Source organism: Paenacidovorax caeni, from assembly GCF_001298675.1.
In the GTDB taxonomy this organism is placed as follows: Bacteria; Pseudomonadota; Gammaproteobacteria; order Burkholderiales; family Burkholderiaceae_C; genus Paenacidovorax; species Paenacidovorax caeni.
Genome location: NZ_CYIG01000021.1, coordinates 1 through 55,763, shown reverse-complemented (window position 1 = coordinate 55,763; position 55,763 = coordinate 1). Strand labels below are relative to the sequence as shown.

Sequence of the window (55,763 nt, the reverse complement as noted above, 5' to 3'; positions counted from 1 at the left end):
TTCCCCCGGCCATTTGTTGGTGGCGTCCAGCCCCATCTTGCTGCCCAGGCCGGCCACGGGTGAGGCGAAGTCGAGGTAGTCGATGGGCGTGTGCTCGATCAGCATCGTGTCGCGCTTGGGGTCCATGCGCGTGGTCAGCGCCCAGATGACTTCGGGCCATGCGCGTGCGTCCACGTCCTCGTCCACCACCACGATGAACTTGGTGTAGAGAAACTGGCGCAGGTGGCTCCACACGCCCATCATCACGCGGCGCGCGTGGCCCGCGTAGGCCTTGCGGATGCGCACCACGGCCATGCGATAGCTGCACGCCTCGGGCGGCAGGTAGAAATCCAGGATTTCCGGGAAGGCGCGCTGCAGCAGCGGCACGAACAGTTCGTTCAGCGCCAGGCCCAGCATGGCCGGCTCGTCGGGCGGCTTGCCCGTGTAAGTGCTGTGGTACAGGGCATCCTGGCGCTGCGTGATGCGCTCGACGGTGAACACGGGGAACTCGGCGCACTCGTTGTAGTAGCCAGTGTGGTCGCCGTAGGGGCCTTCCAGCGCGTGCTGCCAGCCGCTCTTGTGGTTGGCATCGGGATGGATGTGGCCTTCCAGCACGATCTCGGCGCTGGCCGGCACCTGCAGCGGCACGCCCAAAGCGGGCGCCACCTCGCTGCGCGCGCCGCGCAGCAGCCCGGCGAACTGGTATTCCGACAGCGTGTCGGGCACCGGCGTGACGGCACCCAGAATGGTGGCTGGGTCGGCCCCGATGGCCACGGCCACCGGGTAGGGCTGGCCGGGGTGCAGGCGGCAGTGGTCGGCAAAGTCCAGCGCGCCGCCGCGGTGCGACAGCCAGCGCATGATGAGCTGGTTCTTGCCCAGCAGCTGCTGGCGGTATATCCCTAAGTTCTGGCGTGCCTTGCGCGGCCCGCGCGTAATGGTGAGACCCCAGGTGACCAATGGCGCCACGTCGCCAGGCCAGCAGTGCTGGATGGGCAGGCGGGTCAGGTCGACGTCGCTGCCCTCCCACACCACCTCCTGGCAGGGCGGGCGGCGCACGGTGGCCGGGGCCATGCTCCACAGCGTCTTGAGCAGGTCGCGCTTGCTCCACAGGTCTTTCATGCCACGCGGCGGCTCGGGCTCCTTGAGCTGCGCCAGCACTTCGCCAAAGGCGCGGATCTCCGGCAGCCCGGCCACGCCCAGCGCGCGCGCCACGCGCCCGGGCGTGCCGAACAGGTTGGCAAGCACCGGCATGGTGTGGCCCGTGGGCTGCTCGAACAGCAGTGCCGGGCCGCCCGCGCGCAGCACGCGGTCGGCCAGCGCGGTCATTTCGAGGTGCGGTGAGACGGGCGCAGCGATGCGGCGCAGTTCGCCTGCAGCCTCCAGTCGCGCCATGAAGTCTCGCAGGTCGCGGTAGTGCATGTTTTGAATGAAATAAGCCTGCAGCGCTTGCACAGCAAGCGCTGGCAGCTATCGAATCAGGAGTTGGGTGGCAGCCCCTGCCAACGCGGGGCCAGGGCATTTTCGATGCCTAGCAGGTCGAGCGCGCGTGCCACGCTGTGGTCCACGATCTCGCCCACGCTGGTGGGGCGCTGGTAGAACGCAGGCATGGGCGGGCAGACGATGCCGCCCATCTCCGTCACCGTGGCCATGTTGCGCAGGTGCACCAGGTGCAGGGGGGACTCGCGCACCATCAGTACCAGGCGGCGGCGTTCCTTGAGCACCACGTCGGCGGCGCGCGTGAGCAGGTTGTCGGCCAGGCCGTGGGCCACGGCCGCGAGCGTGCGCATGGAGCAGGGCGCCACCACCATGCCGTGCGCAGCAAACGAGCCGCTGGCGATGCTGGCACCCACGTTGGCCAGGTCGTGCACCACATCGGCCAGTGCCTCGACGCTGGCACGGTCCATGTCCAGTTCGTGGCGCAGGTTGCGCCAGCCTGCGTCGGAGACGACCAGGTGCGACTCGACGTTGCCGATCTCGCGCAGCCCCTGCAGCAGGCGCGCGCCATAGACGGCGCCGCTGGCGCCAGAAATGCCGACGATGATGCGGCGGGGAAGGGGGGTCATGCGGCCTCTTTGCGCAGCGGGTGGTCGATCAGGTCGGCTTCGACCCGGCCCAGCACCTCGGCGGCCTGGGCGGGGTCGAAGTCCTGGTGGTTGCGTTTTTTCACGCCGTATTCGTGCAGCTGGTAGTGCCGCGCCGGGGTGATGCCGTGGCGCGCCAGGCTGCTTTTCACGCACACCAGCGGGCAGCCGTCGAGCGCGACGATGGGGCGGCCAGACTGGGCCAGCGTGACCAGCTTGGGCACGTCGCCGCCCACGCCGGCGATGCACGACATCTCGGCCACGCCGCGCCGGTCGAGCTGCACGGCGACGTGGTTGGCCAGCTGCGCGGCGCTGGAGCAGCCGGAGCAGGAATAGACCAGCGGGCGTGCGCCTAGCGGATGGTCCGAGGCGGGGGCCGGGTCGTTCATGGCCGGCCTCCAAAAATCGGCGGCAGCGGTGGCAACTGGCGCGCCAGGTGCGGCGCGCGGCGCGCGAGCACGGCGCGCGGCGTCCAGTACGCGGGGTCGAGCACGGGCAGCTCCAGGGCGTCGAGCGCATTCTTCACCACCAGGCCCAGCTCGGTGTCGCCCTCCATCACCAGGCGGCGGTTGAAAAACAGCGTGTCCGGGTCCTGGCGGCGCTGCGCCAGCAGCATGAAGTCCTGCGCGTTGGCGCTGATGGCCAGGTCGGGCTGGGCCTGCGGCGCGCTCGGCGCGAAGCGCTGGCCGTTCCACGAAAAGTCGAACGCCAGGCGCGCGTCGCGCACGCGGATGGACAGGCGTTTGCCCTGGAGCAGCGCCTTCACATCGTCGGGCAGGTGGCGCGCCAGGGCCAGGTTGATGGCGGTGACCAGCAGCACCGAGCCCGGGTAGGCGGGCAGGCGCGCAAGCACCGCACCCACGGGGCGCGGCAGGGTGAAGGGGGGCGGCGGGGGAGTGGTCATGGGGCCTCCGGGTCAAGCATGCGCGGATTCGATGATCAGGTCCAGCCCTGGCTTGCCGTGCCAGTAGCCGTTGCAGGGGGCGGCGGGCATGAGCGCGCGCATGCGCTCCAGCGCCGTGGGGTCGGGCTGCGCGGCATGGCGTGCGGCATCGAACGCCGCGATGACCTCGGCCATGTGCTGCGACTGTGGCGACAGGCGCAGCAGATCCACGCCCAGGGCACGCAGGGCAGGCACGTCCTGCAGCAGGTTGTGCACGCGCGCCGACTGGGTCTGGATGCCGTTGAGCACCAGGAAGCCCTCGCCCTCGCGCGTTTGCAGCAGTTGCCCGTCGGGGTGCTCGATGCAGGCGAAGCCGCAGTCATCCTTGGGCCGGTTGTAGTGGCGCGCGGTGAAGCAGCGCGCCGAGAACGCCAGCGGCATGCGGCCGTAGGCGAAGACCTCGGTTTCCAGCCCCGCAGGCCGCTGCTGCAGCAGCGCGGCGAGGTCGGTTTGGCGCATTTCCAGCGGCATGACCCAGCGGCACGCACCCAGGCCGGCCATCCAGGCCAGGGCGTCGGGGTTGAACAGGTTGAGCTGCGGGCCGGCCACGAACGGGCGCTGGCCCGCGAGGTTGTGCACGGCGCCCATGTCGTTGGCTTCGACAAGGAACTCCTTGTCACGCACGATCTTGTGCATGGCGGCCACGTCGGCGGTGGATTCGAGCAGCACCATGGTGGAGAGCACGGGCTGCTTGCCCGCGTCCTTGAACATGCGCGCGATGTCGATCCAGTCGCGCTGGCGCAGCTCGCGGCGGCGCGAGCACACGGCCTCGCCGAGGTAGACCACGTCCACGGCGGTCTCGGCCATGGCCTGGTAGAAGGAAAAAACGGTGTCGCGCGGCCAGTAGTACAGCAGCGGGCCAAGGGCGAGTTTCATGGTGTTCATTTCCAGGGACGGTGGTAGGCACCCAAGGTGTGCTGCTGGCCTTCGGCCACCTGGTCGAGGCGGGCCATCCAGGCCGTCTTGGGCGCGTACAGGTGGCCCTGCGCCATGCAGTGGTCGATGGCCTCGCGCCACACCTGCGTGACCTGCGCCACGTAGGCAGGGCTGCGCTGGCGGCCCTCGATCTTGAAGGCGCGCACGCCCATCTTCACCAGCTGGGGCAGCAGTTCCAGCGTGTTGAGGCTGGTGGGCTCCTCTAGCGCGTAGTAGTTGTGCTCGCCGCCCACGTCGAAGCGGCCCTTGCACAGCGTGGGGTAGCCGGCGTTCTCACCGTGGCCATAGCGGTCGATGAGCACGCCGTTCAGGCGCGACTCCAGGCCCTTGGGCGTCTCCTGCCAGCGCACGAACTTGGCCGGCGAGCACACGCCATGCGTGTTGGGCGACTCGCCCGTGGCGTAGGAGGACAGCGCGCAGCGCCCCTCCACCATCACGCACAGGCTGCCGAAGCCGAACACCTCGATCTCCACCGGCGTGCGCTGCACCACCTGCTTGACCTGCTCCAGCGAGAGCACGCGCGGCAGCACCGCGCGCTGGATGCCGAACTGCTGGTGGTACAGGTTGATGGCGTCGTGGTTGGTGGCCGAGCCCTGCACCGACAGGTGCAGGCGCAGCTGCGGGTGGTGGTCGGCGGCGTAGCGCATCAGGCCCGGGTCGGCGAGGATGACGGCGTCGATGCCCCAGGCGGCCGCCTTGTCCAGCGCCGCACGCCAGGGCCCGGGGTTGCTGGCTTGCGGGTAGGTGTTGAGCGCCAGCAGCACCTTGCGGCCGCGCGCATGGGCGTAGGCGATGCCGCTGCGGATGGCCGCTTCGTCAAAGTTCAGGCCCGCGAAGTTGCGCGCGTTGGTGGCGTCGCGCAGGCCGAGGTAGACGCAGTCGGCGCCGCCGTCGATGGCCGCTTTGAGCGCGGGCAGGCTGCCCGCGGGGCATACCAGTTCCGGCGCGCGCGTGGGAGGGGCGCCTGCATCAGGGGCGCCAGGGCTTGACCCTACCACGGTGGCAGGGTCGATGATGCTCGCTTCGTGGGTCACGTGGTTTCCTTGCCGACACGGCGGTCAGGCGCCGTGCATGGGCCCGCACCTTACGGCGGGGTTACGGCCGCAGCGCTGACCTGGGTCAACGCTGCGGCACAATGCCCTAGCTAATTGCTCGGAATTGATGCAGCACAAAACACCATGAACAAGAACCTCTGGCTGCTGGCCCTGTGCCAAGGGCTTTTCCTTACCAACAACGTTGTCTTCATCGCCATCAATGGACTGGTCGGGCTGCAGCTCGCCCCCTATGGCTGGATGGCCACGCTGCCCGTCATGGGCTACGTGGTGGGCGGTGCGTTGTCTACCGGACTGGTGGCGCGTACGCAGCGGCGCTGGGGGCGGCGCGTGTCGTTCCAGATCGGGCTGGCAGTGGCCGTGGGCTCGGCCCTGCTGTGCGCCTGGGCCGCGTTCGCGCACCAGTTCTGGCTGCTGTGCGCCGCCACGGTAGTGGCCGGCTACTACAGCGCCAACGGGCAGCTGTACCGCTTCGCGGCGGCCGAGCTGGCGCCCCCGGCCTTCCGCGAGAAAGCCGTGTCGCTGGTGCTGGCCGGTGGGCTGCTGGGCGCCGTGGCCGGGCCCAACCTGGCCAACCACACGCGCAACCTGCTGGCCGCGCCGTTCGCCGGGGCCTACATGGCGCTGGTGCTGGTGGGGCTGCTGTCCATGCTGCTGATGGCGTTCGTGCGCTTTCCGGCCGTGGTGCAGGCGGCGGGTGGCGCGGCATCCCAGGGCCGCCCGCTGGGGGCGCTGCTGCGCGAGCCGGCGTTCTTCGTCGCCACGCTGGGCGCCGCCTTGGGCTACGGCGTGATGAACCTGCTGATGGCGGCCACGCCGCTGGCCATGCAGGTGTGCGGCTACGACTTCGCCGACGCGGCGTTCGTGCTGGAGTGGCACGTCATCGGCATGTTCGCGCCGGGCTTCTTCACCGGGCACCTGATCAAGCGCTTCGGCGTGCTGGCGGTGATGGGCGTGGGCGTGCTGCTCAACGCCGCCTGCGTGGCTGTGGCGCTGGCGGGGGTGGAGATCGCGCATTTCACCGTGGCGCTGACGCTGCTGGGCGTGGGCTGGAACTTCCTCTTCACCGGCAGCACCACGCTCGCCATGCAGGCCTATCGGCCCGAGGAAAAGGATCGGGCGCAGGCGGCCATCAACTTCTGCGTGTTCGCGACCATGGCGCTGACCTCGTTTGCCTCGGGTGCGTTGGTCACCACCCAGGGCTGGACGTTGCTCAACTGGGGCTCGCTGCTGCCCATCGGCCTGACGGGCGCCGGGCTCGCCTGGCTGGCGTGGCGCCAGCGCCAGATACGGGTTGGTGCGTAGAAATGCGCCATCGGTATTCCAGAAGGCTGGTGTAAGCTAAAGGAAACACCTGCACCATAGGGCTTCGATATGCAGGCTGGAGCCCTGCACACCATGAACACCCGTCCGAATGCGTGGATTGAACCCCTGGGGCACATGCTCGATGGGCTGGGGATTGCCATGTGTCTGTTCGACACGCAGGACCAGACGGTGGCCTGGAACGACACATTCCTGCGCTACTTTCCCGAGCACGAGGGCCATGTCTTCGTGGGCGAGCACTACCGCCATAACCTGCGCCGCTTTTACCTGAGCCGGCTAGGGGCCGAGGAGATGGCGCACATCGACGAGTACATCGAGGCGGGCATTGCGCGCCATCGCCACCAGGCCCAGCCGTATGTGTTCACGCACAGCGGTCGCGAACTGCTGGTGTCTTCGTTGCCCATCGACGGCGTCGGGCGGCTGCGCCTGTGGCGCCTGCACCAGGATGTGCAGCAAGAGCAAGCCCCCATCATGCCGCTGCCGGCGGGCAGCGGCTCGCCGCTGTCGCTGCTCGACCGTGTGCCCAACGGCCTGATGCTGTGCGACGCCACAGGGCGCATTACCTGGGTGAACGCGGCGTTCGCCCATATGTACCGCCTGCGCGACCCGCAGGCCGCCGTGGGCGCCACCTTGGCGCAGGTGTTCCACGCCGCCTGGTCGCGCGTGAACGCCCCCGATGCCGACGCCTGCACCCAGGGCTTGCAGACCCTGGGCGAGATGCTGCGCTTCACGGGCGCTCCATTCGAGCTGACGCTGCCCGGGCCGCGCTACTGCCGCGTGGTGGCACGGCCCGACGGCGCTGGTGCGTGCCTGTACGCGCACCTGGACATCACCGAGCTGAAGCGCCAGCAGGCCCTGCTGGCCCGCGCCGAGGCCGCCGCGCGCGCGAGCGCGGCCCTGCTGGAGCGGGAATCAGCCATCCTGCAAACCACGCTGCAAACCATGGACCAGGGCGTGGCCATGGTGAATGCCGAGGGGCGGGTGGAGTTCTGCAACCAGCGCGTCTTCACCTTGCTGGACTTGCCGCCGGAGGTGCTGCAAAACCGCCCCCATGTCGAGGACGTGATTCGCTACCAGCGCGCGCAGGGCGAGTTCGACGGCCTGCCGCCCGAGGCCATCGCGCATTTCCAGCCGGCCGGTGGTGCGCCCATCCCCCCGCTGGTGGTGCGCCGGCGCCCCAACGGGCGCATCCTGGAAATACGCAGCCTGCCCGTCCAGGGGGGCGGCATGCTGCGCACCTTCACCGACGTGACCGAGCGCCATGCGCACCAGCAGCACATGGAATATCTGGCCAGCCACGACGGTCTGACGGGGCTGCTCAACCGCAGCAAGTTCATGGAATGCATGGGCGCCGAAGTGGCGCTGGCGCGGCGCATGCAGTCGCGCTTCGCCGTGCTCTACCTCGACCTTGATGGCTTCAAGCCGATCAACGACACCCATGGGCATGCCGCGGGCGACCAGGTGCTGGTACACGTGGCGCGGACGCTGCGCCACGTGGCGCGCGCGTCGGACTTCGTGGCGCGGTTGGGGGGCGACGAATTCGCCGTGCTGCTGCGCGGCATCGACCGGCGGGAGCAAGCGCTGGCCCTGGCGCAGCGCCTGTCGGGCGTTCTGGCGCAGCCCTGGCAGATCCAGGCGCAGGAGCAGGCGCTGCTGGTATGCATCGGCGCGTCCATCGGGCTGGCGATGTACCCCGAGCATGGCGAAGACCCCGAGGCGCTGCTGGCCAGCGCCGACCGCGCCATGTACCTGTCCAAGACCGGCCAGCGCGCCGGCAGCCTGGCCCGGCCCCTGCCGCCGCGCGGCACGCCGTAGCAGCGCGTCAGACGTGCGCGGCCAGCCAGTGCTGCAGCCGCTCGAACACGGGGTCGGCCAGCTCGGGGCTTTCGTTGAACAGCTCGTGGTACAGCGGCTCAAAGCAGTGCGCCTGCACGCGCCCCCTGGGCGCGGCGGCGGCGAAGGCGCGGCTGCCCGCTGGGTTCACCAGCTGGTCGGCCCCGGCCCACAGCAGCAGCGTCGGCACCTGCCAGTGCGCGGCGCGGGCCACGGTGGCCGGCCCGGCCTCGGCGATGAAGCGCGCCAGCCGCGCGCTGATGCGGTTGTGGCACAGCGGATCGGCCAGGTAGGCGCGCACCACGGCGTCGTCATGCGAGAGGTAGCGCGCGTCCAGCCCGTTGCCCACGCGCAGGTTGGGCGCGATGCGCGGCAGCGTGGCCAGCAGCAGCTTCTGCACCGGGCCCAGCCCGGCATCGAGCGCGGGCGAGGACAGCACCAGCGCATCGACCGGCCGCATCCCGAGGGCGACGAAGCGCGCCGCCACCAGCCCGCCCATGCTGTGGCCCAGCAGCACCAGCGGCTGGCCCGCCGGCATGCGCGCGCGCGTGGCATCGACGATGTCGGTCAGGTCGTCGAGCAGGCGCGTGTCCCACGGCAGCCCGCCACGCGGCCCGCTGGATTCGCCATGCCCATAGTGGTCGTAGCCGCGCACCGCGTAGCCCCAGGCGCCCAGATGCCGTGCCAACGCGTCGTAGCGCCCGGCGTGCTCGCCCAGACCGTGCACCAGGAGCACCGTGGCGCGTGGCGCGTCGGGCAGGGGCCAGTCGTACACGGCAAGGTTCTCGCCATCGCTGGCCGTGAAGGCTGTCAGCGTGTAGGGGAGGGCGTCCAGGTCAGAGGTGTGAGGCATGGTGCGTCGGCGGGGGCGGGGCTCGACGCATCATAGAGGGCACGGTGCCCCAGGGGTAGAGTGGGGCATTCATGCTATTGAAAAAGAAGCTGCCAGCGCTTGCTGGGTAAGCGCTAGAGCCAAAAAACGCTTATGGCATGCTGGCAATGACCTGGGCCACGGCGGCGGTGAGCTTCTTGGCGTAGGGCACATGCAGGAACTCGTTCGGCCCGTGTGCGTTGCTCTTGGGGCCGAGCACGCCGCAAACCATCATCTGCGCGCGCGGAAAGCCTTGGCTGAGCATGTTCATGAGCGGAATGGTGCCGCCCTGGCCGATGTAGCCCACACCCGCGCCGAAGTGCGCCAGGCTGGCGGCATCGAGCGCCTGGGCGAACCAGGGTGCGGTGTCCGGCGCGTTCCAGCCGTTGGCGGCGCCTTCCACCTCCCAGGTGACCTTGGCCTGGTAGGGCGCGTTGTCTTCGAGCAGCGCCTTCAGCTCCTGCACGCAGGTGGCGGCGTCTACCAGCGGCGGCAGGCGCAGGCTGAGCTTGAAGGCGGTGTAGGGACGCAGCACGTTGCCCGCGTTGCGCAGCGTGGGCAGGCCTTCGGCGCCGGTGACGCTGAGGGTGGGCTCCCAGGTGCGGCGCAGCAGCGCCTGCACTGGGTCCTGCGTAGTGGGCAGGGCAAAGGCCGAGGTGGCGCCGCAGCCCGCATGTGCCCAGGGGTAGTTGCGGTAAACCGCCTCGCCCAGGATGGCGGCCGTGGCCTGCGCCTGGGCCAGACGCTCGGGCGGCACGGCGCAGTGAAAGCCCTCGGGCAGCAGGCGGCCGGTGCGGCTGTCCTCCAGCCGGTCGAGCACCTGGCGCATGATGCGAAAGCTCGACGGCACCAGGCCCGAGGCGTCGCCCGAGTGCACGCCCTCGGTGAGGATTTCCACCTTCAGCGTGCCGCTGGCCATGCCGCGCAGGCTGGTGGTGAGCCAGAGCTGGTCGTAGTTGCCCGCGCCGCTGTCCAGGCACACCACCAGGCCCACGTTGCCCAGGCGCGGGCGCAGCGCGTCGATGGTGGGCAGCAGGTCGGTGGAGCCGCTTTCCTCGCAGGTCTCGATCAGGCCCACGATGCGCGGGTGCGGCACGCCCTGGCGCTGCAGCTCTTGCACGGCGGCGATGCTGGCGTAGACGGCGTAGCCGTCGTCGGCGCCGCCCCGGCCGTAGAGCTTGCCGTCTTCGTACAGGGGCGTCCAGGGCCCCAGGTCCTTGCGCCAGCCCTCGAACTCGGGCTGCTTGTCGAGGTGGCCGTACATCAGCACCGTCTGCGTGGACTGCGCCCGCGTGGCCGCCACCTCGAAGAACAGCACTGGCGTGCGTCCGGGCAGGCGCACGATCTCCAGTGTCAAGCCTGCCACCTTCTGTGCCTCGACCCAGGCGGCAGCGTTGCGCACCACGGTGTCGAGCAGGCCCTCGGCCGCCCAGTCCGGGGCGAACATGGGCGACTTGGCGGGGATGCGAATGTATTCCGTGAGCTGCGGGACGATCTGCGCGTCCCAGACCTGGCCGATGCGCTCCAGGGCCTCCGCGCTGTGCAGGGTGGGGCTGGGAATGCGGGCGTTCATGGTGATGGATTCCTTCTTGCGTTATGCGGTTCAGGTCAGCGCGGGCCGGCTGGTGGCCCTGCCTGCTTCGAGGTGGAAGGCTTCCACCGCGCGCTGCAGCTCCTGCGCCTGCTGGTTCAGGCTGAGCGCGGCGGCTGCGCTCTCTTCGACCAAGGCGGCGTTTTGCTGCGTGGCGTGGTCCATCTGGGTCACGGCCTCGGCCACCTGGGCCACGCCACCGGCCTGCTCGCTGCTGGCGGCGCTGATCTCACCCATGATGTCGGTGACGCGGCGGATGGCGGCCACCACCTCCTGCATGGTGGCGCCGGCCTGGTCCACCAGCTGGGAGCCTTGCTGCACGCGCTCCACGCTAGTGGAGATCAGGCCCTTGATCTGCTTGGCGGCATCGGCGCTGCGCTGCGCCAGCGCGCGCACCTCGCCTGCCACCACGGCAAAGCCGCGGCCCTGCTCACCGGCGCGCGCGGCCTCGACGGCGGCGTTCAGCGCCAGGATGTTGGTCTGGAAAGCGATGCCGTCGATCACGCCAATGATGTCGGCGATCTGGCGCCCGCTGTCGTTGATGCCGTGCATGGTGTCAACGACCTTGGCCACCACCTCGCCGCCCTGGGCCGCAACCGTGGAGGCGCTCAGGGCCAACTGGTTAGCCTGGCGTGCGTTATCGGCGTTTTGGCGTACGGTGGCGCCCAGTTCTTCCATGGAAGCGGCGGTTTGCTCCAGTGCGCTGGCCTGGCTTTCGGTGCGTGCGGAGAGGTCCTGGTTGCCCTGGGCGATCTCGCTGGAGGCATGCGTGATGCTGAGCGAGGCGTCGCGCACATGGGCCACGAGGTTGCGCAGGCTGCTCTGCATGCGCGCCAGCTCGGCCATCAGCCCGACGGGGACGCCCCGGCGGCGCGATGCGTCGTCCAGGTGCAGGTCGCCCTCGGCCACACGGCGCAGGGCCTCGCGCGCCTCGGCGGGGTCGCCGCCCAACTCGCGGTGCAGGGTCCGTGCCATCGCCCAGCCCAGCCCTGCCGCCACGACCACGGCCAGCAGCGCCAGCCCGCCGACCATCCACTGGATGCGCTGCGCTTTGGCCTGGGTGGCGTCGTGCGCCGCAGATTCGGCCTTGCGCGCGGCATCGATCTGCTGCAGCAGTGCTGCGCGCAAGGTGCGCCAAGCGGGTATTTCCTCTTTATTCAGCAGTGCGATGGCGGCGGCGGTGTCGCTGCGCGCCAGGGTATGCACCTTGTCCCGGATGGTGGTCTGCGTGCTGTGCAATGCAGCAATCTGCTCCAAGCCCGTCTCCGATGCAGTGCCCTTGGCCCTGGACAGGGTGGTGGTGTAGGCCTGGTCGAACGCCTTCGCGGCTGCCAGATAGTTGTCGACTGCCCGCGCGTTGCCCGGGTCGAGCACGATGTTGCGCAGGGCTTGCCCGCTTTGCAGCCCCTGGGCATACAGCTCCTGCAGCCCCGTGGCCACGGCCTGCTCGGTACGGATGTAGCGGTTGAAGTCGCTTTGCATGCGCGCCAACCCCCACAGGCTGGCCCCCAGGGCGAATATGAACAGCAGGGCAGGGAGCGCCGTGAACAGCGCGAGTCGGGTCGTGAAACGCATGGATGATCTCTTCTTCAAATATTCTGTGTGGATGGCTCCGGGGCTGCCATGCTTTGGGGCTCTGCGCGTGCCAGGCTGTTGCTGGCCTGGACACGGTTGCGTCCCGCCTGCTTGGCCTGGTACAGGGCACGGTCGGCGGCGTCGAGCACCATCTCCCAGGTATCGCCGCTGCCCAGGCGGCCGCCGAACACCCCGATGCTCACCGTGACGGCCAGGGCCTGGCCTTGCCAGTGGCACACCGACTGCTGCACGCTCTGGCGCAGTTGCTCGGCCAGCACCAGGGCGCCGTCCAGCCCGGTGTCTGGCAGCAGTACGAGGAACTCCTCGCCACCATAGCGGCCCACCAGATCCTGCGTGCGCACGCGGTCGCTCAGGACATTGACGACGTGGCACAGCACGCGGTCACCCGCCAGGTGGCCGTGCGAGTCGTTGATGCGCTTGAAATGGTCGATGTCCACCACCATCAGCGCCACCGATCCGCCCATGCGCTGGGCGCGTGCGGCATCGCGCTCCAGCGCGAAAATCGCCGAGCGGCGGTTGGCCACGCCGGTGAGTGCATCGGTGGTGGCCAAGCGCCGGTTGCCTTCGTCGAGCCGGTCCCGGGTCATGAAAACGAAGCCCAGCGATGCCAGCTGCACCGTGAGGAACGACATCAGGAAGGTCAGGCTTTGCACCAAGTCGCTGGCCAGCAGCCCGGACGGATGCTGTTGTCCCCACAGCGCCATGGCCGTGCGCAGCAGCAGCACCATCATCTGTACGCCCAACCCCAGGCCCAGTAGAAGCACGCCGCGTCCGGCCCCAGGCCTTGCCATGGGGCGCAAGGCCGCCAGCAGCAGACCGATCTGCACCGCATAGCACAGGCTGGCCGTGGCCACGCGCAGCGGGTAGTGGTCTATCAGTGCCCACATGACCAGGGCAATGAACGCCGCTGGCACGGCCATGTGCCAGCGCGGCCAGGGTCGCCCCATGAATTGGTGGACCGCGGCTTGCAGTGCCGACAGGGAGCAGGCAAGCAGGACATTAGCGAGCACGATGGACAAACCATCGGGTATGCGCCCGCGCCCGCTGAACAGCACGTAGCCCAGGGCATGCAGCAGCAGCCCCGTGGCCCACCAGGCGATGCCGTCGCGCCGCTGTCCCCAGGCGACGACAGCCAGCGCCAGGGCCATGGCCACCGAACTGATGATGATCATCAGGAGCATGGTGGGGACGTCAGCGTGCATGGTTCGGCGCGGTAGCAGGGAGCACGTGCCAGTATGCCCGAGGCGTACTGCGGGCAACGGCCCGCGGGGAGGGATGGCCGTCGTGGCCGCTCAGGCTTTGTCGAGGGCCAGCGCCAGGTGGTGCGCGGGCCGTGTGGCGTCCTGCTGCTCCAGCCTGAACACCTGCACGGCGCCCGCCAGGCGCGCGGCCTGTTCGCGCAGGCTGTGCGCGGCGGCGGCGGACTGTTCCACCAGCGCGGCGTTCTGCTGCGTCATCTGGTCGAGCTGGCCCACGGCCTGGTTGACCTGGCCGATGCCGCCCGCCTGGTCGGCTGCGGCTGCCGTGATCTCGCCGATGATGCCGCCCACGCGCTGCACGCTGCCCACGATTTCGTCCATGGTGCTGCCTGCGTCCTGCACCAGGCGGGCGCCTGCTTCAACTTTTTCCACCGAGGCATGGATCAGCTGCTTGATCTCGCGTGCGGCCTCGGCCGAGCGGCCCGCTAGGCTGCGCACCTCGCCCGCCACCACGGCGAAGCCCCGGCCTTGCTCGCCGGCGCGTGCGGCTTCCACGGCAGCGTTCAGCGCCAGGATGTTGGTCTGGAAGGCGATGCCGTCGATCACGCCAATGATGTCGGCGATCTTGCGCGAGCTTTGGTTGATGTCGCCCATGGTGCTGACCACCTCGCCCACCACCTGACCGCCCCGCGCCGCCACCTGTGCGGCGGAGGCGGCGAGCTGGTTCGCCTGGTGCGCCGCGTCGGCGGACTGGCGCACCGTGGCGGTGAGGTGGTCCATGCTCTGCGCCGTCTGCCCCAGGCTGCTGGCCGTGGCCTCGGTGCGGGCCGACAGGTCCTGGTTGCCGCTGGCGATCTCGGCGCTGGCGGTGCCGATGCTGTCCACCGCGGTGCGCACCTGCTGCAGCATTTGCACGTAGCGCAGTCGCATGCCCTCGACCTCGCGCACCAGTGCGCCGATCTCGTCCTGCCGCGAGGTCTGGAAACTTTGCGTCAGGTCGCCTTGCGCCACCAGGGTGATGGCCTGCGTGAGGCCGGTGAGCGGCTGGCTGACGCCGCGGCGCAGCATCACGAACAGGCCCACGCCCAGCAGGCCCAGGGCGAGTGCCATCAGCCCCCAGACGGCCCAGGAAACGCTGCGCTGGCTGGCCATGGCCTCGGTGTCGGGTACCTCGGCCACCACCCACCAGCCGCTCTGGGTTTTGCGCAGCAGTGCCCAGGGCGCCTCAGCGCCGGGATAGAGCACGGCGGCCGCGTCGCGCACAAAGCCGTCCGGTGCGGCCGTCGAGCGCCTCGAAGAAGGGGCGCGACTGCGGGAAGGCCTCAAGCACCTTTTTGCCGCGCGCCGTGGGGTGGTACACAAAGCGCGCCTGCTCCAGCGCGGCTCCGGGGTTGACCAGGTACACGCCGCCGTGCTCGAAGAAGCGCATTTGCTCTACCTGCTTCTGCAGCATGGCATCGAAGATGCTGATGTCGTTGCCGATGAACAGTAGCGCCACCACCTTGCCGCTGGCATCTTTGACTGGCAGGTAATCGCCCATGTAGGGCTTGCCAGCCACCAGGGTGGCGCCGGTGTAGGGCTCGCCTTTGGCTACCGCGGCATATGCCGGGTCGGTGCGCTCCAGCGGCGTGCCTTGCTGGCGCTGGCCTTGTTCGTTCTTCACCGAGGTGGTGATGCGGATGAAATCCTCGCCCTTGCGGGCGAACACGCTGGCCACGCCGCCGGTTTCGTTGGCGAACTTGTCTACCGCGCTGTAGTCCTCGTTCACCAGGGCCCCATAGCTGCGCAGCTCGCCCGTTTCCTCGTTGAGCTGCATGGTGGCCTCGAAGTAGCGCTGGAAGCCGCGCATGGTGCCTTTCGCCAGCTCGCGGTTGGTGTTGTCGGCGGCGTCGAGCGAATGCGCCAGGGCCTGGGCCGTGTCGCCCACACTGCGCACCAGCTGCGCGCGTGTACTGCGCTCGGTGAGCACTGACAGGGCGAGCCCCACCAGCACCAGCACCAGTGCGACGAGGCCCAGTGCAGCGAGCGTGACCTGGCGGGCCATGGAACGGTGGGTGGCAAGCGATACGGCGGCCATGCATGTCTCCTGAAAAAGGTGCGCCGGATCGATCCGGGTCTACCTGGAAATCTACGGCAGGCCTGTCGTTACATTCACACACGATTTCCCTTACGCGGTGTCACGTACCACGGCGGCGGCGCGCTGGCATGTGCCGTGATGAGCATGTTTTTGGCCGCAAAGCCACGCCCATCAAGCGCTAGCAGCTATTTTTTTGGGAGCATGCAGGTGGCCTGTCTTCAGGCGTGCTCGAAGTGGAACACCGCCGTGCCCGCGCGCGCGTTTGGCAGAAAGCGCACTTCCTGGCCATCCTGCAGGCCGAAGGCGTCGAGGATGCGCAGCCGGTTTTTGCCCGCCAGCACTTCGAAGTCCTTGTAGGTGCCGACGCGGATGTTCGGCGTGTCGTACCACTGGTAGGGCAGGCGCCGCGTGACCGGCATGCGCCCGCGCAGCACCGACAGTCGGTTGGGCCAATGCGCGAAGTTGGGAAAAGCGACGATGCCCGCACGGCCGATGCGTGCCGTCTCGCGCAGCATGGTCTCGGCGTTGCGCAGGTGCTGCAGGGTGTCGATCTGCAGCACCACGTCGAAGCTGTTGTCCTCGAAGATCGCCAGTCCGTCTTCCAGGTTGAGCTGCAGCACGTTGACGCCGCGGCGCACGCAGGCCAGCACGTTGGCATCGGCATATTCCACGCCGTAGCCGGTGCAGCCCCGGGTGCGCTGCAACAGGTCTAGCAAGGCACCGTCACCGCAGCCCAGGTCGAGCACGCGCGCGCCCTGGGGAACCAGGCGGGCGATGGCTTGCATGGTGGATGTCTCGCTCATACCAGCTCCTTGGCGATGTTGTCGAAATAGGAGCGCACCACCGCCATGTAGCGTGCGTCCTCCAGCAGGAAGGCGTCGTGGCCGTGTGGCGCGTCGATCTCGGCATAGGCCACGTCGCGGTGGTTGTCCAGCAACGCCTTGACGATCTCGCGCGAGCGCGCCGGAGCGAAGCGCCAGTCGGTGCTGAAGCTCACCAGCAGGTAGCGCGCCCGCACAGCTGCCAGTGCCCGCGTGAGACTGCCACCGTGGCGCAGTGCCGGGTCGAAATAATCCAGCGCGCGCGTGATGAGCAGGTAGGTGTTGGCGTCGAAGTAGTCGCTGAACTTGTCGCCCTGGTGGCGCAGGTAGCTTTCGATCTGGAACTCGATGTCCTGCGTCGAATACTTTGGCTCCAGCCCGTCGCGCAGTTGGCGTCCGAACTTCTCGTTCATCACGTCATCGCTCAGGTAGGTGATGTGGCCGATCATGCGCGCGATGCGCAGGCCGCGCTTGGGCACCACGCCGTGCGCGTAGAAATGGCCGCCGTGGAAGTCGGGGTCGGTCACGATGGCGCGCCGCGCCACCTCATTGAAGGCGATATTCTCCGCCGTCAGGTTGGGGGCGCTGGCCACTACCACGGCGTGGCGCATGCGCTCGGGGTACTGAATGGTCCAGGAAAGCGCCTGCATGCCGCCCAGGCTGCCGCCCATCACCGCCGCCAGCTGCGTGATGCCCAGCCGGTCGAGCAGGCGCGCTTGGGCATCGACCCAGTCCTCCACGGTGACCACGGGAAAATCTGCGCCATAGACGCTCCCCGTGCCAGGGTGGGTGTGCATCGGACCGGTCGAGCCAAAGCACGAGCCCAGGTTGTTCACGCCGATGACAAAGAAGCGGTTGGTGTCCACCGGTTTGCCCGGGCCGATCATGTTGTCCCACCAGCCCTCGCTTTTCGGCTGTCCCTCGTACACGCCCGCAACATGGTGCGATGCATTCAGGGCGTGGCACACGAGCACGGCATTCGAGCGTTCGGCGTTGAGCGTGCCGTAGGTCTCGTAGGCCAGGGTGTAGTCCTGGATGGAAGCCCCTCCCTGCAGTGGCAGGGCTTCCGGGAAGTGCATGAACTGGGGTGTGGCGATGAACGACATGAAAAAACCCGGCATCGCTAAAAACGAGGCCGGGCGAACATGCCATCGGACGGGTCTTTAGCTGGATTTATAAAGCGCCCGCAAGCGGTGGCAAATCGGCGCGTGAACCATTATGGATCAATTCGGCGCCCACAGTGCCAACACCCCCAACCCCAGGAAGATTACCGCCGACACCACGTGCACGGCACGGATCGGCACGCGCCGCGTGATGCGTTCTCCCAGCCACACCACTGGTGCGTTCGCCAGCATCATGCCCACCGTGGTGCCCATCACCACCCACGCCCAGGCGCTGTACTGCGCCGCCAGCATGACGGTGGCGATCTGCGTCTTGTCGCCCATCTCGGCCAGGAAGAAGGCAAGCACTGTGGTGCCGAACACGCCCCAGCGCGGCGCATCGCCGCCGCCCTCGTCATCGTCCAGCTTGTCGGGAATCAGCATCCATAGCGCCATGGCGATGAACGAAGCCCCCAGCACCCAGCGCAGCAACTGGGGGCCCAGCAACTGGGTCACCCAGGCACCTACGGCCCCGGCCAGTGCGTGGTTGGCCAGCGTGGCCACGAAAATGCCCAGCACGATGGGCCAGGGCTTGCGAAAGCGTGCGGCCAGCACGAGGGAGAGCAACTGGGTCTTGTCACCCATTTCAGCCAACGCGACGATGGCCGTGGATACGAAAAAGGCTTCCATGGAACAGGGGGTGGGCTGGATGGCAAGCACACATCGGCCACGCCCCGGCTCCAGCCGCAAAGGCCCGGTGCGCAGCCAATGGTCTCGTCCAGCATGCATGCCGCATGTGCCATGGCGCCGTGGGCCCCAAGTCTGTTGACACATGCCCCTGGCGCATTGCGCGCCAAGCGGACTACTCCCCAAAGACAGAGCGCGGATTGTAGGGCCCGGGATGGCCACCCTGGTGAAAGTACCGAGCAAAAGTGTGGTGTGCGTGCCTTCGCGCAAGTGCCCGGGTCGATTAATCTGAACCATAATGGATGGCCTTTTTTGCCATGTGGCAAGCAAGGCGCATGCGGTGTTTGGTCAGTTTCGCGTCTTTGAGTTCGTCACGGGTTTGCTGATTGCGTCGGTCTCCATCGCTTTTTATGTTTTTTCAGGAGTCCCTCATGGGCAACAAACTGTACGTGGGCAACCTGCCCTATTCCTTCCGCGATGGCGATCTCGAGCAAACTTTTGGCCCCTTCGGCGCAGTGCAAAGCGCCAAGGTCATGATGGAGCGCGACACTGGCCGCTCCAAGGGCTTTGGTTTCGTCGAAATGGGCAGCGCCGCTGAGGCACAAGCCGCGATTTCTGGCGTGCATGGCCAGCAGTTTGGCGGCCGTGACCTGGTGGTCAACATCGCCCGTCCCATGGAGCCGCGCCCGCCCCGCACTGGCGGCTACGGCGGTGGCCGCGGCGCCTATTGAGGCAAGAGCCTTTTCCGTGCCCCTTGGGCACGGGTTTTCACGGATGTGACAGGCCCCGGCAACGGGGCTTTTTTAATGCATCGCAGCAAATGCACCACATTCGGGTTGCGCCTTGCTTTTTATTTCGATTTGTGCCGCATAATGTTTCGGCGGATTTTTTCCGCAAGTTCGCGGTGATCCGTCAAATTCATGCATAGTGCGTCCGCAAGATCAACTGGCAGCGTTTTCGGGGCTCCGTCGCTTTCTGCTTTCATGGTTTTTTAGGAGTCCCTGAATGGGCAACAAACTGTATGTCGGCAACCTGCCCTATTCGGTGCGCGACAACGATCTGGAACAAGCGTTCAGCGCCTTTGGCGCCGTCACCAGCGCTAAAGTCATGATGGAGCGCGACACTGGCCGCTCCAAGGGCTTCGGCTTCGTGGAGATGGGCAGCGATGCCGAAGCGCAGGCTGCGATCAACGGCATGAATGGTCAGCCGCTGGGTGGCCGCAGCATCGTCGTCAACGAAGCGCGCCCGATGGAACCCCGGCCGCCGCGTACCGGTGGTTTTGGCGGTGGTGGTGGCGGCCGCAGTGGTGGCGGCTACGGCGGCGGTGGCGGCTACGGCGGTGGCCGTGACGGCGGCGGTGGTTACGGCGGCGGCCGCGAAGGCGGTGGCGGCTACGGCGGCGGCGGCGGCGGCGGCCGCGAAGGTGGCTTCCGCAGTCCCTACGGTGCAGGCCCGCGTGGCGGTGGCGGCAACGGCGGTGGCCGTGGCGGCTACGGCGGTGGCCGTGGTGGCGACAGCTATTGAGCTGCGCACCGATTGCTCAAAAGGCTCCGCGAGGAGCCTTTTTTCATGGTGTCATGGTTCTGCCCGGTGCTTGCGTGGGCGCCCTGCGAGCAGGCGGTCGAACAGTGCATCGGGCAGCAGGCGCAGCAGCTTGGCCACCACGGCCATTTGCCACGGGATGACGCGGTAGCTGGCACCCGCCGCGATGGCGCGGAATGCCTGCCGCGCAAAATCCTGCGGTGCCATCAGGAAAGGCATGGCATAGCGGTTTTGCCGCGTCAGCGGGGTATCGACGTAGCCCGGGCAGAGGGTGACGACACGCACACCCGTGCCGCGCAGCTCGCCGCGCAGGCTTTCACAGTAACTGATGACGGCAGCCTTGCTGCTGCAATATGCCCCGTGGCCCGGCAGCCCGCGGATGCCGGCCACGCTGGCAATGCCCACCAGGCGTCCGCTGCCGCGCTGCGCCATGGGTGCCACGAAGGGTTGGAAGGTGGCGGCCATGCCGATGTTGTTGGTGGCGTAAAGGCGCGCCATCACCTCGATGTCCTCGCGCCGCGCCGTATCCACGCCGATGCTGATACCGGCGTTGGCAATCACCACGTCGGGCAGTCCCTGGGAGGCGATGCAGTCTTCGGCGGCGGCCATGATGCTGCCTGCATCGGTCACGTCTGCGCTATAAATTGCATAGCTGCTTGCGCTGTACCCTTGGGCCTCAGCCCAGGTTTTCGTCAAATCGGTGCGGCGCGCCACCAGCGCCAGGCGCCAGCCGGCCTGGTGGTAGTGTGCGGCCAGCGCCTGGCCGATGCCGCTGGAGGCGCCGGTGATGAAGACCAGGGGGGCTGCGGCCATGGCGCTCAGCGGGCCGGAGGCTGGAGCACGCCGTGCACGCGCCCGCGCAGCTGGAGCTGCTGGTCGAGGTTGTCGTAGTCCATGCTGTCGGCGGTGAAGCGGTCATTGCCGCGTAGCAGCACTACAGGCAGGTGCGAGCGCACGCGCTCGTCGCGTGTCCAGGCGTGCAGGAACTCGCCCTCGAATTGCAGGCGCGGCAGCAGCTTGCCATCGCGCTGGCGCAAGGGCTCGCGCGTGATCACGGCATTACCGAACAACTGCACCTGCGAGCCGTCGGCGTTGCTCACGCCGCGCCGCGCCGTGGCCACGGTGACGCGCCCTTCGGGCGAGATGGAGCGCATGCGTACTTGATCGATTTCCAGCGTGTCGGTGTCGGGGTAGTGGTGCGCCACCAGACCCTGCACCTCGCTTTGCAGGCGGCCTTCACCGTCGAAAGTCTTGACCGAGAAACCCTTCATCGAATAGTCGGGCTCGTGCCGGGGGGCGCCCTCGGTGGTGGGTGGGCGCAGCACCGGAGCGTTGCGCACCAGCCACCAAGTGCCCATGGCCAGCAGCCCCATGAGCAGCACCGGCAGGTACAGGGACAACCGGTCCCAGGTGCGCCGCAGCCGCGCCTTCATTCGGCCGCCTGCGCCAGCAGCGCTGCATAGCGGCCACTGGCCACCAGCAGCAGATCGCACAGTTCGCGTACCGCGCCGTCGCCGCCACGCGCCTGCGTGACGACGTGGGCCACGGCGCGCACCTCGGCGTGCGCATTGCCGGGGGCGCAGGCCAGAGCGGCGCGGCGCAGCATGGGCAGGTCGGGCCAATCGTCGCCCATGGCGGCGGCCTGGTGCCATTGCAGGCCCAGGCCGGCGAGGATGTCTTCGGCAGCGGGGCGCTTGTCCTCGGTGCCGAAGCGTGCGTGCTGCACGCCCAGGGCCCGCAGCCGCAGGCGCAGTGCGGGCGAGTCACGGCCTGTGACCACCGCAGGCGTGATGCCTGCCTGCTGCAGCAACTTGATGCCGTGGCCGTCGAGGGTGTGGAAGCGCTTGAGCGACTCGCCGGCTTCGCTGAAGTACAGGCCGCCATCAGTGAGCACGCCATCCACGTCGAAGAACACGACGCGGACATCCTGAGCGCGCAGCAGCAGCTCTGCGCCAGGGTGCAGCGTGGGGGCGAGGGGAGGAAGGGCGGCGTGCATCAGATCACCTTGGCGCGCATGAGGTCGCGTACGTGCACCAGGCCCACGAGGCGGGCACCTTCCACCACCAGCACGCTGGTGATGCCGTGCTCCTCCATCATGGCGGCGGCATCGGCGGCCAGTGCCGAGGGGGCGATGGTGCGTGGCCCCGCGTGCATTACCGCGCCTGCGGTGGCTGTGCGCAGGTCGGCACCAGCCTCGATGCGGCGGCGCAGGTCGCCGTCGGTGAAGATGCCTTGCAGTGTCCCTTGCGCATCGACGATGGCCGCGCAGCCCAGGCCCTTGGCGCTCATTTCGCGCATCAGTGCGCTGAACGAGGCCTCGGGCGCTACCACGGGCAGCTCGGCGCCCGCGCGCATGACGTCGCCGACGAGGGTCAGCAGCTTGCGCCCCAGTGCACCGCCGGGGTGCGAGCGCGCGAAGTCCTCGGCGCGGAAGCCGCGCGCGTCAAGCAGTGCCACGGCCAGTGCGTCGCCCAGCGCCAGTTGCACCGTCGTGCTGGTGGTGGGTGCCAGGTTCAGCGGGCAGGCCTCGCGCTCGACGCTGCTGTCGAGCACGATGTCGGCATGGCGCGCCAGGGTGGATTGCGCCCCGCCCGTCATGGCCACCAGCGGCACGCCCAGGCGCCGCAGCATGGGCAGGATGGCCGTGAGTTCGGTGCTCTCGCCGCTGTTGGAAATGGCCAGCACCAGGTCCTGCGGCGTCACCATGCCGAGGTCGCCATGGCTGGCCTCGGCCGGGTGCACGAAAAAGGCGGGCGTGCCGGTGGAGGCCAGTGTGGCGGCGATCTTGCGGCCGATGTGGCCGCTCTTGCCGATGCCCATGACCACCGCGCGCCCACTCACCTGCAGCATGCGCTGCACGGCCTGGGCAAAGCGCTCGTCGAGCCGCAGGCCCGTCGCGTGCAGGGCCGCGGCTTCGGTTTCGCAGGTCTCGCGGGCCAGGCGCAGGGCCCGGGTGGCATCAAAAGGGCGCAAAGCGGAAGGCATCGCGCGATTTTATCGGCGTGGTGCGGCGCATCGCTCGGATAGCATCGGGTGAATGTCTTCACTTGCGCTCACCTTGCTGTATCTCCTGGCCGCCGTGCTCGGCGTGGTGGCCTGCCGCAGCCTCAAGCTGCCGCCCATGCTGGGTTACCTGAGCGCGGGCATCCTGATTGGCCCGCACGCCTTCGCGTTGGCGCAAAACTCCGAGGGCGTGCGCCACCTGGGCGAGTTCGGCGTGGTGTTCCTGATGTTTGCCATCGGGCTGGAGTTCAGCCTGTCCAAGCTGCGCGCCATGCGCCGCTTCGTGTTCGGCCTGGGGCTGCTGCAGGTGGCTCTGACCATGGCTGCGGCCATGGGCGGCGCGCTGCTGTTGGGGCGCTGGCTCGGTGGTGCATGGGACATGGGCTGGCAGACGGCCCTGGCCCTGGCAGGCACCATGGCCATGAGCAGCACGGCCATCGTGGTCAAGCTCATGGCCGAACGCGCCGAGCTGGAGAGTGAGCATGGGCGGCGCGTGCTGGGCATCCTGCTGTTTCAGGATCTGGCCGTGGTGCCGCTCTTGATCCTGATTCCCGCGCTGGGCAGCGACCCTGACCAGCTGCTGGTGGCCTTGGGCCTGGCGCTGCTCAAGGCCACCGTGGTGGTGGGGGTGCTACTGTGGGGCGGGCAGAAGGTGATGCGCTGGTGGCTCACGCTGGTGGCGCGGCGCAAGAGCGATGAGCTGTTCATGCTGAACCTGCTGCTCATCACCCTGGGCCTGGCCTGGTTGACCGAGCTGGCGGGCCTGAGCCTGGCGCTGGGTGCGTTCATCGCGGGTGTACTGGTGTCCGAGACCGAGTACCGCCACCAGGTGGGCACCGACATCCGCCCGTTCCACGACGTGCTGCTGGGGCTGTTCTTCATCACCGTGGGCATGCTGCTGGACTGGCACATCCTCATCGAGCACTGGGCGCTGGTGCTGGCGCTGCTGGTGCTGCCCATGTTGCTCAAGGCCGGCATCATCCTCGCGCTGGCGCGCGGCACCGGCGCCACCACGGGCACATCGCTGCGCACGGGGCTGTACCTGGCGCAGGCGGGCGAGTTCGGCTTCGTGCTGCTCACGCTCACGCAGACCCACGGGCTGGTGCAGCCGGCGCTGCTCAATCCCATCCTCGCGGCCATGGTGCTGTCGATGCTGGCGACGCCTTTCCTGATTGGCTACAGCAATGCCATCGTCATGAAGCTGGTGGCCAGCGACTGGCTGCAGCAGTCGCTGCAGATGACGACGATTGCGCGCAAATCCATCAACACCAGCCAGCACGTCATCATCTGCGGCTACGGCCGTTGCGGCCAGAACCTGGCACGCCTGCTGGAGCGCGAGGGCATTCCGTACATGGCGCTGGACCTGGACCCCGACCGCGTGCGCCAGGCCGCTGCCGCCGGGGACTCGGTGGTGTTCGGCGATGCCTCGCGCCTGCAGGCGCTGATGGCCGCCGGCCTGGTGCGTGCCAGCGCCGTGGCCGTGACGTATCTGGACATTGCCTCCACCCTGCGCGTGCTGGCCAACGCGCGCGAGCACGCGCCCCAGGTGCCGGTGGTGGTGCGCACCCAGGACGACCTGTACCTGGACAAGCTGCAGGCCGCAGGCGCCACCGAGGTGGTGCCCGAGGCCATCGAGGGCTCGCTGATGCTGGCGGGCCACCTGCTGGCGCTGGTGGGCGTGCCCATGCGGCGCGTGATTCGCACGCTGCAGGACCAGCGCGAGGCACGTTACGGCCTATTGCGTGGCTACTTCCACGGCGCCGACGACGACGCCTCCACCGGGCGTGACCAGGCGCGCCTGACCAGCCTGACGCTGCCGCCCGGCGCCCAGAGCCTGGGCCAGCCGCTGGCGCAACTGACGCTGCATGCCATCGGGGTGCGCGTGGTCAGCGTGCGGCATGGCAGTGGCCGCGTGGCTGCGCCGGACGAGCACACACCCCTGGCCGAAGGCGATACGCTGGTGCTCTCGGGCCACCCCACGGCACTGGCGCTGGCCGAGGACAAGCTGTTGCGCGGTGGCTAGCATTTTGGGTATGAAAATGGCCTCCAGCGCTTACCCAGAAAGCGCTAGCAGCTATCAAAAAATGAGTTATTGGCGGCTGCTACCTCAGTCGCGCAGCGCTGCGGCAGGCGCGGGGCGGCCAAAGAGATAGCCCTGAAAGCGCTGGCAGCCGTTGCGCAGCAGGAACGTGCGCTGCGCGGCGGTTTCCACGCCCTCGGCCACCACGTCCAGGCCGAGGCTGCGGCCCAGCCCGATGACGGTGCAGGCGATGGCAGCATCGTTCGGATCGGTCAGCACGTCGCGCACGAACCCCTGGTCGATCTTGAGCTGGTCCAGCGGCAGCCGCTTGAGATAGGACAGCGACGAGTAGCCGGTGCCGAAGTCGTCAAGCGCGAAGCGCACGCCCTTGGCACGCAGCGCCTGCATCTTGGCGATGCACTCCTCCACGTCGTGCAGCAGCAGGCTTTCGGTCAGCTCCAGCTTGAGCTGGCGTGGATCGACCTGGGCGTGGGCCAGTGCATCCAGCACCTGCTGCACGAAGCCGGGGTGGCGGAACTCCTGTGCGCTCACGTTCACCGCCAGCGTCCAGTGCGCGCAGGCCTTGTCTTGCGCCCAGCACGCCAGCTGCTGGCAGGCCAGGCGCAGTACCAGTTGGCCCAGGGGCAGGATCAGGCCGGTTTGCTCGGCCACGCCAATGAACTCACCCGGCGGCACCATGCCACGCTGTGGGTGCTGCCAGCGCACCAGGGCCTCGGCGCCCAGCACCGCGCCCTGGGCGTCCACCACACGTTGGTAATGCAGCAGGAACTCGTCGCGCTGCAGCCCGGCGCGCATATCTGTCTCCAGTGCCGAGCGCGCGTTGGCGGCCGCCTGCATGCTGGCGTCAAAAAAGCACAGCGTATTGCGGCCGCGCGACTTGGCCTGGTACATGGCCAGGTCGGCGTGCTGCAGCAGCTCGGAGACAGGGATCTCCTGGCCCTGGAACAGCGCAATGCCAATGCTGGGCGTGCTGTACAGGGTGCGACCGCCCAACTGGTAGGGTTGGCCCAGCGCGGTGATGATCTTGTGCGCCACCACCTCGGCCATGGCCGCGGCGCGCTCGGGCGCGCCGTCCAGCCCCTGCAGCACCACCACGAACTCGTCGCCCCCCAGGCGTGCCACGGTGTCGCTGGCGCGCACGCAGCCGCTCAGGCGCATGGCGACCTGGCTGAGCATGTGGTCACCCCAGTCGTGGCCCATGCTGTCGTTGATGGCCTTGAAGTTGTCCAGGTCCAGGAACAGCAGCGCGCAGTGCTTGCGGTCGCGCGCGCTTTGGCGCATCGCCTGCTGCAGCCGGTCCTGCAGCAGGCGCCGGTTGGGCAGGCCGGTGAGCTCGTCGTAGAAAGCCAGGCGCGCGATCTCCGCCTCGGCGCGTTTGCGTTCGGTGATGTTGCGTGCCACGCCCCGGTAGCCGGTGAAGCGGCCCTGGTCGTCAAAAATCGGCTCCCCGCTGATCGAAGCCCACTGGGGCGTGCCGTCCGGGCCCATGCGCTGCATTTCGAAGTCCTGGAAAACCTCGTGGGCTTCCAGTTGCGCGCGGTGCGCAGCCCATTGGGCCTGCGACACGCCGGCGTGGGGCAGCTCCCAGCGGCGCTTGCCATACAGCTCTTCGTCGCTGGCGCCGAGCTCGCGGGCGGGGCTGCCGTCAAAGCGCACGAAGCGGAATTCCGCATCCTGTTCCCAGTACCAGTCCGACGACAGCTGGGTGAGGCTGCGCCAACGTGCCTCACTTTGCCGCAGCGCCTCCTGGATCGAGAGGTAGTCGGTCACATCGGTGAAGGTGCGCACATGGCCGCCTTCCTCGATGGGGCGGGTGCGCACCTCCAGGTAGCGGCCCGAGGGCGTGCGGCGCAAGTACATCTCGGGCATGGCCGGGCGCTCGCCTGCGGGCGCTGCGCATTCCGACGCCACGTAGGAGCGGCCCACGGCGTCGACCAGGGCCATTTGCGGCCCGAAATCGCCGCGCGCCGCCTGGAACTTCACCACCGCTTCCAGGGGCGGATGGTCGCGCAGCAGTGCTTCTGGCAGGTCCAGCAGCTCCAGAAAGCGCTGGTTGTAGACGCGGATGCGGCCCTGGCCATCGACCTTGATGATGGCCTGCGATACGCTGGCCAGGGTGACTTCGAGTTCGCGCGTCTTTTCGGCCAGCAAGGCGCTGGTGCGGTCCAACTCGGCCTCCACCTCGCGGCGCGCGCGTTCGGCGGCGGTACGCACCAGCAAATCCTCGATTTGCGCCGGGAGGTGGCGCAGGTATTCCTGCTCGGCGTCGCGCAACACGAAGTCACCGAAGCCGCGGCGCATGGCGTGCGCTGCCGCCCCTTCCTGGCCCGGCGGCAGCACGATGATCGCGGGCAGGCCGGACAGGCCCTCCAGTGCGTCGAAGGCACTGCCGTCGCTCAGCGCATGCGCCACCAGCACGGCGTCGAACGGAGGGCGGGGCTGTTCGAGCAGGGCCTGCGCCTGGGCGATGCTGTGGGCCACCTCGACCTGCCAGGCCAACGGCCCGCCGACCAATGCGCGCACCACCGCGTCGGCGTGCTGCGCGTCGCCTTCGATCAGCAGGACAGAAACAGGCATGGGTCTCCAAGGGGGGGCAAGAATCCAGCGCATGTGGCCGCTGTAGCGCAGATTATGGGGTGGTTACACTGGCGGCCCGTGACAGCTACCACCCCGCGCCCCATGCAGCCCTTGAGCGTTTCTGAATACCTGCGCCAGCATATCCGCACCGTGCCCGACTGGCCCGCGCCGGGCGTGCAGTTCCGCGACATCACGCCGCTGCTGCAGGACCCGCAGGTGTTTCGGGTGTTGATCGACGCCTTCGTGCACCGCTACATGGGCCGAGGGATGCGTCCCGACGTGGTGGCGGGTCTGGATGCACGCGGCTTCATTCTCGGCTCGGTCGTGGCCTATGAGCTGGGCGTGGGCTTCGTGCCGATCCGCAAGAAGGGCAAGCTGCCGTTTACCACGGTGCAGGAAACCTACGAGCTGGAATACGGCAGCGCCACCGTGGAACTGCATACCGATGCCGTGCGTCCCGGCGACCGCGTGTTGCTGATCGATGACCTGATTGCCACGGGCGGCACCATGATGGCCGGCAAAAAGCTGCTGGAAAAACTCGGCGCCCAGGTGACCGAGGGCGCCTCCATCGTCGATCTGCCGGAACTCGGCGGTTCACAGCGCTTGAAGGACAGCGGGCTGGCCCTGTTCACGCTGGTCGATTTTGCCGGGCACTGACGCCCGGCGGGTCAGTGCAGGTCGCCGTATTGGGTGCGGCTGAGGTCGGACGATGGCCCGTTGTCGTCGGGCATTTCGGTGTCCTCGAAGCCTGTCGATGCGGACGGCGCCAGGCGGGGGCCAGAGCGCACCGAAACCCCCGTGGGCGCGGGCGCCACGGCAGGGCCCGTGGCTGCAGCCTCGGTCAGGGCACGCTTGAAAGCGGCCACTTCGTCGGCCTCAATGGGTTCGTAGCGCGCACCGGTGCGCGGCGACAGCAGCGGCGTGCTGGGCGCAGCCGGCGGCACCAGTGGCTCGGCGCCGATGACGGGCAGCAGAGGCTCTGGCGGCGCGGGCGGTACCAGCGGCGCCGGCCGGCGCGGTGGGCGGGGTGTCAGCGTGGGCGCAGGGGCGGGCGTGTCGGGGGCATGTGCATGCCCAAGGGCGCCGGGCGTGCCGCTCTTGAGCGGCTGGCCGAGGGCGACGTGCTCGTTGGTGCGCCAGTACACGGCCGTGACCAGGATGTCGAAGCGCGCTTTGGCGGTCTGTGCGATCAGCGCTTCGATTTCCGCCAGGCGCGCTGTATCGCCGCCATACTCGCGCGCCAGGTCGATCATCACCAGGAACTGGCGGCCGTGCTGGTCCAGCGACAGCACTTTGAATTTGTAGCTGCTGGACAGGACGCTGGCGCGTACCATGGCGTCGCGCACCACGAGGTACAGCAATTCGCGGCGCTCTATGCGTTCGTTCTTGCGGTTCGCGGCCGGGTTGGGCGGCGGCACTTGCCGCCCGGGCACCAGGGGGACGGTGGCATCCGCGCCGAGCACGCCTTGGGCTTCACCGGCTGGATGGGGTTTGGGTGGTGAGGGCTTGCGAGAAAACCAACTGAACAGTGACATGCCTTCCCTTCAGCGGATACACGAACGAAATGTGACCGAGTGTACCCTGAGCCCCCAGCGGTGCGGCGCCTGGTACGGTGCGTGGTCAGGTGGCTGCGACGCGCCTGCGGCGGTTGCCCAAGCGCTTGGCCAGCACCGCGCCAGCGCCCATGGCGACACCCAGCGCGATGGCCGGCTGGCGGTTGGACAGCTCGGTGAACCGCAGCGCCGACAGCCCCCACAGCTTGCACGGCGCTGCGGCCTGCACCGTGGCGCTGCGCGGGCGCATGGAGAAGAAAGCCCCTTCGCCCACCACCGACCCCGCGGCCACGAGCGCCAGACGCAGGCGTGCCTTCTCGTCTTCGTAGTGAACGCTGAGGCTGCCGCTTTCGATGAGGTAGAGCGTGCGGTCGTTCGTCCCCTGGCTGAACAGCACCTGGCTGGCGGCGAGCACACAGGGCTGCAGATAAGGCGCCAGAGTCTCCCATTGGGCCGGGGTGAGCATGTTGGGGCTCAGGCTGTCCTCGGCGTGGGCCTGGGCGATGGCGCCGATCAGGCCCTGCAGGTCGTACTGGGGGGCGGCGTGGGCAATGGCGTTCATAGGGTGTCGAAGCTAACCCCGTTGCGGGCGCGGCACAAGTGTTGCTTACCAGCCATTACACCTGCAATGTCACACGTTACAGACACAATCGCGCGGCATTTCACTTACTTCCCTATTCCCCACACCATGTCGATCGCTTTGCCCAAGCCTTGGCCTGTGGCCCTGGCCTGTCTGCTGGCTTGTGCCGGCGCAGGCGCCGAAACCGCCAGCGAGGCACCGTCGCGCCTGTCCGGCTGGACCTTTGGCTACTCGCCCTACACCCTGCATTACTCCGATGCCAAGAAAGAGAACGATTGGGAGCCCGACGACCAGAAGCACTCCTACGTGTGGCTGCTGCAGGCGGAAAAGGCGCTGGACGAGCGCCACATCGCCGGTCTGGCGATTTTCAGCAACTCGTTCGGGCAGTTCACGCAGTACGCCTACTACGGCTGGCAGTTCCGGCCGTTCGACAGCATGCCCAAGTTCTACGCCAAGATCACCGGGGGCATCATCCACGGCTACAAGGAGCCGTACGAAAAGAAGATTCCGCTGAACCATAAGAGCGGCTGGGGCATCACGGCAATTCCCGCCATCGGCTACCAAGTCACGCCGAACTGGGGGGCGCAGCTCAACGTGCTGGGCAACGCGGGCCTGATGTTCCAGGTGAACTACACGGTGCGCTGAGCGCGCGGTAGCGCGTCCACACGCGCTTTCACTTGCCGATGCAGAAGCTGGAAAAGATCACGCCCAGCAGGTCGTCGGCGCCAAATTCCCCGGTGATGGCGCCCAGCGCGTTCTGCGCCAGGCGCAGTTCCTCGGCCAGCAGGTCGAGCGCCGGGCCGCTGCTTTCGAGCTGCGCGGCGGCCTCCATCAAATGTGCATCGACGGCGCGCAGCGCCTCGGTGTGGCGCGCGCGCGCGATGTAGAGGCCCTCGGCCGCCGGCTGCCAGCCCGCGGCCTCCAGCAGCAGGTGGCGCAGCGTGTCCAGGCCTTCGCCCGTGCGCGCGGACAGGCGCACCGCCTCGTGGCCCGGGGCACTGCCCGGCTGCACGCCGGGCGCGGCATCGGTCTTGTTCCACACGTCGATCACCGGCACGCCCGGCGGCAGGCGCTCGGCCAGGGTGTGGGCGATGGCGGCGTCGGCGGCCACGTAGTCGGGCTGGTTTTGGCGCGTCAGGTCGTGCAGGAACAGCACGGCGTCGGCGGCAGCGATTTCCTCCCAGGCGCGCGCGATGCCGATTTTTTCCACTTCGTCGCTGCTGTCGCGCAGGCCAGCGGTGTCGATCACGTGCAGCGGTACGCCTTCGATCTGGATGGTTTGCTGCACCTTGTCGCGCGTGGTGCCGGCAATCGGCGTGACGATGGCCAGCTCGGCACCCGCCAAGGCGTTCAGCAGCGAGCTTTTGCCAGCGTTGGGCTGGCCCGCGATCACGGCCTTGATGCCTTCGCGCAGCAGCGCGCCCTGTTGCGCGCGCTGCATCACGGTGGCCAGCATGTGCTGCAATTTTGAGAGCTGCCCGCGCGCGTCGGCCTTGCGCAGGAAGTCGATTTCTTCTTCCGGAAAATCGAGCGTGGCTTCGACCAGCATGCGCAGATGCACGAGTGCGTCGCGCAGGCCGTGGATTTCCTCGGAAAACGCGCCCGAGAGCGAGCGGCCTGCGCTGCGCGCGGCGGCGGCCGTGGAGGCGTCGATCAGGTCGGCAATGGCCTCGGCCTGCGCCAGGTCGATCTTGCCGTTGAGGAAGGCGCGCTCGGTGAATTCGCCCGGTGCGGCCAGACGCAGGTGTGGCAGCACGCTGGCTGCGGTCCCCGCAGCGCCTGCAGTGCCCTGGGCCGCCTCCAGGCAGCGCGCCAGCAGCAGCTGCAGCACCACCGGGCCGCCGTGCGCCTGCAGCTCCAGCACGTCCTCGCCGGTATAGCTGTGCGGTGCGGGAAAGAACAGGGCCAGCCCCCGGTCGATGGGCTGGCCCTGGGCGTCGGGGAAGGGCAGGTAGTGCGCCTCGCGCGGGCGCAGCGCGCGGCCCAGCAGCGCCTGCACGAAAGGCGCGAGCCCGTGGCCCGAAACGCGCACGATGCCCACGGCGCCGCGCCCTGGCGCGGTGGCGATGGCGGCGATCGGGTCGTGGTGGCGGGCGAGCATGGGCGGTATTGTGCTATTGAAAATGAAGCTGCTAGCGCTTGCCAAACAAGCATTTCATGGCAAAAAGTGCCTGAAATCCTTATCTGGAAAGCGCTAGCAGCTATCGTTTTTACTTGATGGTGGTCCAGGTGGGCATGGGGCGGTCGTCCGCGCGGTGCGGGGTTTCCACGTTCTTGCGCATGGCCCAGGGGCGGATTTGGTGGTGCAGCGGGATGTAGTAGTACCCGTCCTTGACCCGCTGCAGCGCCTGCGCGAGCAGCGCGTCGCGCTTGGCGGCGTCCATCTCGACCTTGATCTGGCCGATCATGCCGTCCAGGGTGGCGTCGCTGAAACGGCCGCCGTTGTAGTTGCCGGCCGAGGTTTTGCCGTCCTTGGTGGCCATCAGGGCTTCGAGCGAGTACAGCGCGTCGAACGTGGCCACGCCCCAGCCGAACAGGTAGGCGCTGACGTCGTTGTTCATCACGCGGGTGACGAACTGCGCCATGGGTGCGGCCTGCAGCGTGGTCTTGACGCCGATGCGCGTCCACATGGCGGTGACCGCCTGGCAGATGGCTTCATCGTTCACGTAGCGGTCGTTGGGGCAGTCGAGCTTGAGCGCGAAGCCTTGCGGATAGCCTGCGTCGGCCAGCAGCTTCTTGGCGGCCTCGACGTCGTACTTTGCGGCGCGCTCGTCCAGCGCCTTGCTCCAGCCGTGCACCATGGGGGCGACCATGGTGCCCGCGGGGACCGACAGGTTGCGCATGGTGCGGCTGTGCAGGCCGGCGGAGTCGATGGCCTGGTACAGCGCCTGGCGTACGCGCTGGTCCTTGAGCGGGTTTTTGCCGGGCGTGCCGGCGCCGGGCAGTTCGTCGCGGAACTGGTCCAGGCCCAGGTAGATGGTGCGGTTCTCGGCGCCTTCGACCAGCTTCAGGTCGGCATTGGCCTTCATGCGCGCCAGATCCTGCGGCGGCGGATCGACAACGAAGTCCACCTGCCCCGAGATCAGCGCGGCCGAGCGCGTGGCGGCCGACTTGATGGGGGTGAACACCACTTCGTCGATGTTGCCACGGGGCTTGTCCCACCAGTTCGTGTTCTTCTTGAGCGTGACCTTCACGTCAGGCTGCCAGCTTTCCATGACGAAGGGGCCGGTGCCGTTGGCGTTGCGCGAGGCGTAGTTCTCTTCCTTGGCGGCGTAGTCCTGCGACTTGGTGGCGTTGTGTTTCTCCGCCCAGGCTTTGTTCATGATGCGCGCCTCGGTCAGTTCGCGCAGCAGGATGGGGTTCGGGCCTTTGAGGATCAGATCCACGGTGAAGTCGTCCACCTTCTTGACTTCCTTGAGGCTCTGGACCGCGGACGTCATGTTCGACGGCGGTGTCATGGCGCGCGTGAGCGAGAACACCACGTCGTCGGCGGTGAACGGCGCGCCATCGTGGAACTTGACGCCCTTGCGCAGCGAAAAGCGCACCTGCGTGGGCGAGACTTGCGTCCACTGCGTGGCCAGCGCGGGTTCGATCTGGTACGTGGCGTCGTAGCGCACCAGGCTCTCGTACACCTGCTGCAGGAAGGCGTGCGTGGTCTGGTGGTTCTGTGCGTGCGGGTCCACCGTGAGGATGTCGTTGGCGCCCGCCCAGCGCAGCGTGGCTGCGCCCGCGCTGCCGAGGCACAGGCATACCGCCGCCCCTACCATGCCCAGTTTCAAGGTCTTGCGCTGAATCATCTGCCGACTCCTTTCGGGTTGCGTTACCAAGCGGCCATGGTACCCAAAACGACAACGGCCGCTGAAGTCAGCGGCCGTTGCGTGCATGCAGGAGCGGGTCAGCGGAACTTTGGCAGGTTGAACTGCGGCGGCACGCCCATGCGCTTGTTGATGATCCACTGCTGGGCAATGGACAGGATGTTGTTCGTCAGCCAGTACAGCACCAGGCCGGCCGGGAAGAAGAAGAACATCACGCTGAACATCAGCGGCATGATCCACATCATCTTTGCCTGCATCGGGTCGGGCGGCGCCGGGTTCAGCGCCGTCTGCAGCAGCGAGCTGGCCGTCATCAGCAGCGGCAGGATGAAGAACGGATCAGGCGACGAGAGGTCATGGATCCAGCCCAGCCAGGGGGCGTTGCGGATCTCCACGCTGGACAGCAGCACCCAGTACAGGGCAATGAACACCGGGATCTGGATCATGATGGGGAAGCAGCCGCCCATCGGGTTGACCTTTTCCTCGCGGTAGATGCGCATCATCTCCTGCTGCATCTGTTGCGGCTTGTCCTTGAGGCGCTCGCGCATCTCCATGATCTTCGGGTTGATGGCCTTCATCTTGGCCATGCTGGCGTAGGCCTTGGCGTTGAGCCAGTAGAAGGCGATCTTCAGCAGCAGCACCAGGCCGATGATGGACCAGCCCCAGTTGCCCAGCACGCCGTGGATCTTGTCCAGCAGCCAGTACAGCGGCTTGGACAGGATGGTGAACATGCCGTAGTCCTTCACCAGCTCCAGGCCGGGGGTCAGGCTCTCCAGCGTCTTCTCCACCTGCGGGCCGGCGAACAGGCGCGCATCGACCGCCTTGGCCTGGCCCGGGGCGATCTCGCCGACGCTGGTGATCATGCCCACCGCGTACAGGTTGGTGTCCACCTTGCGCATGAACAGGTCGCGCTGCACCCCGTCGGCCAGCAGCCAGGCCGAGGCGAAGTAGTGCTGCACCATGGCGGCGTAGCCGTTGCTGGCCGACTTCTCGATGTCGACCTTGCCGTTCTCGATGTCCTTGAACTCGACCTTCTGGTACTTCTTGGCCTCGGTGTAGACCGCGGGGCCGGTGAAGGTGGAGTAGAACGACGACTCGCCCGCAGGCTTGTTGCCGTCGCGCACCAGCTGCAGGTACAGCTGCGGTGACACGGTGGCCGTGCCCGTGTTCACCACCTCGTGCTTCACGGCGATGTCGTAGGCGCCGCGCTTGAGGGTCCAGGTCTTGGCCAGCTTCACGCCGCCCAGGTCGGGCGACTCGAAGCGCACCTGCAGGGTGTCTTCGCCGTCCTTGAGTTCACGTGGGCCGGGCACCAGTGCCATGGTCGTCTTGTGCGTCGGGAAGGCGCCGCCGATCAGGCCAGTCTGGGCCTGGTACACGCGGCTGGCACTGTCGTCGAACAGTACGAAGGGCTTGGCCTTGTCTTCCATCGCCGGGTACTTGAGCAGCTCACCGTGCACCAGCGAACCACCCTGGCCGTCGAACTCCAGGCGCAGCACGTCAGAGGTGACCGTGACACGCTCGCGTGCCACGGGCGCGGGCGCCTCACCACCGGGCACCTGGGCCGCACCTGCGGGCGCGGCCGCCGGGGTGCTGGCGCGGGCCGCTGGCTGCGCCGCAGAGGCGCCACCCTCGGGCGCGCTGGCCGTTACGGCTGTGGGCGACGGGAAGAAAGTGGCCTTGTGGCCGTTGTGCACCTGCCATTTGTCCCACAGCAAAACCATGGAAAAGCCAAAAATCACCCACAGGATGGTGCGGCGAATGTCGTTCATGAAGACTTCTTTGCAGATGAAGGTTGTTGGGGGGGCGGTGTCGTGACCCAGCGCGAGAACAGCCGGGGCGGCTCCTGCGGCACGGGATCATGGCCCCCATCGCACCAGGGATGGCAGCGCACCAGGCGCCGCAGCGTGAGATAGCTGCCCGCGGCCGCGCCATGCTGCTGCAGCGCCTGCAGCGAATACTGCGAGCACGTGGGCTCGAAGCGGCAGGCCGACCCGAGCCAGGGGCTGAGCAGCAGGCGGTAGCCACGCACCAGCCCGATCAGCAGGGACTGCATCATGCCAGTGCCTCCGGGTGGGCCACACGCGCCAGCAGCTGCTGCAGCTCGGCGCGCACGGCCTGGCGCAGTGGGTCGGACCAGGCGCTGGGAAACTGCCGCCGGTCAAACCCGGCGCGCAGGCGCACCACGAAAGCCGCAGGCGGCAGTCGCGGCTCCAGCGCTGTACCCAGGGCATAGACCTGGCGCTTGATGGCGTTGCGCGTAACCGCGCGGCGCGCCCAGCGCTTGGGTGCCATGGCACCCATCCACACGCCGGGAACGGCAAACAGGGCCTGCGGCCCTTGCTCTGCAGGCAAGGTGCCGGGCCCTGGTGGTTGCGCGGCTGCGCTTGCGGCAGCCTGCAGCACCAAGCGGTGCAAGGCGAAATGCGCTGTGCGGGAAACCACGCCCCCGGCCATGGCGGCCTGGAACTGTGCGCGCGTCTTCAGCCTGTGCATGGCAAGTGCTGCACTGGGAGCAACCCCGGCGGCAAGCCGCCGGGCTGCGCGGCCATTAGACGGCCAGGCGCTTGCGGCCCTTGGCGCGGCGCGCGTTGATGACGGCGCGGCCGCCGCGGGTCTTCATGCGCACCAGGAAACCGTGGGTGCGGGCGCGGCGGGTCTTGGAAGGTTGGTAAGTACGTTTCATGGTGTGGTTCCTTGAGGGTTCAGTTCCTGGCCGGCCCCGGCGCCGCCCTGGCGGTGTATTTCATCGGGCGCCGGGCAGCCTGCGTGGCTTGTTCAGCCGCACGGCCCGCCAGGCGCAAAAACGATGGCCGGGTCATATCACCCTGAACACATTCAGGGAAACCCGCGATTGTCGCAGCGTCATCTCTGTATTGCAATACCCCTACAACGCCTTCGTTCTGCAAAATGGGCCGCCGTGGTTTGTGGATAAGTTCTTGAAAAGCTACAATCCAGCGCCTTGTCCGTTCCTCCTATCCACAATAAGAACACCTTTGCCATGAACGAGGAACTCCTCCCCGACCCCCACGCTGCCGAGGCTGGCGATGCCGCCATGGGGCTGTGGGTGGCCTGCGTCGAGCAGCTGGCGCAAGACCTGCCCGAGCAGCAGTTCAACACCTGGATCAAGCCCCTCACGGCGCAGGTGGCCCCCGACTTTTCCAAGGTCACCCTGCAGGTGGCCAACCGCTTCAAGCTCGACTGGATCCGTGCGCAGTACGCGGGCCGCATCGCGGCCATCCTGGAGGGGCTGTACGGCCAGGCCGTGGCCGTGGAGTTAGTAATCGCTCAGCGTGCAAGCGTTGCCAGAACGTATGTTCGCCCTGCTGCCGTGCCACCGCCTGGCGATAATGCGCCGGCTGCTGAGAGCGCCGCACCCGCGGCTTCGGGGGACGATGGCGCCTCCGGTGCCTTCCGCACCCGGCTCAATCCGGCGCTGACGTTCGAGACCCTGGTGGAAGGCTCGGCCAACCGCATGGCACGCTCGGCCGCGATGCATGTGGCGGGCTCGCCGGGCCACATGTACAACCCCTTGTTCATCTATGGCGGCGTGGGCCTGGGCAAGACCCACTTGATGCATGCGGTGGGCAACAAGCTGCTGCAGGACCGGCCCGACGCCAAGGTTCTCTACATCCACGCCGAGCAGTTCGTCTCGGATGTGGTCAAGTCGTACCAGCGGCGCACTTTCGACGATTTCAAGGCGCGCTACCACTCGCTCGATTTGCTGCTGATCGACGACGTGCAGTTTTTCGCCAACAAGGACCGCACGCAGGAGGAGTTCTTCAACGCCTTCGAGGCGCTGCTGGCCAAGAAGAGCCACATCGTCATGACCTCGGACACCTATCCAAAGGGCCTGGCCAACATCCACGACCGCCTGGTGTCGCGCTTTGACTCCGGCCTGACGGTGGCGCTGGAGCCGCCCGAGCTGGAAATGCGTGTGGCGATCCTGATCAACAAGGCGCGCGCCGAGCATGCCGAGATGCCCGAGGAGGTCGCTTTCTTCGTCGCCAAGAACGTGCGCTCCAACGTGCGCGAACTCGAAGGCGCGCTGCGCAAGATCCTGGCCTATTCGCGCTTTAACCAGAAGGAAGTCTCGATCCAGCTCGCGCGTGAGGCGCTGCGCGACCTGCTGTCAATCCAGAACCGCCAGATCAGCGTGGAGAACATCCAGAAGACCGTCGCTGACTATTACAAGATCAAGGTGGCGGACATGTACAGCAAGAAGCGCCCGGCCAGCATCGCGCGGCCGCGCCAGATCGCCATGTACCTGGCCAAGGAGCTGACGCAAAAGAGCCTGCCAGAGATCGGCGAGCTGTTCGGTGGGCGCGACCATACGACGGTGCTACATGCGGTGCGCAAGATCGCCGCCGAGCGCCAGACCAACACCGAGCTGAACCAGCAGTTGCATGTTCTGGAGCAGACGCTCAAAGGCTGACCCTTGCGGCGAGAGGGCACAATGGCAGGCTGTGCATGACCTGCACCGCACCACATACAAGAGGTTGACATGATTGTCCTGAAGGCAACACAAGACAAGGTACTCGCGGTTCTGCAATCGGTGTCCGGCATCGTCGAACGCCGCCACACGCTGCCCATCCTGGCCAATGTGCTGATCCGCAAGACGGGCAACGCCCTTCAGCTCACCACGAGCGACCTGGAAATCCAGATCCGCACCACCGCCGAGTTGGGCGGCGACGTGGGCGACTTCACCACCACGGTGGGCGCGCGCAAGCTCATCGACATCCTCAAGACCATGCCCGCAGACCAGACGGTGAGCCTGGAGTCCAGCCAGTCCAAGCTCATCCTCAAGGGCGGCAAGAGCCGCTTCACGCTGCAGAGCCTGCCGGCCGAGGACTTCCCGCTGGTGCAGGAGTCGCCCGCCTTCGGCCCGGCGTTCAGCGTGCCGCAGAAGGTGCTCAAGGGCCTGCTGGGCCAGGTGTCGTTCGCCATGGCGGTGCAAGACATCCGCTACTACCTCAACGGCATCCTGTTCGTGGCCGAGGGCAATACCCTGAGCCTGGTGGCCACCGATGGCCACCGCCTGGCGTTCGCCAGCGCCCAGCTCGACGTCGAGGTGCCCAAGCAGGAGGTCATCCTGCCGCGCAAAACGGTGCTGGAGCTGCAGCGCCTGTTGTCCGACGCCGATGGCGCCATCGAGATGCAGTTCGCCAACAACCAGGCCAAGTTCTGCTTCGGCGGCATGGAGTTCGTCACCAAGCTGGTCGAGGGCAAGTTCCCTGACTACAACCGCGTGATCCCGAAGAACCACCACAACAGCGTGATCCTGGGCCGCGCGCCGCTGCTGGCCAGCCTGCAGCGCACCGCCATCATGACCAGCGACAAGTTCAAGGGCGTGCGCCTGAACCTGGAGCCGGGCACGCTGCGCGTGGCGTCGAACAACGCCGAGCAGGAAGAGGCCGTGGACGAACTCGACATCGACTACGGTGGCGACAGCATCGAAATCGGTTTCAACGTCACCTATCTTCTGGACGCACTGGCGAACATGGGCCAGGAGATGGTGAAGATCGACCTGGCCGATGGCAACAGCTCGGCGCTGGTGACGATTCCCGAGAACGACAGCTTCAAGTACGTGGTCATGCCCATGCGCATCTGACCTGAAAACTCCTGATTTGATAGCTGCTAGCGCTTTCTGAATAAGCGCTAGTGGCCTTTTTGGCTATACATCCATGACCGACGAGAACAAGCCCGCACCCCAGACCCTTGCCCCTGAAGGCATCGACCCCAGTGGCGGCTACGGCGAGGGCGCGATCCAGATCCTCGAAGGGCTGGAGGCGGTGCGCAAGCGCCCCGGCATGTACATCGGCGACACGTCCGACGGCACCGGCCTGCACCACCTGGTGTTCGAAGTGGTGGACAACTCCATCGACGAGGCGCTGGCTGGGCACTGCGACGACATCGTCGTCACCATCCACACCGACAACTCGATCTCCGTCACCGACAACGGCCGCGGCATTCCCACCGGCGTGAAGATGGACGACAAGCACGAGCCCAAGCGCTCGGCCGCCGAGATCGCGCTGACCGAGCTGCACGCGGGCGGCAAGTTCAACCAGAACAGCTACAAGGTCTCGGGCGGGCTGCACGGCGTGGGCGTGTCCTGCGTGAACGCGCTGTCGCGCAAGCTGCGCCTGACGGTGCGCCGCGAAGGCAAGGTCCATGTGCTCGAATTCGCCCGCGGCTTTGTGCAGAACCGGGTGATCGAGACCGTGAACGGCGTCGAGGTCTCGCCGATGAAGGTGGTGGGGGAGACAGAGAAGCGCGGCACCGAGGTGCACTTCCTGCCCGACACCGAAATCTTCAAAGAGAACAACGAGTTCCACTACGAGATCCTGGCCAAGCGCCTGCGCGAACTGTCCTTCCTGAACAACGGCGTGCGCATCCGCCTGGTGGACGAGCGCACCGGCAAGGAGGACGACTTCTCCGGCGCCGGTGGCGTTAAGGGTTTTGTCGAGTTCATCAACGGCACCAAGAAAGTGCTGCACCCCACGGCCTTCCACGCCACGGGTGCGCGCCCGGCCGAGAGCTACGGCGGCATCCCCGGCACCGAGATTGGCGTCGAAGTGGCCATGCAGTGGAACGACGGCTACAACGAGCAAGTCCTCTGCTTCACCAACAACATCCCGCAGCGTGACGGCGGCACCCACCTGACCGGCCTGCGCGCAGCGATGACGCGCGTCATCGGCAAGTACATCGAGCAGAACGAGCTGGCCAAGAAGGCCAAGGTCGAGGTCAGCGGCGACGACATGCGCGAAGGCCTGTGCTGCGTCTTGAGCGTGAAGGTGCCCGAGCCCAAGTTCAGCAGCCAGACCAAGGACAAGCTGGTCAGCTCCGAAGTGCGCGCGCCGGTGGAAGACATCGTCGCCAAGGCGCTCACCGACTACCTGGAAGAAAAGCCCAACGACGCCAAGATCCTCTGCGGCAAGATCGTCGAGGCGGCGCGCGCGCGCGAGGCCGCGCGCAAGGCGCGCGAGATGACGCGCCGCAAGGGCGTGCTCGACGGCATGGGCCTGCCCGGCAAGCTGGCCGACTGCCAGGAAAAAGACCCGGCGCTGTGCGAGATCTACATCGTCGAGGGTGACTCCGCCGGCGGCTCCGCCAAGCAGGGGCGCGACCGCAAGTTCCAGGCCATCCTGCCGCTGCGCGGCAAGATTCTGAACGTGGAGAAGGCGCGCTACGAAAAGCTGCTCTCGAGCAACGAAATCGTCACCCTCATCACCGCCCTGGGCACCGGCATCGGCAAGGCGGCCGAGGACGGCAACGGCAAGAGCGGCGCCGACGACTTCGATGTCGCCAAGCTGCGCTACCACCGCATCATCATCATGACCGATGCCGACGTGGACGGCGCCCACATCCGTACCCTGCTGCTGACCTTCTTCTACCGCCAGATGCCCGACCTGGTCGAGCGCGGCCACATCTACATTGCCCAGCCGCCGCTGTACAAGGTCAAGAACGGCAAGGAAGAGCTGTACCTGAAGGACGGCCCCGCGCTGGACCAGTACCTGCTGCGCATCGCGCTGAACCACGCCAGCGTGCACACCGGCGGCGCCCAGCCGCAGACGCTGCAGGGCGACACCCTGGCCGAGCTGGCGCGCAAGCACCAGGTGGCTGAAAGCGTGATCGCACGCCTGTCGGCCTTCATGGACCAGGAAGCCCTGCGCGCCATTGCCGATGGCGTAGCCGTCAAGCTCGACACCGTGGAAGACGCCCAGGCCAGCGCGGTGGCCATGCAGGCCAAGTTGGCCGAGCTCTCCACCACCGGCGTGCCGCCCGAGGTGGCGGGCGAGTTCGATGCGCGCAGCGACAAGCCCATCCTGCGCATCAGCCGCCGCCACCACGGCAACGTCAAGAGCAGCATCCTCACGCAGGACTTCGTGCACGGTGCCGACTACGCCGCCCTGGCCGAAGCCGCCGACACCTTCCGTGGCCTGCTGGGCGAAGGCGCCAAGGTCATGCGCGGCGAGGGTGACAAGGCCAAGGAAGAAAAAGTGAGCGACTTCCGCCAGGCCATGGCCTGGCTCATCAGCGAAGCGGAGCGCACCACCGCGCGCCAGCGCTACAAGGGCCTGGGCGAAATGAACCCTGAGCAGCTGTGGGAGACCACCATGGACCCCGCCGTGCGCCGCCTGCTGCGCGTGCAGATCGACGACGCCATCGAAGCCGACCGCGTGTTCACCATGCTCATGGGCGATGAGGTGGAGCCGCGCCGCGACTTCATCGAGACGAATGCGCTGCGGGCCGGCAACATCGACGTGTGAGGCTGTAGGTTCTCATTGATCTTGCAAATATTCTCACTACTTGCGAAGCTCGCTGCATCTCGTGTCAAATGACAGAGAAAGTGCAAACTTTGCCAAGTTAGTGCAAAAGTGCTGTCAGAGAAAATGAAAAAGGCGCTCATCTGAAGCGCCTTTTTTATCGCGGGGGCAGTCGTCACATTTAGATCAATAGCTTCTTGATTTTTGAAGCGACCGACCAATGAAGTAGCATCTTCCCACTTTGGACTGCGCGTGAAGCCTAAACCAAGCGCCCACGTTCTGGCGCTCGCAGATCAATCCGACAAGTTCGAAATGCCATACTGGCCTGCTTTCCTTCAATAGGTGTGGTCCTGGCAATTGAGTCCGAATAAATGCAGGGCCGCACCGACGACTCACTACCGGATCGGGTCGGCTTACACCTCTGACAACCAATCAGCAAATTTCAACGGGTACGCATGTCCAACACCAACAAGACCGATCAGTTCTATGACCAAGTGACGACGCTGGTCGATCAGTCGCTTGCAGCGGTGCTCAAGAAAGGCTCGACGACCAATGGAAACCAAGATATAGAAAGTGCCATCGCCAGTTCCAGAACCTTGCTGGAACAGATGCGCGACCGGACCAATAAAGATATTCGAGAGCTGCGCGAGCTGTCCGAATGGGATACGTTCACCATCGCGTTCTACGGTGAGACGAACGCTGGCAAATCCACCCTGATCGAGACACTACGCATTTTGCTGGGTGACAGTGACAAGCTCGCCACACAGCAGAAATTCAGGGACTTGGCCAAGGATTTGCGCGTTGATCCCGAGAGTCTTGCGTCGCTCGAATTAAGCATCCAGAAGTTGCAGGCTCAACTGGCGGACAGCGAGCAACTTGCCAATCAGCGCGCACGGCAGTTGACGAGTGAGGAACAGCAGCAAGCGGTCGGCCTCGATGTGCTGAGGGCCACCATCCAGCACAAGCTCAAGCATCAGAACTTTTGGCAGAAGCTGTTGCATATGTTCAAGAAACTGGATGAAGAGAAGGCTCTCCAAGAGCGGGAACTGGCACTCGTGCAGCTCAAGGCAGGAAATCAAGCCAGACTGGAAGCCATCGCCGCCGAGCCCCGCAAGATCCAGGCCGAGCTGGCGGCCAAGACAGGCGAAAAAGCCAAAGTTGAAAGCGCGTTCGCACGGCTGGCTCCGCTGCAGGATGGATGCATCATCGGCAACGGGCGCTCAGACTTCACACTCCAGTCGCATTCCTACCGCTTCGTGGCGGGAGGCCAGCAGTTCCAATTGATCGACGTGCCTGGCATCGAAGGTGACGAGAAGCAGGTGATGAGCGCCATCGATTCATCCGTCAAGAAAGCCCACGCGGTGTTCTACGTGACGCGCAACGCCACTCCGCCCGGCTCCGGTAGCGAGGGACAGGAAGGCACCATTGACAAGATCAAACGCCAGTTGGGGAAGCAGACCGAAGTCTGGGCTATTTTCAACAAGAGCGCGACCAACCCTCAGGTTCTGCAAGGCCAGACCTTGGTAACCCAAAACGATGCCGTCGGTCTGTCCGACATGGGAAAATCCTTGACCGCTTCGCTGGGCACTGAGACCTATAGGGGACATGTGTGCGTCAGCGGCATGCCCGCCTTTCTGGCGGCTGCCACCTGTCTAGTCCCCAACAACCCCCATGTCAGAAGCCGTGAAAAGTTCCTCGCATCGATGGGGCGCGATGAAATTCTCCAGCGCAGCGGCATGCATGCCTTCCTCCAGTTCCTGCGTTCGGAGCTGTGCCAGAACTTTCAGACCAAGATCCGCGATGCCAATATAAAGAAGATTCGCAGTTGCCTGCAAGACGGCATCAGTCACCTGCATCAGGCGCGAGACAACTTCGCCAATGCCGCGCAGAAGCTGGATGTGCAGCAGAAATCCGCATCCTCTCAGATCGATGGACTGCTGTCCGGCACGTCGCAGAAGCTCAAGAGCGAATGCCATGACGAGTTGAGCGGCAAGAAGTCCGCCATGCGCAGGGCCATCTATGACTACATCGAGAGCAACCAGAGCAACGACGATTTCAAGGAGTACCTGACCGGCGAGATCGATGCACTCAAGACAAGCGTCGGCCGGGATCTGGAGGCACGCTTCTCCAAGGTGTTCAAGTCGTTCACCAATGAGGCTGAAGCCATCATCCAGAAGAATCAGAAGAACGTCAGCGAGATCCTGCACTACACGATCGATGACCCGTTCTCATCGCTCAAACTGAGCTTCCACACCGACTTCAAGATGAGCAATGGCATCAACGTCGTGGGCCTGATCTCGACGCTGGGCGGAGCCGCGGCGCTGGTCTGGGCATCGTTCCTGGCGTCCAACCCGGTGGGCTGGACCACTGCGGCAGTGATCGGTGCGGTCGGTCTCGTGTTCAGTCTCTATAAGGCCGTGCGCAGCTTCTTCAGCAGCGACTACAAGAAGGAGCAGCAGCGCAAGTCCGCTGACGAGAACATTGAGAAGGTGTTCGAGAAGCTCACGGAGATGCTGGACGGCAATCTCGAATCGGCGAGCGCCAAGATCAATGAGGCGCTGATCTCAACCAAGACCCAGATGCGCATTCCCTACGAACAGAGCCTCAACACCAAAGTGGCGCTGGAGGAAATTGCCGTCAAGATGGCTGCGTTGCGGGACAAGCTCGTCCCCAAGCCGGCCTCCGCAGCCCCCGCCTCGGCCACAGAAGCCGCAACCGCCTGAATACCGGAGCAACGTCACGTGACCAGCGCAATTCATTCATTCGAACTGCAAAAGCAGCAAGCCCTTGGAATCCTGTTCAAACTCAGCACCTTCGTGCAGGAGGGAAGCAGTCTGGGCATCCATGTCCATCCGGATCTCGTGACGAAGCTGGAGAAATCGGTGCGGGAAGCGACGGAGCAGAAACTCAAGGTCGCCCTGATCGGGGGCTTCTCCGAAGGCAAGACATCGATCGCCGCCGCCTGGCTGGAGGAGCTGGATCGCAAGAGCATGAACATCAGCCAGGCGGAGTCGTCCAGCGAAGTCCAGATCTACGAATACAAGGACCAGCTGCAGATCATCGACACACCCGGGCTGTTCGGCTTCAAGGAAAAAACCAACGCCACGAGCCAGGAAATCGAGAAGTACAAAGACATCACCAAGCACTACGTGAGCGAAGCTCACCTGGTGCTGTATGTGATGAATTCCGCCAACCCGATCAAGGAAAGCCACACGGAAGACCTGAAATGGCTTTTCCGCACGCTCAACCTGCTGCCTCGCACCGTGTTCGTTCTCAGCCGTTTCGACGACGTCGCAGACGTGGCGGAGGACGCGGATTTTCAGGATAAATTCCTCGTCAAGAAGAATTCGGTGACCAAGCGACTGAATGACGTATTGGAACTGACTCCGCAGGAGCAGGGCGATCTTTCCATTGTCGCCGTGTCGGCCAATCCCTTCGACATGGGCGTCGACCACTGGTTGCGCAATCTGTCCGAATTCCGCAATCTCTCGCGCATTGGCGTGCTGCAAAGCGCGACTCAGCAGAAGATCGAGCGCAATGGTGGACTGATCTCGCTGGCGAACGAAACCCAGAAATCCATCATCGCCGACGTCATCACCCACCAGCTTCCGGCCGCCAAGGAGGCGTATGCCCTGCTGGCGGATGAAGCGCGGCGCATCACCGAAATCAAGCAAAGTCAGGCCCAGGAACTGCAGAAAGTCCACGGCAACATCGCGCAGGCTCAGACGCGACTGCGAGGTCGCCTGTTGCGCTACTTCGAGGATCTGCAACTGCAGACCCGGAAAGTTGGGCTACCCACCTTTGATGACTTCATGCACCGCGAGATTGGAAACGAAGGTTGCCTGGTGCAGCAGTGTATCCAGGAAATATTCAGCGAGGAAATCGGCAGCATTAACACCGATCTGTACCGAATACAGATGAACGTCAACAACGAGTTGAAGCATTACGACGACGTGTTGAACGCCATGAGCAAAAAGGGCGTCAAGTTTCTTTCACAGCCGGGGTTCATCACCAAAGACAATGTCCTGCTGGCTCGCGACGGGCTGAATGCCGCCACGAAAATGGTGGGGCTGGACATCAGCAAGTACCTCAAGTTCAAACCTTGGGGTGCTACCAAGCTGGCGAACGGCCTCGGCAGCGCGGTGGCCATTCTGGGTGTCGCGCTGGAAGTGTGGGACAGCTACAAGGAACAGGAGCGTCAGGCACAGTTTGCTAAAGTGATCGAGAGCATGATTTCCAACTTCCAGATCCAGTCCAAGGAGGTGGTTCAGCTGATCGACGCACCAGACTTTGCCGACCAGTTCTTCCCGACTTTCGTGACCCTTAAGCAACAACTCAGCTCCATTGACCGAGAGATGGGCGCGCTGCATGAACGCCAGGTACGATTCAAGAAGTGGTACGACGATGGCACCGCCATCGACGCCGAGTTTCGTGAGATCAACGGTCACGGCGGAAATCATCAGGCAACCTGGGAAAGCGTGCCAGAGATCGTGATCGACACTACGCCGATCATTGAAACCATCGTACCAAAGGCTCCGCCCGCAAAGCCTCTGGCCGAGACTGCACCGGCGAAGGCGTCGCTCTGGTCCAAGTTGTTCTCGTGACCTCACCGGTTCGTCCGCAAGGCGTTGGGCGAGGTGCATGCTTTCATCGCGCTTGATTCTCGCGCTCCTTCGACGAAGCTGATCAGATCTGCAGGAGTCTGGATCCAATGTACGTATGGCGTAATGCGGCAGCCGACGCAAGCATTCTCTGGGCTGCTGGGGGCGTAGGATCTTTGCAAGCTTGTGAGAACGGCTACCTGAGCTTGAAGTCCCCTGTATGTCCCGCAAGATGCTCGGGAAAGACTGCGCCTATTAAATAGAAACGGTTTGACTCCCTCGGCGTGAGAGAAGTCGGTAGGATGTTTGCAAGCTTGTGAGAATGGCTTGCAAAGGCGTTCTCGTTGAAATTGCAAAGTCCATTGAGAGGCAGAGGCCGAAATTCGCAAGATCAATGAGAACCCACAGAGGCACCTTCCGGCGCAGCCGGAGAATTGAAGTCAAATATGCTGCTAGCCCTTGTGTGAAGGGCGCTAGCAGCTATTGATTCAGGAGCATTGGGCGCTCGCGTTGTTGTGCATGGCGCAGTCCCAGAATGCACAGCCCCAGCCATACCGATCCGCTGGCCAGCCCGGCCAGCACGTCGCTGGCGTAATGCACTTGCAGCAGCACCCGACTGCACGCGCCCGTCCAGGCCAGCCAGGCAGCACCGAGCAGTGCCGGCATGTGCCAGGCGGGCGGTGCCAGGCGCAGGACCACGTAGGCCAGCATGCCGTAGGCCGCCAGCGTGCCCGAGGCGTGGCCGCTGGGAAAGCTGTAGCCGGTTTCGTGGACGATGCCATGCAGGTGTGGCGGGCGGGCGCGCTCGAACAGGTGCTTCAGCCCCTTGTTCAGCAGCGCGTTGCCGACCACGGCCGCCACCCAGGCCAGCGCCAGCAGGCGCTCGCGGCGCCACAGCAGCCAGGCGCCCACCGCGGCCACCAGCGCGATGACCACGGGCGGATCGCCCGCCCAGGTGGGCACCGTGGCCCAGTACAGCAGCGTGGCGCTGGCCTGCACCTGCAATGTGCGGGCCAGGGCGGCGTCAAAGTGGGTCATGCTGGCACCTGCCGCCACCTGCGTGGCCAGCAGGGTGAACAGGGCCAGGGCGGGCAGGGCGCAGCACAGGGCCCAATGGCGTGTGCCCAGCGTGCGGCGCTGGCGCCAGCGTGCGCCCAGCCAGCTGGCCAGGGCGAGTGCCAAGGCCAAGCCCAGCAGCCACAGCACCAGCGCATGCTGGCCTGCGGCGGCGCCCAGGGCGCTGGCAGTGTCGGAAAAGCGAGGGGTCATCGTGGCCGTTGTGTCGTGCTCGGGCCGCGATGGTAATGCGGCCGTGGCGTGGGCCTTCGCATGTGGCCGGACTTCGCCGGGTGACAGCACGGTTTGCGGCGTGGCGCCGCGTGATCCGGTACCGGCCCGCCCGTGTCAGGCCGCCATGGGTTGCGTGGGGCGGCGCTGGCGCCCTTCACCGAGGAAGTCGAAGGCCATGGCCGGGCGCTGGCCGCTGATGAGTTCGGCCATGGCCTTGCCCGAGCCGGCGCCGTGCGTCCAGCCCAGCGTGCCGTGGCCGGCGTTCACCCACAGCTTGCCCACGCGCGTGCGGCCGATGAAGGGGATGTTGGTTGGCGTGGCCGGGCGCAGGCCAGTCCAGTACTGCGGGTCGCCGCCTTCCTCGGGCGTGCGGGTGTCGCACACGCCGGGCAGGATGGTTTCGATGCGGCGCGACAGCATGTGGCAGCGCGCGCGTGCCAGGGGGCTGTCCAGCGTCAGGTCCCAGCCGTTGAGTTCAATGGTGCCGGCCACGCGCAGGAAGTTGCCCAGGCGGCTCATGGCAATCTTCTTGCCGTCGTCAATGGCCGAGACCATGGGCGCGGCCTCGGGGCGCAGCAGCGGGAAGGTGGCGCTGTAGCCCTTGCCGGGGTAAATAGGCAGATCCACGCCCACGCTGCGCAGCAGCGGCGCGCTGTAGCTGCCGCAGGCCACCACCACGGCATCGGCCTGGAGGAGCTGAATCTTGGGGTCTTTTTGGCCTCCAGCGATTTCTGGGCAAGCGCGAACAGCTACTGATTCAATAGCGCCCCCCGCCTTGTTCAGACGCACGACGTCGTGCTGCCAGAGAAACTGCGCCCCGCGCTCGGCGCAGCGGCGTGCCAGCTGCTGCGTGAACACGCGCGCATCGCCGCTTTCGTCGGTGCTGGTGTAGGTGCCGCCGGTGATGTGCGCACCGTAGGCCCGGAACGCCGGCTCGATCTGGAACAGCTCCTCACGGCTCACCAGGCGGCGCTGCACGCCGTAGCGGCGCATCACCTCGACGGCGCGGCCAGCGTCCTCGAACGACTTCTGGTCGGTGTAGAAGTGGGCAATGCCGCGCTCCAGCCGGTGGTATTCGATGCCCGTGGCGCGCACCACGTCCTTGAGCGCGGCGTGGCTGTACGCGCCCAGCGCCACGAGCTGGGCCACGTTGCGCTCGAACGCCGCATCGTTGCACTGCGCCAGGAACTGCAGGCACCAGCGCCACTGCTGCGGGTCCAGCTGCGGGCGGTACAGCAGCGGCGCTTCCTTGTCGAACATCCACTTCAGCGCCTTCCACGGCGCTTCGCGGTTGGCCCAGGGCTCGCAGTAGCTCACCGAAATCTGCGCCGCGTTGGCGAAGCTGGTCTCCTGCGCCGCATCGCTCTGGCGATCGACGACGATGACTTCGTGGCCGCGCTCCAACAGGTGCCACGCGGTGCTGATGCCGATGATGCCGGCGCCGAGGACGATGGTTTTCATGCCGCGCAGTGTGCCCCGCGTTGTGCTTTTTAAAAAGCAAAATTAAACTCTTTGGCAAATCATCAGATGTATTAATAAATGAGTGCCTACGATCCCGCCGCGCTGGAGTGCCTTGCCGCCATCGTCGAGGAGGGTGGCTTCGAGCGCGCGGCGCAGCGCCTGAACGTCACCCAGTCCGCCGTGTCGCAGCGCCTGCGCGCGCTGGAGGCGCAGGTCGGCTCGGTGCTCATCGTGCGCACGCGCCCGCTGCGCCCCACCAATGCGGGGCAGCTGCTGCTCAAGCACACCAAGCAGCTGCGCCTGCTGCGCGCCGACCTGGAGCGCGATTTGCAGGAGCTGGCGCCCAGCGCCCCGGGGGGCACACGCGAGGATGAGCGCATCGCCATCGCCATCAACGCCGACAGCATCGCCACCTGGGCGCTCGACGCGCTGGGCGACCTGGTGCGCCAGCGCCTGCCGCTGGAGATCATTGCCGACGACCAGGACTTCACCCAGGAGTGGCTGCGCTCGGGCCAGGTGCTGGGCTGCGTCACCACGCTGGCACAGGCGCTGCGTGGCTGCAAGGTGGTGCCGCTGGGCGCCATGCGCTACGTTGCCGTGGCCGAGCGCAGCTACGCCGCGCAGCATCTGCCGCAGGGGCTGACGGCGCACAACTTTCGCAGCGTGCCGTTCCTCTCATTCAACCGCAAGGACGACATGGCGTCGGAATTCATCGCGCGTGGCTTCGGCCTCAAGCGCGTGGCGCTGCACCATGTCTACGTGCCCAGCTCCGAAGGCCAGGTGCGCGCCGTGCTGGCGGGCTGGGGCGCGGGCGTGGTGCCCGAGCTGCTGGCGCGCGCGGCGCTGGCCGACGGGCGCCTGGTGGATCTGGCGCCCGGGCGCTGGCTGCCGATCCAGCTCTACTGGCACTGCTGGAACCTCGAATCGGCCGTGCTGGACGCGCTCACCGCAGCGCTGAAGGCGGCGGCGCGCGGCGCGCTCGAAGAAGGGTGATGGCCGCGCCGCCGTGGCGCGGCGTGCGCCGCGTGGCCAGCCGCCCGCGCCGAGCCAGCGCAGCAGTGTGGCAATGACCAGCGCGTTGGCCGTGTCGGGAAACAGTGAAGCCGCCAGCGTAAACGCCAGCATGGCGCGCGGCGCATCGCCGTAGGCGGTTTGCAGCCGCCGCATCACCGCCAGGCCGATCGGCATGGCCCCGATGCCGAAGCCGATGAAGCCGCCGCAGGCCACCGCGCCTTCGTGCCCGCGCCCGAAGAGCACATAGACCAGCCCGATGCCGATGGCGCAGGTGATCGCTGCCTGCACCAGCGCGCCGGACAGCAACAGCGGCAGGTGTTCGGCCAGCTCCGCCCAGTCCAGCGTGAGCATCGCCATCGCCAGGAACACGCGCAGCGCCACCGTGCCCACGAGGTCGCTGGCCTGCGTGTCAAACGGGCGGCGCAGCAGGTCGGCGCCGTTGGTCAGTGCCACGGCGGCGAGCAGCACCACGAGGAACGTGGGCACCTGCCAGCCCGCCGCGTGGCCCAGCCACGCCGTCAGCCCCGGCCCCGCCGCCACGCACACCAGCAGCCCCAGCAGCGGGGGCAGCCAGCGGTCTGACGAGAACGGCGCGCCGCGCACGGGCGCGGCGGCGTCGTGGGCGTCGGGCAGGGTGCCCTGGCCCCCGGCCCGCGTTGCGGGCGCGGGGTGCGTGGCGCCCGTCTGCCCGCGCATCAGCCACGCTGCCACCGGCCCGGCCAGCAGGCTGCCCAGCCCCAGCACCAGCCCCAGCGTGGCGCCGCCCAGCCCCACCTCCAGCGCGCCCGCCACCGGCACGGCGCTGGCCCAGGCCGTGGCCGTGCCGTGCCCGCCGATGTAGGCCGCGCTGCCCACGAACAGCCCCAGCGCAGCGGGCTGGCCGAACGCCCGGGCCAGCAGCAGCCCCGCAGCGTTCTGCGCCACGATCGCCAGTAGCACGGCCAGGCAGATCACCAGCGCACCCTTGCCCGCCTTCGCCAGCCGCCCCAGGTGCGCGCCAAAGCCCAGCGAGGCGAAGAACACCAGCAGCAGCACGCCGCGCGGTTCCGGGGCCAGCCGCACGTCGGCCACCCCGCCCGCGCGCAGCAGCGTCAGCAGCACCGACAGCAGCAGTCCCGCCGATACCGAGGGCGGTATGTTGGCGCGTTCCAGCGCGGGCTAGGCGCGGTGCAGGCGCATGCCCAGCAAGATGGTCGCCACGGCGGCAGCCAGCGTCCAGGCCGAATCGAGGTGGAAGGTGTGCATGGGGGCGAGGCTACCGCATGGCGGGGCCGGGCGCATTGCCGCCGCCGCCGCTGGCGGTCAGGGTCCGCGCAGGCTGTCCATGGCGGTTGCCAGGGGAATGTGCGCTGGCCGGGTCACCGGCATTCGCCGGCGAGGGAGGCGGCTGCGCAGGTGCGCCCGTCCATCCAGGTGGCGCCACGGAAGTCGGCCCCGGCTAGGTTCGCGCCGAATAGCTTGGCGTTGCGCAGGTTCGCGCCGTGCAGGTTGGCCCGGCGCAGATCGGCCCCGCTCAGGTTCGCTTCTTCCAGGTTGGCGCGCTCCAGATTCGCCTGCTGCAAGACCGTTTGTCTGAGGTCGGCGCGCATCAGGTGGGCCTGGCTCAGATTGGCGTCGTTCAGGCGCGCGCCGCGCAGGTTAGCGTCGTACAGCAGCAGCAGGGCCAGGTGCGCGCCGCGCAGGTCGCATTCGGGGCAGGCTTTGGTGAACACCGTGCTCAGCACATCCCACCCGTTCGCCTTGGCCGTGCTTGCCTTGGCGCTGCCGGCGCCGAAGCGGATGAACAGCGGCGTGCCCTCGGCAGGGGCCGCAGGCGCGGCGGCCAGGCGCAGCACATGGCGGCCCGGGGCCAGGCTGGCGCTGGCGGCGCGCTGGGTGGCGTCGGCCCAGGCCAGGGTCTGGCCGCTGGCGTCGGCGATTTCGAGGCGCGCCAGCGTGGCGAGGTCTTCGTCCTCCAGCTCGACGCCGTAGGTGGCGGCCTCGCCAATCTCGAACCAGACCTGCTGCGGCCCGCTGCCGCCGTGCATGACGATGCCGGTGTCGCCCTCTTGCAGCACGCGGCCCGTGGGGTTGCGGGCCGGGTCGTAGAGTTGGCTGGGGCCGAAGCCCTTCTGTGTGACGGGTTCAAGGGAGCCGCCGCCGCAGGCGGACAGGGCGAACGCCAGCGCCAGGGCGGGCAGGGTGCGTAGCGAAATGCACATGGGGTTCTCCTTCGCGGGTTACATGCACAGGTCCAAGGGGGGCACTGCCGCGCAGATGCGCCCGTCCGGCAAGGTGGCGCCACGGAGGTCGACGCCAGTCAGGTTCACTTTGACCAGGTCCACGCCGCTCAGGTCCGCACCGGCCAGGTTCGCGCCGAACAGGTACGCGCCGGCCAGATCCGCGCTTGCCAGGTTCGTGCCGCTCAGGTTGGCGGCTTGCAGCTTGGCGCGACGGAAATCGGCACCGGCCGCGTTCGCCCCCGCCAGGTTGGCGCCGTGCAGGTTGGCATCGCGCAAATCGGCCTTGCGCAAATCGGCCTTGCGCAAATCGGCCCCCAACAGGATCGCGCCGCGCAGGTCGCAGCCCATGCAGGCGCCTATTTGCAGGGACTTGCGCCCGGCCTCCGCCGTCTTGGCCGTGCCTGCCTTGGCGCCTGCTTCGGCTTCGTCGGCGTCGAAATGCAGGAACAGCGCTGTGCCCTCGGCGGGTGCAGTGGCTGCAGGTGCCAGGCGCATTACGTAGCGGCCTGGCGCCAGGTCGGCGCTGGCGGTGCGCTGGGCGGCGTCGGCCCAGGCCAGGGTCTGGCCGCTGGCGTTGGCCACTTCCACGCGCGCCAGCGTGGCGAGGTCTTCGTCCTCCAGCTCGACGCCGTAGGTGGCGGCCTCGCCAATCTCGAACCACACCTGCTGCGGCCCGCTGCCGCCGAGCATGACGATGCCGGTGTCGCCCTCCTGCAGCACGCGGCCCGTGGGGTTGCGGGCCGGGTCGTAGAGCTGGCTGGGGCCGAAGCCCTTCTGTGTGACGGGTTCAACGGAGCCGCCGCCGCAGGCGGACAGGACGAGCGCCAGCGCCAGGGCGGGCAGGGTGCGTAGCGAGAGGGACATGGCAGGCACCTTTCACTGGGGGTTGCTCAAGCCCAAGGTGCAGGTGGCGTCAGGCGGCAGCACCATGCCCGGCTTGCAGGTGTCTGCGTCGTCTGGGTTGAGCAGGCGGTAGCCTCGGACGTCGGTTGTGCGGATCTGCTGGGGCTTGCCCGATGTGTTGCGCAGGGTGTAGCGGTAGTAGTAATCGCCCGAGTCCAGCGCGGGCTGCCACAGCAGTTGCGCCGTACCACCGCCCGGTTGGTCGAGTGCTGCGTCGGCATCGTCGCCACCGACACTCATGCCGATTTGCGCCATGGCTGGGGTGCTCCATGGCACGGCGAGCAGCGCAGCCCCTGCCAGCAGCGCCAGCGCTATGGCACGCAGCATGCCGCCCCTGGCGCTGCGCAGCAGGCGTGGTGCTAGCACGGCCAACGCCAGCACCAGCACCGCCAGGCCCCACTGCGACAGCGTGGGGATGGCCTGCGTACCGGCGCTCAGCGGGCCGTAGGTGATGTAGGCCACGGTGCCACCCGGTGCGGCCCAGGCTGGCGAGGCCAGTGCCAACGCGGCGGCGGCAGGCAGGAGCGGTTTACGTGTCATGAGGGAAATCCTTTCTCGGGGTGATGGAAAAAATAGGGGTAAAGCAGCCGTGAAGCCCTGCGTGGCAAGGGCTTCATGTCGCTGAAAGGCGCCGCCGCTCAATGCGCCGGGCGCGGTTCGCGTGGCTGGCGGTTCTCGCGGGCGTCGCGGGCCGAGAGGCTGGCGCTTACGGCGCGCAGGCGCAGCGACAGCTTGCGCGCCAGTAGGGCGGAGAGGCTGGCGGCCAGGCGTGGCTCACGGGCCAGCATTTCGTCCATGGCCTGGGCGTCGAGCACCGCCAATTCGCAGTCGGCCAGCGTGGTGCAGGCCGAGTGGCGCAGGCCGCCGTCGAGCAACGACATTTCACCCATGATGTCGCCAGGGCGCAGTTGCGCCAGATGCAGGCACTCGCCCCAGGGCTGGGTGCGGTTGACCGACATATTCCCCGCGAGCAGCACCGCCATGAAGTCGCCGCGCTCGTCCTGGCGGATGACCTCGCACTGCGGGCCCACGCGCACCAGCGAGAAGAAACGCACCATGCGCTGCACGGCGTCTGCATCGAGCAGCGCCATGTGCCGGTTGTCTGCCCACAGCGTCTGCAGCCGCGCGGCCACGCCGTCGGCGGGTAGGCGCCGGGCGCTGATTTCCACTGCGCGAGCCTCCCAGGGCACGAAGGGCACGCCGCCGGGCACGTCCTGGCTGGCGAAGGCCGAGCTGAAAAAGACCGAGTCGCCGTCCCCTGGGGTAGAACTGGGGGAGCGGGCCGCACTGGGCCATAGCGGGCGCAGCAGGTGGCGCAGAGGGGTGTTCATGGCGGAGTTCCGTTTCTTGTGTGTATCGAATGGCAAAAAGTCTAGAAAGCGTCTGTGCGCGCGTCTATCGCCCAAATGGGTGAAGCGCCGAGGGCATGCACGAGGCCATACCGCCACCCAGGCGGGCTCGCGCGCCGGGTGGTAGCACCACCCATTCGGCGCAGGCAGGCAAAGCCGCTATCCGCAGGGCGGCAATGGGGTGCAGTGGCCTTTCTTTCTATGCATCAAATAGCCTGCTAGCGCTTGCCTACCAAGCGCTAGAAGCTATCTTTACAGGAGCGCCCGGCGACGCATCGCCCCCAGCCCCGCTGCCAGCAGCGAAAGCAGCGCCAGCGCCCAGGGGCCGAGTGCGGGGATGGCCTGTGGGGCCTGCGGGGCTGGCGGGGCCAGCAGCACGGGGACGCCGGGGTCGGTGATCTGGTGGGGCACGGAGTCGCTGTCGCCCACGCCGCCGTCGGTCAGGGTGAAGGTCACGCTCATGCCGTCGGGTGCAAACTGCGCGCCGGGCAGCGCATACCAGTGCGGCTGCGCGCAGGCAGCGCCGGTGCAGCCCAGCCCGTCGGGGCTGGGGCCGTATTTGTAATAACTGGCCCCCTGCGGCACAGGCATAGTGAAGCGCACAGTCACCTGCGCATCGCCATTGCCAGCGACCCGCCCAAGCACCAGCCCCAGCGGCGCGTGCACCGCCCGCACATGGGGCGGCAAGGGTGCGGGCAAGGTGGCGGCAAAAGCGGCGCTGCTGATCTCCCAGCCGTTCGCGCTGTCCACCTCCACCGCACCCAGATTACCGTTGCCGCCCGCACCCTGCCACGGTGCGCTGCACTGCTGCGCTGCACCGCCATATTCACCGCTGCACTGCCATGTGTACTGGCCGCTGGCGGATAGCACGGCCCCAGGCGTGCCCGTGGCGCACAAATTTGCGCTGGGCTTGGCGGCCACAGCGCCGTTGGCCGCTGAGCCGCAGGTGGCATCGACCGGGTCGTGGGCGAAAGTGGCGCTCACGCTGCGCGTGCTGGTCACATTGGTGAGCTGGCATGCCCCCGTACCCGCGCAATCGCCTGACCAGCCGGTGAAGTGGTAGCCCGTATCGGGCGTGGCGGTGCAGCTTGCATTCTGGCCGTGGGTGACGGGATTGGGCGTGCAGGTGACCGCGCCGTTGGCGGCGGCAGGGGTGATGCTGATGGCGTAGGTAGTGAGCGCGAAAGTGGCGCTCACGCTGCGCGTGCTGGTCACATTGGTGAACTGGCACGCCCCCGTACCCGTGCAATCACCCGTCCAGCCGGTGAAGTGGTAGCCCGCATCGGGCGTGGCGGTGCAGCTTGCATCCTGGCCGTGGGGGACGGGATTGGGCGTGCAGGTGACCGTGCCGTTGGCGGTGGCGGGGGTGGCGATAGCGTGGGTGTTGGGCGCGAAAGTGGCCGAAACGCTGCGCGTGCTGGTCACATTGGTGAACTGGCATGCCCCCGTACCCGCGCAA

At 67.0% G+C, this 55,763-nt stretch carries 47 protein-coding genes, 2 pseudogenes and 1 riboswitch (1 of these 50 running past the window's edge); of the genes and pseudogenes, 13 read left to right on the top strand and 36 right to left on the bottom strand.

The annotated features are described in order from the left end of the window. The 6 genes in view from ubiD to ubiU are tightly spaced (at most 56 nt apart) and all read right to left on the bottom strand, a layout consistent with a single transcriptional unit that may run on beyond the window. A protein-coding gene (ubiD, locus tag BN2503_RS10610; protein ID WP_054256635.1) for a 4-hydroxy-3-polyprenylbenzoate decarboxylase crosses the window boundary here: on the bottom strand, window positions 1–1,398 show its 5' portion. The gene continues 87 nt to the left of window position 1, outside the view; the window shows 1,398 of its 1,485 coding nt (coding positions 1–1,398); its start codon is at window positions 1,396–1,398; its stop codon lies beyond the left edge, outside the window. Window positions 1,399–1,454: 56 nt separating this feature from the next. Continuing rightward, window positions 1,455–2,042: a UbiX family flavin prenyltransferase gene (locus BN2503_RS10605; protein ID WP_054256625.1), complete on the bottom strand. Its 588-nt coding sequence runs from the start codon at window positions 2,040–2,042 to the stop codon at window positions 1,455–1,457. Next, on the bottom strand, window positions 2,039–2,449 hold the full coding sequence (locus BN2503_RS10600; protein ID WP_054256624.1) for a putative zinc-binding protein: 411 nt from the start codon (window positions 2,447–2,449) through the stop codon (window positions 2,039–2,041). The genes BN2503_RS10605 and BN2503_RS10600 overlap by 4 nt, the downstream gene beginning before the upstream one ends. After that, entirely contained in the window at window positions 2,446–2,964 is a 519-nt protein-coding gene (ubiT, locus tag BN2503_RS10595) for a ubiquinone anaerobic biosynthesis accessory factor UbiT (protein WP_054256623.1), read from the bottom strand. Before ubiT ends, BN2503_RS10600 begins: the two co-directional genes overlap by 4 nt. 12 nt (window positions 2,965–2,976) lie before the next feature. Further along, window positions 2,977–3,879, bottom strand: a complete 903-nt coding sequence (locus BN2503_RS10590; protein ID WP_054256634.1) for a U32 family peptidase — start codon at window positions 3,877–3,879, stop codon at window positions 2,977–2,979. Window positions 3,880–3,884: 5 nt separating this feature from the next. Then, window positions 3,885–4,937 (bottom strand): ubiquinone anaerobic biosynthesis protein UbiU, encoded by a 1,053-nt coding sequence (gene ubiU, locus BN2503_RS10585; RefSeq protein WP_139235446.1) that lies wholly within the window; start codon window positions 4,935–4,937, stop codon window positions 3,885–3,887. 180 nt (window positions 4,938–5,117) lie between these two features. Between ubiU and BN2503_RS10580 the strand changes: the two genes are divergently transcribed. Together BN2503_RS10580 and BN2503_RS10575 are read left to right on the top strand one after the other, a co-directional pair. Further along, complete coding sequence (locus BN2503_RS10580; RefSeq protein ID WP_054256622.1) at window positions 5,118–6,296, top strand: MFS transporter; 1,179 nt, start codon at window positions 5,118–5,120, stop codon at window positions 6,294–6,296. Between the two features lie 93 nt (window positions 6,297–6,389). Continuing rightward, entirely contained in the window at window positions 6,390–8,129 is a 1,740-nt protein-coding gene (locus BN2503_RS10575) for a PAS-domain containing protein (RefSeq protein ID WP_054256632.1), read from the top strand. A gap of 7 nt (window positions 8,130–8,136) precedes the next feature. On the opposite strand, the gene BN2503_RS10570 is transcribed toward BN2503_RS10575, so the two are convergent. The 8 genes and pseudogenes from BN2503_RS10570 to BN2503_RS10535 all read right to left on the bottom strand — a co-directional run bounded on the left by BN2503_RS10570 (window position 8,137) and on the right by BN2503_RS10535 (window position 18,092). Continuing rightward, window positions 8,137–9,000 carry an alpha/beta hydrolase gene (locus tag BN2503_RS10570; RefSeq protein ID WP_054256621.1) on the bottom strand — a complete coding sequence of 288 codons (864 nt, stop codon included), beginning with the start codon at window positions 8,998–9,000 and terminating at the stop codon, window positions 8,137–8,139. A gap of 130 nt (window positions 9,001–9,130) precedes the next feature. Further along, window positions 9,131–10,591: a M20 family metallopeptidase gene (locus BN2503_RS10565; protein ID WP_054256620.1), complete on the bottom strand. Its 1,461-nt coding sequence runs from the start codon at window positions 10,589–10,591 to the stop codon at window positions 9,131–9,133. A gap of 30 nt (window positions 10,592–10,621) precedes the next feature. Beyond that, entirely contained in the window at window positions 10,622–12,184 is a 1,563-nt protein-coding gene (locus BN2503_RS21310; RefSeq protein WP_054256619.1) for a methyl-accepting chemotaxis protein, read from the bottom strand. 14 nt (window positions 12,185–12,198) lie between these two features. Further along, a complete protein-coding gene (locus BN2503_RS10555; RefSeq protein WP_054256618.1) occupies window positions 12,199–13,407 on the bottom strand; it encodes a GGDEF domain-containing protein in 1,209 nt (402 codons plus the stop codon). 90 nt (window positions 13,408–13,497) lie between these two features. Next, a pseudogene (locus BN2503_RS21305) lies at window positions 13,498–15,481 on the bottom strand (methyl-accepting chemotaxis protein). Between the two features lie 218 nt (window positions 15,482–15,699). After that, window positions 15,700–16,284 carry a methionine biosynthesis protein MetW gene (gene metW, locus BN2503_RS10545; RefSeq protein ID WP_054256617.1) on the bottom strand — a complete coding sequence of 195 codons (585 nt, stop codon included), beginning with the start codon at window positions 16,282–16,284 and terminating at the stop codon, window positions 15,700–15,702. Beyond that, window positions 16,281–17,408, bottom strand: a complete 1,128-nt coding sequence (metX, locus tag BN2503_RS10540) for a homoserine O-succinyltransferase MetX (RefSeq protein ID WP_054256631.1) — start codon at window positions 17,406–17,408, stop codon at window positions 16,281–16,283. The genes metW and metX overlap by 4 nt, the downstream gene beginning before the upstream one ends. A 117-nt stretch (window positions 17,409–17,525) precedes the next feature. Then, entirely contained in the window at window positions 17,526–18,092 is a 567-nt protein-coding gene (locus tag BN2503_RS10535) for a TMEM165/GDT1 family protein (RefSeq protein WP_054256616.1), read from the bottom strand. Window positions 18,093–18,116: 24 nt separating this feature from the next. Further along, window positions 18,117–18,285, bottom strand: a riboswitch (yybP-ykoY riboswitch). A 235-nt stretch (window positions 18,286–18,520) separates the two neighbouring features. Between BN2503_RS10535 and BN2503_RS10530 the strand changes: the two genes are divergently transcribed. Continuing rightward, window positions 18,521–18,820, top strand: coding sequence for an RNA recognition motif domain-containing protein (locus tag BN2503_RS10530; RefSeq protein WP_054256630.1), 300 nt, complete (start codon window positions 18,521–18,523; stop codon window positions 18,818–18,820). Between the two features lie 274 nt (window positions 18,821–19,094). Next, entirely contained in the window at window positions 19,095–19,613 is a 519-nt protein-coding gene (gene rbp, locus BN2503_RS10525; RefSeq protein WP_054256615.1) for an RNA-binding regulator, read from the top strand. A gap of 51 nt (window positions 19,614–19,664) precedes the next feature. Here rbp and BN2503_RS10520 read toward each other — a convergent pair whose 3' ends face one another. The 4 genes from BN2503_RS10520 to BN2503_RS10505 are packed head-to-tail and all read right to left on the bottom strand — an operon-like array spanning window position 19,665 to window position 22,616. After that, window positions 19,665–20,444, bottom strand: coding sequence for an SDR family oxidoreductase (locus tag BN2503_RS10520; protein WP_054256614.1), 780 nt, complete (start codon window positions 20,442–20,444; stop codon window positions 19,665–19,667). Between the two features lie 5 nt (window positions 20,445–20,449). Beyond that, window positions 20,450–21,064, bottom strand: coding sequence for an LPS export ABC transporter periplasmic protein LptC (gene lptC / locus BN2503_RS10515; protein ID WP_054256613.1), 615 nt, complete (start codon window positions 21,062–21,064; stop codon window positions 20,450–20,452). After that, window positions 21,061–21,627, bottom strand: coding sequence for a KdsC family phosphatase (locus BN2503_RS10510; RefSeq protein ID WP_054256612.1), 567 nt, complete (start codon window positions 21,625–21,627; stop codon window positions 21,061–21,063). Before BN2503_RS10510 ends, lptC begins: the two co-directional genes overlap by 4 nt. Further along, window positions 21,627–22,616, bottom strand: coding sequence for a KpsF/GutQ family sugar-phosphate isomerase (locus BN2503_RS10505; RefSeq protein ID WP_054256611.1), 990 nt, complete (start codon window positions 22,614–22,616; stop codon window positions 21,627–21,629). The genes BN2503_RS10510 and BN2503_RS10505 overlap by 1 nt, the downstream gene beginning before the upstream one ends. A 52-nt stretch (window positions 22,617–22,668) precedes the next feature. Between BN2503_RS10505 and BN2503_RS10500 the strand changes: the two genes are divergently transcribed. Continuing rightward, a complete protein-coding gene (locus BN2503_RS10500) occupies window positions 22,669–24,657 on the top strand; it encodes a monovalent cation:proton antiporter family protein (protein WP_054256610.1) in 1,989 nt (662 codons plus the stop codon). Between the two features lie 84 nt (window positions 24,658–24,741). Here the strand turns inward: BN2503_RS10500 and BN2503_RS10495 are convergent, their stop codons facing one another. Further along, the gene (locus BN2503_RS10495) at window positions 24,742–27,252 is read right to left on the bottom strand and encodes an EAL domain-containing protein (protein WP_054256609.1); all 2,511 of its coding nucleotides are present in this window, start codon (window positions 27,250–27,252) and stop codon (window positions 24,742–24,744) included. Window positions 27,253–27,354: 102 nt separating this feature from the next. Here BN2503_RS10495 and BN2503_RS10490 point away from each other — a divergent pair, with 102 nt between their 5' ends. Then, window positions 27,355–27,909, top strand: coding sequence for an adenine phosphoribosyltransferase (locus BN2503_RS10490; protein WP_054256608.1), 555 nt, complete (start codon window positions 27,355–27,357; stop codon window positions 27,907–27,909). An 11-nt stretch (window positions 27,910–27,920) separates the two neighbouring features. On the opposite strand, the gene BN2503_RS10485 is transcribed toward BN2503_RS10490, so the two are convergent. Both BN2503_RS10485 and BN2503_RS10480 read right to left on the bottom strand, forming a co-directional pair. Next, the gene (locus tag BN2503_RS10485; RefSeq protein ID WP_054256607.1) at window positions 27,921–28,787 is read right to left on the bottom strand and encodes a hypothetical protein; all 867 of its coding nucleotides are present in this window, start codon (window positions 28,785–28,787) and stop codon (window positions 27,921–27,923) included. 85 nt (window positions 28,788–28,872) lie between these two features. Next, window positions 28,873–29,367: a Crp/Fnr family transcriptional regulator gene (locus BN2503_RS10480; protein WP_054256606.1), complete on the bottom strand. Its 495-nt coding sequence runs from the start codon at window positions 29,365–29,367 to the stop codon at window positions 28,873–28,875. 126 nt (window positions 29,368–29,493) lie between these two features. Between BN2503_RS10480 and BN2503_RS10475 the strand changes: the two genes are divergently transcribed. After that, complete coding sequence (locus BN2503_RS10475) at window positions 29,494–30,030, top strand: hypothetical protein (RefSeq protein WP_054256605.1); 537 nt, start codon at window positions 29,494–29,496, stop codon at window positions 30,028–30,030. Window positions 30,031–30,058: 28 nt separating this feature from the next. Here the strand turns inward: BN2503_RS10475 and mnmE are convergent, their stop codons facing one another. The 6 genes from mnmE to rpmH all read right to left on the bottom strand — a co-directional run bounded on the left by mnmE (window position 30,059) and on the right by rpmH (window position 35,883). Further along, entirely contained in the window at window positions 30,059–31,486 is a 1,428-nt protein-coding gene (gene mnmE / locus BN2503_RS10470) for a tRNA uridine-5-carboxymethylaminomethyl(34) synthesis GTPase MnmE (RefSeq protein WP_054256604.1), read from the bottom strand. 109 nt (window positions 31,487–31,595) lie between these two features. Then, complete coding sequence (locus BN2503_RS10465) at window positions 31,596–33,182, bottom strand: ABC transporter substrate-binding protein (protein WP_054256603.1); 1,587 nt, start codon at window positions 33,180–33,182, stop codon at window positions 31,596–31,598. 98 nt (window positions 33,183–33,280) lie between these two features. Further along, window positions 33,281–34,969, bottom strand: a complete 1,689-nt coding sequence (gene yidC / locus BN2503_RS10460; protein ID WP_054256602.1) for a membrane protein insertase YidC — start codon at window positions 34,967–34,969, stop codon at window positions 33,281–33,283. Further along, window positions 34,966–35,256: a membrane protein insertion efficiency factor YidD gene (gene yidD, locus BN2503_RS10455; RefSeq protein WP_054256601.1), complete on the bottom strand. Its 291-nt coding sequence runs from the start codon at window positions 35,254–35,256 to the stop codon at window positions 34,966–34,968. The genes yidC and yidD overlap by 4 nt, the downstream gene beginning before the upstream one ends. After that, entirely contained in the window at window positions 35,253–35,693 is a 441-nt protein-coding gene (locus BN2503_RS10450; protein ID WP_054256600.1) for a ribonuclease P protein component, read from the bottom strand. The genes yidD and BN2503_RS10450 overlap by 4 nt, the downstream gene beginning before the upstream one ends. Window positions 35,694–35,748: 55 nt before the next feature. Then, window positions 35,749–35,883, bottom strand: a complete 135-nt coding sequence (gene rpmH / locus BN2503_RS10445) for a 50S ribosomal protein L34 (RefSeq protein WP_005798102.1) — start codon at window positions 35,881–35,883, stop codon at window positions 35,749–35,751. A gap of 315 nt (window positions 35,884–36,198) precedes the next feature. Between rpmH and dnaA the strand changes: the two genes are divergently transcribed. The 5 genes from dnaA (at window position 36,199) to BN2503_RS10420 (ending at window position 46,068) form a co-directional block, all read left to right on the top strand. Continuing rightward, on the top strand, window positions 36,199–37,632 hold the full coding sequence (gene dnaA, locus BN2503_RS10440; protein WP_074930294.1) for a chromosomal replication initiator protein DnaA: 1,434 nt from the start codon (window positions 36,199–36,201) through the stop codon (window positions 37,630–37,632). Window positions 37,633–37,701: 69 nt separating this feature from the next. Beyond that, entirely contained in the window at window positions 37,702–38,808 is a 1,107-nt protein-coding gene (gene dnaN, locus BN2503_RS10435; protein ID WP_054256599.1) for a DNA polymerase III subunit beta, read from the top strand. 73 nt (window positions 38,809–38,881) lie between these two features. Next, window positions 38,882–41,467: a DNA topoisomerase (ATP-hydrolyzing) subunit B gene (gene gyrB / locus BN2503_RS10430; RefSeq protein WP_054256598.1), complete on the top strand. Its 2,586-nt coding sequence runs from the start codon at window positions 38,882–38,884 to the stop codon at window positions 41,465–41,467. A gap of 452 nt (window positions 41,468–41,919) precedes the next feature. Then, entirely contained in the window at window positions 41,920–44,187 is a 2,268-nt protein-coding gene (locus BN2503_RS10425; RefSeq protein WP_054256597.1) for a hypothetical protein, read from the top strand. An 18-nt stretch (window positions 44,188–44,205) separates the two neighbouring features. Further along, window positions 44,206–46,068, top strand: a complete 1,863-nt coding sequence (locus BN2503_RS10420) for a LeoA/HP0731 family dynamin-like GTPase (RefSeq protein WP_158447351.1) — start codon at window positions 44,206–44,208, stop codon at window positions 46,066–46,068. Between the two features lie 477 nt (window positions 46,069–46,545). On the opposite strand, the gene BN2503_RS10415 is transcribed toward BN2503_RS10420, so the two are convergent. Together BN2503_RS10415 and BN2503_RS10410 are read right to left on the bottom strand one after the other, a co-directional pair. Next, window positions 46,546–47,334 (bottom strand): phosphatase PAP2 family protein, encoded by a 789-nt coding sequence (locus BN2503_RS10415; RefSeq protein WP_054256595.1) that lies wholly within the window; start codon window positions 47,332–47,334, stop codon window positions 46,546–46,548. A 135-nt stretch (window positions 47,335–47,469) separates the two neighbouring features. Further along, a complete protein-coding gene (locus BN2503_RS10410; protein ID WP_054256594.1) occupies window positions 47,470–48,816 on the bottom strand; it encodes a D-amino acid dehydrogenase in 1,347 nt (448 codons plus the stop codon). Between the two features lie 78 nt (window positions 48,817–48,894). Between BN2503_RS10410 and BN2503_RS19365 the strand changes: the two genes are divergently transcribed. After that, on the top strand, window positions 48,895–49,809 hold the full coding sequence (locus BN2503_RS19365) for a LysR family transcriptional regulator ArgP (protein ID WP_074930291.1): 915 nt from the start codon (window positions 48,895–48,897) through the stop codon (window positions 49,807–49,809). Window positions 49,810–49,968: 159 nt separating this feature from the next. Here BN2503_RS19365 and BN2503_RS10400 read toward each other — a convergent pair. The 7 genes and pseudogenes from BN2503_RS10400 to BN2503_RS10375 all read right to left on the bottom strand — a co-directional run. Beyond that, window positions 49,969–50,982, bottom strand: a pseudogene (locus BN2503_RS10400) (sodium/glutamate symporter); the annotation flags it as partial. Window positions 50,983–50,988: 6 nt separating this feature from the next. Continuing rightward, window positions 50,989–51,111, bottom strand: a complete 123-nt coding sequence (locus BN2503_RS21245) for a hypothetical protein (RefSeq protein WP_267887056.1) — start codon at window positions 51,109–51,111, stop codon at window positions 50,989–50,991. 77 nt (window positions 51,112–51,188) lie between these two features. Then, window positions 51,189–52,031 (bottom strand): pentapeptide repeat-containing protein, encoded by an 843-nt coding sequence (locus tag BN2503_RS19360; protein ID WP_074930289.1) that lies wholly within the window; start codon window positions 52,029–52,031, stop codon window positions 51,189–51,191. A gap of 18 nt (window positions 52,032–52,049) precedes the next feature. Continuing rightward, window positions 52,050–52,916, bottom strand: a complete 867-nt coding sequence (locus tag BN2503_RS10390) for a pentapeptide repeat-containing protein (RefSeq protein WP_054256591.1) — start codon at window positions 52,914–52,916, stop codon at window positions 52,050–52,052. Window positions 52,917–52,928: 12 nt separating this feature from the next. Continuing rightward, window positions 52,929–53,495 (bottom strand): midcut-by-XrtH protein, encoded by a 567-nt coding sequence (locus tag BN2503_RS10385; protein WP_054256590.1) that lies wholly within the window; start codon window positions 53,493–53,495, stop codon window positions 52,929–52,931. 98 nt (window positions 53,496–53,593) lie between these two features. Beyond that, entirely contained in the window at window positions 53,594–54,286 is a 693-nt protein-coding gene (locus BN2503_RS10380) for a cyclic nucleotide-binding domain-containing protein (protein WP_082366558.1), read from the bottom strand. A gap of 270 nt (window positions 54,287–54,556) precedes the next feature. Further along, a partial coding sequence (locus BN2503_RS10375; RefSeq protein ID WP_148639745.1) for an IPTL-CTERM sorting domain-containing protein occupies window positions 54,557–55,763 on the bottom strand: 1,207 nt, incomplete at its 5' end.

What these genes read in the sequence shown, in the direction of transcription:
- BN2503_RS10605 (WP_054256625.1), bottom strand. Translation starts at nt 2,042, where the DNA reads ATGACCCCCCTTCCCCGCCGCATCATCGTCGGCATTTCTGGCGCCAGC.
- BN2503_RS10600 (WP_054256624.1), bottom strand. Translation starts at nt 2,449, where the DNA reads ATGAACGACCCGGCCCCCGCCTCGGACCATCCGCTAGGCGCACGCCCG.
- ubiT (WP_054256623.1), bottom strand. Translation starts at nt 2,964, where the DNA reads ATGACCACTCCCCCGCCGCCCCCCTTCACCCTGCCGCGCCCCGTGGGT.
- BN2503_RS10590 (WP_054256634.1), bottom strand. Translation starts at nt 3,879, where the DNA reads ATGAAACTCGCCCTTGGCCCGCTGCTGTACTACTGGCCGCGCGACACC.
- BN2503_RS10580 (WP_054256622.1), top strand. Translation starts at nt 5,118, where the DNA reads ATGAACAAGAACCTCTGGCTGCTGGCCCTGTGCCAAGGGCTTTTCCTT.
- BN2503_RS10575 (WP_054256632.1), top strand. Translation starts at nt 6,390, where the DNA reads ATGAACACCCGTCCGAATGCGTGGATTGAACCCCTGGGGCACATGCTC.
- BN2503_RS10570 (WP_054256621.1), bottom strand. Translation starts at nt 9,000, where the DNA reads ATGCCTCACACCTCTGACCTGGACGCCCTCCCCTACACGCTGACAGCC.
- BN2503_RS10565 (WP_054256620.1), bottom strand. Translation starts at nt 10,591, where the DNA reads ATGAACGCCCGCATTCCCAGCCCCACCCTGCACAGCGCGGAGGCCCTG.
- BN2503_RS21310 (WP_054256619.1), bottom strand. Translation starts at nt 12,184, where the DNA reads ATGCGTTTCACGACCCGACTCGCGCTGTTCACGGCGCTCCCTGCCCTG.
- BN2503_RS10555 (WP_054256618.1), bottom strand. Translation starts at nt 13,407, where the DNA reads ATGCACGCTGACGTCCCCACCATGCTCCTGATGATCATCATCAGTTCG.
- metW (WP_054256617.1), bottom strand. Translation starts at nt 16,284, where the DNA reads ATGAGCGAGACATCCACCATGCAAGCCATCGCCCGCCTGGTTCCCCAG.
- metX (WP_054256631.1), bottom strand. Translation starts at nt 17,408, where the DNA reads ATGTCGTTCATCGCCACACCCCAGTTCATGCACTTCCCGGAAGCCCTG.
- BN2503_RS10535 (WP_054256616.1), bottom strand. Translation starts at nt 18,092, where the DNA reads ATGGAAGCCTTTTTCGTATCCACGGCCATCGTCGCGTTGGCTGAAATG.
- BN2503_RS10530 (WP_054256630.1), top strand. Translation starts at nt 18,521, where the DNA reads ATGGGCAACAAACTGTACGTGGGCAACCTGCCCTATTCCTTCCGCGAT.
- rbp (WP_054256615.1), top strand. Translation starts at nt 19,095, where the DNA reads ATGGGCAACAAACTGTATGTCGGCAACCTGCCCTATTCGGTGCGCGAC.
- BN2503_RS10520 (WP_054256614.1), bottom strand. Translation starts at nt 20,444, where the DNA reads ATGGCCGCAGCCCCCCTGGTCTTCATCACCGGCGCCTCCAGCGGCATC.
- lptC (WP_054256613.1), bottom strand. Translation starts at nt 21,064, where the DNA reads ATGAAGGCGCGGCTGCGGCGCACCTGGGACCGGTTGTCCCTGTACCTG.
- BN2503_RS10510 (WP_054256612.1), bottom strand. Translation starts at nt 21,627, where the DNA reads ATGCACGCCGCCCTTCCTCCCCTCGCCCCCACGCTGCACCCTGGCGCA.
- BN2503_RS10505 (WP_054256611.1), bottom strand. Translation starts at nt 22,616, where the DNA reads ATGCCTTCCGCTTTGCGCCCTTTTGATGCCACCCGGGCCCTGCGCCTG.
- BN2503_RS10500 (WP_054256610.1), top strand. Translation starts at nt 22,669, where the DNA reads ATGTCTTCACTTGCGCTCACCTTGCTGTATCTCCTGGCCGCCGTGCTC.
- BN2503_RS10495 (WP_054256609.1), bottom strand. Translation starts at nt 27,252, where the DNA reads ATGCCTGTTTCTGTCCTGCTGATCGAAGGCGACGCGCAGCACGCCGAC.
- BN2503_RS10490 (WP_054256608.1), top strand. Translation starts at nt 27,355, where the DNA reads ATGCAGCCCTTGAGCGTTTCTGAATACCTGCGCCAGCATATCCGCACC.
- BN2503_RS10485 (WP_054256607.1), bottom strand. Translation starts at nt 28,787, where the DNA reads ATGTCACTGTTCAGTTGGTTTTCTCGCAAGCCCTCACCACCCAAACCC.
- BN2503_RS10480 (WP_054256606.1), bottom strand. Translation starts at nt 29,367, where the DNA reads ATGAACGCCATTGCCCACGCCGCCCCCCAGTACGACCTGCAGGGCCTG.
- BN2503_RS10475 (WP_054256605.1), top strand. Translation starts at nt 29,494, where the DNA reads ATGTCGATCGCTTTGCCCAAGCCTTGGCCTGTGGCCCTGGCCTGTCTG.
- mnmE (WP_054256604.1), bottom strand. Translation starts at nt 31,486, where the DNA reads ATGCTCGCCCGCCACCACGACCCGATCGCCGCCATCGCCACCGCGCCA.
- BN2503_RS10465 (WP_054256603.1), bottom strand. Translation starts at nt 33,182, where the DNA reads ATGATTCAGCGCAAGACCTTGAAACTGGGCATGGTAGGGGCGGCGGTA.
- yidC (WP_054256602.1), bottom strand. Translation starts at nt 34,969, where the DNA reads ATGAACGACATTCGCCGCACCATCCTGTGGGTGATTTTTGGCTTTTCC.
- yidD (WP_054256601.1), bottom strand. Translation starts at nt 35,256, where the DNA reads ATGATGCAGTCCCTGCTGATCGGGCTGGTGCGTGGCTACCGCCTGCTG.
- BN2503_RS10450 (WP_054256600.1), bottom strand. Translation starts at nt 35,693, where the DNA reads ATGCACAGGCTGAAGACGCGCGCACAGTTCCAGGCCGCCATGGCCGGG.
- rpmH (WP_005798102.1), bottom strand. Translation starts at nt 35,883, where the DNA reads ATGAAACGTACTTACCAACCTTCCAAGACCCGCCGCGCCCGCACCCAC.
- dnaA (WP_074930294.1), top strand. Translation starts at nt 36,199, where the DNA reads ATGAACGAGGAACTCCTCCCCGACCCCCACGCTGCCGAGGCTGGCGAT.
- dnaN (WP_054256599.1), top strand. Translation starts at nt 37,702, where the DNA reads ATGATTGTCCTGAAGGCAACACAAGACAAGGTACTCGCGGTTCTGCAA.
- gyrB (WP_054256598.1), top strand. Translation starts at nt 38,882, where the DNA reads ATGACCGACGAGAACAAGCCCGCACCCCAGACCCTTGCCCCTGAAGGC.
- BN2503_RS10425 (WP_054256597.1), top strand. Translation starts at nt 41,920, where the DNA reads ATGTCCAACACCAACAAGACCGATCAGTTCTATGACCAAGTGACGACG.
- BN2503_RS10415 (WP_054256595.1), bottom strand. Translation starts at nt 47,334, where the DNA reads ATGACCCCTCGCTTTTCCGACACTGCCAGCGCCCTGGGCGCCGCCGCA.
- BN2503_RS10410 (WP_054256594.1), bottom strand. Translation starts at nt 48,816, where the DNA reads ATGAAAACCATCGTCCTCGGCGCCGGCATCATCGGCATCAGCACCGCG.
- BN2503_RS19365 (WP_074930291.1), top strand. Translation starts at nt 48,895, where the DNA reads ATGAGTGCCTACGATCCCGCCGCGCTGGAGTGCCTTGCCGCCATCGTC.
- BN2503_RS21245 (WP_267887056.1), bottom strand. Translation starts at nt 51,111, where the DNA reads ATGCGCCCGGCCCCGCCATGCGGTAGCCTCGCCCCCATGCACACCTTC.
- BN2503_RS19360 (WP_074930289.1), bottom strand. Translation starts at nt 52,031, where the DNA reads ATGTGCATTTCGCTACGCACCCTGCCCGCCCTGGCGCTGGCGTTCGCC.
- BN2503_RS10390 (WP_054256591.1), bottom strand. Translation starts at nt 52,916, where the DNA reads ATGTCCCTCTCGCTACGCACCCTGCCCGCCCTGGCGCTGGCGCTCGTC.
- BN2503_RS10385 (WP_054256590.1), bottom strand. Translation starts at nt 53,495, where the DNA reads ATGACACGTAAACCGCTCCTGCCTGCCGCCGCCGCGTTGGCACTGGCC.
- BN2503_RS10380 (WP_082366558.1), bottom strand. Translation starts at nt 54,286, where the DNA reads ATGAACACCCCTCTGCGCCACCTGCTGCGCCCGCTATGGCCCAGTGCG.